Below are 57671 nucleotides of genomic sequence, written 5' to 3' on the forward strand. Positions count from 1 at the left end.
AAATTATACAATATAAATACCAGAAGTTAAGGGAGGATTTATCATGAAACACAACAGTATGTTAGCGATGATATTAGCCGGTGGTAGAGGCTCACGTCTTCACGAACTGACAAATAAAGTTGCAAAACCAGCCGTTTCTTATGGCGGCAAATATCGCATTATCGATTTCCCACTCAGTAACTGTGCAAACAGTGGAATTGATGTCGTTGGTGTACTTACACAGTATGAATCTATTCTTTTAAACAGTTATGTTGCTGCCGGAAGACGTTGGGGACTTGATGCCAAAGATAGCGGTGTATTTGTTCTGCCGCCTCGTGAGAAAGCGGATGTCAATCTGGATGTTTACCGTGGAACTGCAGATGCCATCTCTCAGAATATCGATTTCATCGACTCTTATTCTCCGGAATATATCCTTGTTCTATCCGGAGACCACATCTACAAGATGGACTACGATAAGATGCTGAAAGAGCACAAAGCACAGAATGCGGATGCAACAATCGCTGTAATCGAGGTTCCTATGAAAGAAGCCAGCCGTTTTGGAATCATGAATACCGATGAAGCGGGACAGATCGTAGAGTTCGAAGAGAAGCCTGAGCATCCAAAGAGCAACCTTGCCTCTATGGGGATCTACATATTCAACTGGAAGCTTCTGCGCAAGATGCTGGTTGCCGATATGAAGAATCCGGATTCTAACCACGACTTTGGAAAGGATATCATTCCTGCCCTTCTGAATGACGGAAGAAAATTATATGCATACAAATTCAAAGGATACTGGAAAGATGTAGGAACCATTGATTCTCTCTGGGAAGCTAATATGGATCTTCTCAACAAGAACAACGAGCTCGACCTGCATGATTCTTCCTGGAAGATCTACACCGAGGATGTAACCTGTCTTCCGCAGTATGTCGGACCAAATGCAAAGATTGACCGTGCATTCATTACACAGGGATGTGTTGTTGACGGAGAGGTAAAGAATTCCGTATTGTTCACCGGCGCAAAGGTCGGAAAAGACGCTAAGATCATCGACAGCGTCCTGATGCCGGGTGTTGTCGTAGAAGACGGTGCAATTGTAACCCGTGCTCTGGTTGCGGACAATGTAAAGATCGGGGCAGGTGCTGTAGTCGGAAGTGCAGACAGTGAACATATCGAACTGGTTTCCAAACGCGTAAAGGGGGTAGAATAATATGGCAAAAGCATTCGGAATTGTTAGTTTCGCCGGAAATCATGTGCAGGTGGAAGGAATGCAGGAATACCGTCCGGTAGGAGCCTTCTCCTTCCTGGGACGTTATCGTGTCATTGACTTCCCGATCTCTAATATGAGCAACAGTGGAATTGACCACATTCAGGTCTATATAAGAAGAAAACCGCAGTCTCTGACTGCTCATGTCGGCAGTGGACGCCACTATAACATTAACTCCAAGAGCGGAAGTATCCGGATTCTTTATTCTGATCTCGGAATGAACTTAAGTATCTATAATAACGATATCGCCGCTTATATCGAAAATATGGAATATATCGAGAAAGAGCGCAGTCCGTATGTAATCATTGCACCAAGCTATATGATCTACACCGCTGATTATAACAAGCTGCTTCAGGCTCATATCGATTCCGAAGCAGATATCACATTATTATACCATTCTGTTGATAATGCAAAAGAATCATTTATCAACTGCAATACTTTGAATCTGAATCGCCAGAAAGGTGTATTATCCATCGAATCCAATCATGGAAGTGCAAAAAACAAAAATATCTTCATGGATACATATGTTATGAAGAAGGAATTGTTTATCGACCTGATCTACAAAGCAAAAAAGACATCTTCTGCTTTCACTTTTGCAGATATCGTCAATGCATCATGTGAAGATCTGGATATCCGTGGCATCTCCCACAGAGGCTATTTTGCAGCGATTCCGGATTTCAAGAGCTACTATGATGCCAACCTTTCACTGATCGATTTCAAGGCAGCTCAGGCTTTATTCGATCCTGACTGGCCGATCTACACAAGAACCAACGACTCCTGCCCGACTCAGTATTTTGAGAGCGCAGATGTAAAAACTTCTGTCGTTTCCAACGGATGCCTTGTTGAAGGATCCATCGAGAATTCCGTAATTGGTCGTGGCTGTGTTATCAAAAAAGGTGCTGTGGTTAAAAACAGTGTAATATTACCTGGTGCTCTCATCGGTGAAGATGTGTACATTGAAAATCAGGTTATTGATAAAAATGCAAAGGTAACACATGCAAAAGAACTGATCTCTGATTCGGAGAAACCGGGTTATGTAAGAAGATACGATGTACTGTAAACCATTTTAATAATAACGGGCCGGTACAAAAGTGGCTCTAACCAGATGCCACTTTTGTACCGGCCCGTTTATCTAAAAAACCTTATATTCCTTCTCTTACAACCTCACATGCAATCGTTTTCCACGAAATATTACTCACATCTGCAGATTTCGTCTCTCCAGCTTCTATGCACTCTTCCAGTACATCTTTGAGTCTGCGTTCAAATGCCGGAAGTTCATCCAAAACTGGTTCATCTGTATTTTTCATCTCCGGAAGCTGTACATATCTGATATCCGCTCCAGGCACTGTATCTTCCATCCACTCCCGGATTCCCGGAATCTCTGTCATGACCACCCGGTCACCACAGGCCAGTGCTTCAATCACCGTCAGCGGAAGTCCTTCAAAAAACGAGGGCAGCACAAAGATATCACATGCATTATATACTTTTGCGAGCTCCGGCTGTGTCAGTTTACCAAGGAATTTTACCCTGCACACACAAAGCTTCGACAACTCTACGATCTCCTGATATTCTTTCTGGTTTCCGGCTCCCCCTGCAAGCAGAACTTCCAGTTCCTCTTCCCGGTACGGCAGTTGGCGCAGCGCTCTCATCAGACTCATGACGCCCTTCTTCTCTGCGATCTTACCGGCATATGCAATCCGGATTTTTCCATCCAGACTGCTCTTTTTGGGTCCGTCTGTCCGAAACACCTCACTATTATAACCTGTACCAACAACCTGAACCTTCGCAGAATCCAGCCCATAGATCTCAAGGATCTTCACCTTCTGTGCATGTTGAAGCGCATATACCCGGTCCAGTGCACAGATTTGTGTACGAATGTATTCTGTTTTCAGACTGTTTTTCTGCATCTGCCTGAGATCTGTATTGTGGCAGAATCCATAAACTCTCCGCCCTGGAAAATGCTCCCGGACAATCGCTGTCAGAAGATACAGATGGTGACACAGAATCACATCCGGATCCAACTCTTCCACCGCCTTTTTCAGCACTGTTACAAATGCATTTTTAAACTGCTCCGTCATTTCGGGGGTCAGATCGCAGTATCTGGTACTGACATATGGCATCTCATCCGACATTCCCACGATCGGATATGGCAGATCCTCCTGTTCAAAATAAACCGGATAGAATCCCACTCTATCCGGCAATTCGATTGCATCTTCTCTATTGATACCAGCAACAACTGCCTGTTCATGTCCTTCTTCATCCATCGCTTTTACAAGCTCTGTAAGATAGATTCCACTTCCTGTGCTGTTGGGTTTCTGCGCAGTAACACTTAATATCTTCATCTTCTCTACACTCTTTCGTATATCGTACATACATATTCAAGATCAAAATATGTCTGTTCATCACTGATCTTTGTCATCTTCCACTGTGGGTCTTCATCCAGATTCGGAAAATAGGTATCTGCATCATATGCATGATCAATCCTTGTCACATAAGCCCTGTGACAATATGGAAGGAGCTGCCTGTAGATACTCTCGCCTCCGATCACAAAGATATCCTCTGATTCATATTTTTTCAGCTCTTCCATCATCTCTTTTATCGTATGAACGGCAATGACTCCGTTCACGTGATATTCAGGATCAGAAGTCAGTACAATATTCACGCGGTTCTTCAGCGGCTGACCGCCCGGAAAGCTTTCCAGTGTCTTTCTACCCATTGCAACTACTTTTCCTGTGGTCTGTTCCCGGAAAAACTTCATATCCTGCGGAATACTAACCAGTAATTTATTCTCTTTTCCAATCGCCCAATTTCTGTCTACTGCAACAATCAGATTCATCTTTCTCTCCTCCTGTACTCTGCAAGATTTCTGCTAGATCGCAACCGGTATATCTTTGATCTGTTCATGCGTCACATAATTGATCAACTTCACATCATCTCTGGTAAAATCATAAAAATCCTTTACGTCCGGATTCAGCCAGAACTCAGGTGCCGGAAGTGGCTCTCTTCTGATCAGTTTCTCTATCAACGGGACATGTCGATCATAGATATGTGCATCTGCAATCACGTGAACGAGCTCTCCAACTTCCATATCACACACTTGTGCCAGCATGTGAAGAAGCACCGCATACTGGCATACATTCCAGTTATTTGCGGCAAGTACATCATTGGATCGCTGATTCAGGATTCCGTTCAATGTCAGTTTTTCATGACCCGTTTTTTTCGTAACATTGAATGTCATGCTGTATGCACACGGATACAGATTCATCTCATGCAGATCCTGATGCACATAGATATTCGTCATGATTCTTCGGCTGTAGGGATTATGTTTCAGATCATAGATAACCCTGTCCACCTGGTCAAACATTCCTTCTTTATATTGGTGCTTTACTCCCATCTGGTAACCATAGGCTTTTCCGATCGAACCATCCTCATCCGCCCAGCTGTCCCAGATATGGCTGTGCAGATCATGAATATTATTGGATTTCTGCTGCCAGATCCACAACAGTTCATCCGTACAGCTTTTGATCGCCGTTTTCCGGAGTGTGAGTACCGGAAACTCTTTTGACAGATCATAGCGATTAACCACTCCAAATTTTTTTATCGTATATGCCGCTGTCCCATCTTCCCAGACCGGACGCACCTTTTCTCCCTGTGTATCCGTTCCGTTATCAATAATATCTCTGCACATGTCAATAAAGACTCTGTCCGCATAACTCATACTTCGCATTCTCCTTTTTTTCTATGTGACTGTGAACTGAAGCTTTATGGATCACTAATATTATACAGGACTCTTTCCAGCATCTTTTCCAGAGCTTCTTTTTCCTTTTTGTTCATTCCCAGAGTCAGATTTTTATCTATCTTCTTTCTGTCGGCTTCCATGCGTCTCTGAATGTCATAAGCTTTCTCTGTCGGATAGATATTTTTGCATCTTTTATCCTTATTACTTGGAACTGCCAGAATGAATCCCTTTTCATCCAGTCTCTTCAAGATTCCTGTGACCGTCGGATTCTTCAGGCACAGTGCCTTTTCAATATCCTTCTGATTCACTTCTTCCTTGCTACTGTTGAAAAGATAATCAAGGACTGCACACTGGGAAGCTGTGATACCAAGCTTTCTCAGCCGGTTATTAAAATCTTTTTCATACACATTATTGATCTGCTTAAACATAAATCCCAGTGTCTGCCGTTCTTTCATATCTCTCCTTCTTTCCATTAATCAGCTTATTCTAACATATTCATCTATCCCGCGCAATCGCATTTTTTTCCAGCCGTTTCATCACACGCAGCTCACGGACTGCATATCCGATTGCCACTACAGCTGCTGCACCGTCTGCGATCGGGCCTGCATACATCACGCCATCAATTCCCATAAAAGCAGGGAAGATCAACACCAGTGGAAGCAGAAAGATCACCTGTCTCGTCAGAGATACAACAATTCCAAGTTTTGCCTTTCCGATCGAGGTGAAGAATCCGGAAGACATCGGCTGGATCCCATTCAGAAACGTCATAAACATAAAAATCCGAAAATATCTTGATGCAAACTGAAAATATTCCTTGCTTCCCGTTCCAAAAATTCCGACAATCTGCTCCGGGAAAAACTGAAATCCCAGAAAAAACACGACTCCAACCAGAAATGCATACTGAAATGCTGTCGTATATGTTTTTCTGACTCTGTGATACAGTCCTGCCCCATAGTTAAATCCCCAGATTGGCTGACATCCCTGCGAGATTCCGATTGCAATCGCCATAAAGACCATATTGACCTTTGATATCACTCCGACGCACGCCAGCGGAATGTCAGCTCCGTATGCGGAAGCAGCTCCATAATGACGAAGTGTGTTATTCATGGTAATCTGCACAACCGCCATCGCGATCTGGTTGATACAGGATGCCATTCCAAGGGACGCTATCATCTTAAATCTTTTCAATCTGGGCCTTAACATTTCCTTTTTCAGATCCATTTTTCTGAATCGCAGAAAATACACAATCACCATCACACCAGATATGATCTGGCCGATAACGGTTGCCCATGCCGCACCCTTAATGCCCCAGTGGAACACAAAGATAAACGTAGGATCCAGAATGGTATTGATCACAGCTCCGGTCAGCATACATACCATAGAATAGGTCGGACTTCTGTCCGCACGGATCATATGATTGCCGCCCGTTGTCAGAATCAGAAACGGAATACCCAATGCTGTAATTCTCGCATAATCCTGTGCATATGGCAGAACATTTTCAGTTACCCCAAATACATGTAAAAGCGGGTTTAAAAACAGCAGCACACACACTGCAATTATCATTCCACAGATTACCAGCAGCGATAATCCCGTTCCGATCACTCTGCAGGCATCTTCCCTTCTTCCTGCTCCCGACTCCAGATTAAAGTTGGAAGCACTTCCGATTCCCAGTAATAGTGCCGTTGCTGTACAGATGATCGAAATAGGGAACGCGATATTGGTCGCGGCATTGCCCAGCATTCCGACTCCCTGCCCGATAAAGATCTGATCTACGATATTATAAAGAGAACTGACCAGCATACTGATGATTGCAGGAATGGCAAACTTCGCAATCAGCCGGCCCTCTTCCTCCGTCGCAAGCGGATTCTGATTCTTCTCTGTATTCTCCATAATTCACACTCTCTTTACAGTTCATTAATACTCCCGTATCACGCTGCAGATATCCCGCACGGTATCGAGCTTTTTCAGATATTCCAGCGCGTCCTTCATATGATACTCCTTGACAGTATCTGTTACGATTGCAAGTTCGGCTGTATCTTCAGCAACTATTTTCTGGATTACCTTGGAAATGCTTACTTTATGCTCTCCAAATACACTTGCAATTGCTGCAAGTACTCCCGGCTTGTTTTCCACCTGCATACGAAGGAAGAATTTATTTTTCACTTCATCAATCGATTTGATCGGTGTATTACGATAGCAGGTGCAACTGATTCTTCCTGTACAGTGATACTGGATATCACGGATCACATCTATAACATCTCCCATCACTGCGCTTGCAGTCGGGAATTCTCCTGCGCCTCTTCCATAGAACATGACATCATCTACCGCATCTCCATGTACAAAAACTGCATTAAAAGAATCTCTTACTGATGCCAGCGGATGCTCCTGCGCAATCATCATCGGATATACCGCAACCTCGATTCCCCCTTCCGTATTATGTGCAGTTCCCAGAAGCTTGATCACACTTCCGAATTCTTTTGCATAAAAGATATCTCTTGCAGTGATCTTCGTAATTCCTTCTGTATACACATCCGAAAATGTCACTCTGGAATGAAATGCAATTGAAGCCATGATCGCTACCTTTCTTCCCGCATCAAACCCCTCGATGTCTGCTGTCGGATCTGCCTCGGCATATCCGAGCTCAGTGGCTTTTGCAAGTGCCTCTTCAAAATCCATGCCTTCTTCAAACATCTTTGTCAGAATGTAATTGGTCGTACCATTGACAATACCAATTACTTCATCTATCTCATTTGCTGCCAGACATTGCTTCAGAGGTCGAATAATCGGGATTCCACCTGCGACAGCCGCCTCAAACAAAAAGTCCACACCATGCTTTTCTGCCGCATCCAGCAGCTCTCTTCCGTATTCCGCCACCAGATCTTTATTGGCAGTAATCACATGTTTGCCTGCATTAAGAGCTTCCAGGATCCTTGTCCTTGCAGGCTCAATTCCGCCCATAACCTCTATGACGATCCGGATCTCCTCATCCTGTATGATATCATCCCAACAGTCCGTCAAAAGAGATGGATTCACTCCTTCTCTCTTTTTCTGCATGTTATGTACGAGTATCTTCTTAATCTCCAGCTTTGCACCAGTCTTTCGCTCCATCTCGTCTGCCTGGCGACAGGTCAGCTTATATACACCACTCCCAACAGTACCCAGTCCTAAAAGCGCCGCCTTTATTACCTTTTCATTTTTCATATCTGATTCACATCCTTTAATTACTATTTTGTCCATAAGAAGAAGTATAGCATATTCTGACTGTTCTTTTCAAATTATATTGTTAACTCGATAAATTGTTTCAGACAATCCCGGACACGCAAAAAAAGAAGCTCTTTAATTAAGAACTTCTTCCCGAGAGCGACAGACGGGACTCGAACCCGCGACCTCCACCTTGGCAAGGTGGCGTACTACCAACTGTACTACTATCGCATTTCTTATTCGTTTGTGTTCCTCAGAACAATAACTACTATACTACAAGACTCTTTCTTTGTCAACAGTTTTTTTAAAGTTTTTTTAATCTCGAGTCCGGACGGTTTTTACACCACCGGACCCGAATCTTGATACATATTTTCTTTATTCTTCCTCTGCCACAATCTCAAGCCCAAGTTCTTCCAACTGTTTTGGATCTACCTTTGTCGGCGCTTCTGTCATCAGATCAGATGCGTCCTTTACCTTCGGGAATGCAATGACATCACGGATACTGTCCTGTTTTGCCATCAGCATAACCAGACGATCCAGTCCATAAGCAAGTCCTGCATGAGGTGGAACTCCATACTTGAATGCTGTCAGAAGGAATCCAAACTGTTCCTGTGCCTGTTCCGGTGTAAAGCCAAGCACTTCAAACATTTTACTCTGAATCTCCGGATTAAAGATTCTCACACTTCCTCCGCCGATCTCATTTCCATTCAAAGTGATATCATAAGCTTTGGCGCGCACACGTCCCGGATCACTGTCAATATACTGGAGATCCTCTTCCATCGGCATGGTGAACGGATGATGCATGGCAGTGTATCTGTTCTGCTCCTCACTCCACTCAAGCAGCGGAAATTCTGTGATCCACAGGAATTTATACTCATTTTTATCCAGAAGCTCCATCTGACGCGCCAGCTCCAGACGCAGTGCCCCCAATACATCCCATACCACTTTATTCTTGTCGGCAGCGAACAGCAGAAGATCGCCGTTCGCTCCATCCATAGCCTGGATCAGCGCCGTCATCTCTTCTTCGCTCATGAATTTTGCAAAGGAAGATTTCACGGTGCCGTCTTCCTGAATGGCAATATATGCCAGTCCTTTTGCACCATAATCTTTTGCAAAGGACACCAGCTTATCGATCTTCTTACGCGGCATCGCTCCCTGTCCCTTTGCATTGATTCCACGAACCGTTCCTCCGTTTTCAATTGCACCTTTGAACACGGCAAATTCACAGTTTTTTACCACCTCTGTCACATTATGAAGTTCCATTCCAAAACGAATATCCGGCTTATCTGATCCATAACGATCCATGGCTTCCTGCCATGTCATTCTCTGGATCGGAAGAGTGATCTCGATTCCCAGCACTTCCCTGAACAGTTTTGCAAGCAGTCTTTCATTGACATCAATTACATCATCCACATCGACAAAAGAGAGCTCCATATCGATCTGTGTAAATTCCGGCTGACGGTCTGCTCGCAAGTCTTCATCACGGAAGCACTTTGCAATCTGGAAATACCGGTCATATCCGGAACACATTAATAACTGCTTAAACAACTGCGGAGACTGTGGCAATGCATAGAAATGCCCCTGATGCACACGGCTTGGCACCAGATAATCTCTTGCTCCTTCCGGTGTACTTCCGATAAGTACCGGTGTCTCAATCTCCAGAAATCCTTCTTCTGCCAGGAACTGACGAGTCAGTGTTGCCACCTGACTTCTCATCATCAGGTTTCTCTGAAGATCAGGTCTGCGAAGATCCAGATATCTGTATTTCAGACGAATTTCCTCTTTTGTCTTGGAATTTTCCTCAATCGGGAACGGCGGTGTCTCGGATTCTGATAATACTCTCAGCTCCTCCGGAATCACCTCAATCTCTCCGGTTGTCAGATTCTCATTCACAGCACCGGAACGTTTTTCTACGGTTCCCACAACTGCTACTACAAACTCCGCACGAAGCTTTGCAGCCTTTTCAATCAGTGCTGCCTCTGACTTTCCTTCCTCAAACACAACCTGAATGATTCCGGAACGGTCTCTGACATCCACAAATACCAGACCGCCTTTATTACGATTTTTCTGTACCCAGCCCATAATGGTGACTTTTTCACCCACATTTGCACTGGACAGTTCTCCACATCTGTGCGTTCTTTTTAATCCCTGCATTGACTCTGCCATGTCATTTATCTCCTCTTGTTTTCTCAGAATTAAAAAATTCTGATTGATTTATAATTCTGCCACTGAATCCGCATAACAATCTACGATCTCTTCATATCCGTCCGTCATCAGCTGTTCCTTCTGGAACTTTTTGTTCTTCTTCATATTCACAATGAGTACCTGTTTTCCTTCCTCACGGTCTGCTTTTGCCATGCCAAGTACCTTCAGCATGCCCTCTTTCGGCATCTTCTTTTCCAGAAGATATGCTTTTTTCATTTTCACACTTGGCACTTCATAACCATTTTCCAGAAGAAGCATTACAATTCTCTCAAATCCGATGGAGAATCCACAGGCAGGTGTATCCTGTCCGGTAAACTTGCCGATCATCTTGTCGTAACGACCACCTCCGGCAACAGATCCGCCAAAATCATCCATTGTCACTTCAAAGATCGTTCCGGTATAATAAGATTGACCTCTGACCAATGTCGGATCAAACTTGATTGTAAATTCACATTCTTTTGCTGCTTCCACACTGGAAATGATCATTTCCATTCCATCTGCAGTCTCATCACTCAGGAAATCTCCCAGCTTGTCTTTTAAATAGCGGATTCCGGATACATCCGGAGCCACTTCATCAAAGAGATTCAGATAGGTCTCTACATTCTCTTTTGCATATCCCATCTCTTCCAGCTCTGCGGCAACCCCTTCAGCTCCAATCTTATCCATCTTATCCAGGATAATGAACACCTCGTCATAATCTTCTGCTTTGAATCCGCTGTAGGCAGCCATCGCTTTCAGGATATTGCGGTCATTGATACATACTGTAAAATTCCTGAAATTCAGCTTGCCGAGCATTGCAGTCGTCGCCAGGATCAGTTCAATCTCTGCCAGATTGGACGGCTCACCGAGAATGTCGATATCACACTGCATGAACTGACGAAAGCGCCCTTTCTGCGGACGATCTGCCCGCCACACATTTCCAATCTGAAGGGCCTTAAATGGAGAAGGGAGTTCATTAGAGTGATTTGCATAATATCTCGCAAGCGGTACGGTCAGATCGTAACGAAGTCCTCCGTCCACCACATCATTTTCCTCTTTTGCTTCCTGTATCTTCAGCTTTTCTCCTCGTTTCAGGATCTTGAAGATCAGCTTTTCATTGTCGCCTCCCTGTTTGCTGCACAGATTCTCAATATGCTCTACACATGGGGTTTCCATGGATGAAAATCCATACGTTTTATAAGTATCCTTGATCAGCTGGATGACATAATCACGGATCTCCATTTCACGGGGAAGCATGTCTTTCATACCGGTAACCGGCTTTTTCTTTAATGCCATAACCATTCTCCTTTTCGTTCTATCATCTCATCGATACGGACAATATAAGCATCGATTGCTTTTACATTTTCCACCCGGATCAGACGTGTTGTCTTCTTTTTCTTACTGCCCGGCACCGGAACCGGATTCTTCAGAACCAGCTTGGTCGAAGCTCCCGCTCCCGCGGCAATAATGGATTGTTTTTCCTCCATAATTAGTATATTGTATATTCCCGCTTTGTCAACCTTTGCATAACCAACATTTTCGAAATTTCCGGCAATATTTTTCTGGCGATACAGATAATACGGGTATAATTCCATCTTTTTGGCGGCTTTCTGAGCCGCTTCGATCATACCGGACAGCGTTTCATTCATCTTTCCGGTGTCCCGATTCAGATCCTTCATCTCCATCTTTGCAGCCCGTTTGATCGCCAGTGAATGCACCGTCAGGCTGTCCGGAGAAAGCAAAGTGATCTGTTCCAGCGTATCTTCCATGTCCCGGATCTCTTCTCCCGGAAGTCCGGCGATAATATCCATATTAATGTTATCAAATCCCACTTCGCGTGCCAGTGCATAGGCCTCTTTGATCTGCTCTACCGTATGCCTTCTTCCAATCACATCCAGCGTTTTCTGCTGCATACTCTGAGGATTGATCGAAATCCTTGTGACCTGATGCCTTTTTATGACCTGCAGCTTCTCTTCCGTAATGCTGTCGGGGCGCCCGGCCTCGACCGTATACTCCAGAAGATATTCTCTTGAAAAATTCGTATCGATGCAGGAAAGGAGACGTTCCAGCTGTTCTGCGTCAAGCGTGGTAGGCGTTCCTCCCCCGATGTATATGGTATTGAGTTTTTTCTCTCTGGAGCGCTCTGCAATAAAACGAAGTTCTCTGCAGAGAGCCTCCAGATAATCCTCCACTCGATGCTTCCAAGCCTCCAGTGATCCGGAACTGAAGGAACAGTACGTACACACCGTCGGACAGAACGGAATTCCCACATACAGACTATACCCTTCTTCATAATCCAGGCGATCCAGGAGCTGTTTTTCCCGGTTTGCAATCTCCCATGCAAGATGAGCCTTGTCTTGTCGCACCCGGAATTCCTCTGTAAACCAGGGGATAAAATCTTCTTCTTTTCTGCCTGTTTCCAGCTCCTGCATCGCAATCTTGGTTGGTCTGACCCCGGTCAGGATTCCCCACGCAAGTTCCCGTCCCGTTTTTTCTTTCAGCAGATCATACAGCTGAATATCAATCTGGTATTTTTTTTCTCTTTCATCTGCCGTGGCACAGATCTGCTCTTCTTTGATCTGCAGTACCTCTTCTTCCTGCTCCTCTGGCAGCTTTACCGTTACATAATTAGAGGCTTTTTCCTCCGTCTGACAGGATATCTCCTCAGACGGATAAAAAGCCTTCATCATATGATACGTATTATAAGTATAAGCTTCACTTTTACATATAATCTGAATCATCTTTCTTCTCCATTCTGACAGTCAGGCAAACACTTCGTACTCCCTATACATAAGGATTATGGGTCTTTTCATAACCAATCGTGGTCTCTCCCATATGTCCCGGATACACATGTGTCTCTTCCGGCAGCACCAGAAGCTTATCACGCACAGAATGAATCAGATCAGAAGTACTGCTGTTCGGGAAGTCCGTACGTCCGACAGACATCTGAAACAGTGTATCTCCGCTGAAAAGTACATTTTCCTCTGCTATATAATAACAGCAGCCTCCTTTGGTGTGTCCCGGAGTATGAATCACCTGAAACCTGTAACCGGCAATCGAAAGCGTCTGCCCTCCTCTGATATACTGTGCCCTGGAAAATGTATATCCCGCTGTATAAGTAGCAGATTGATTCAATCCCGGATCGTTCATCGCATCCTCGTCATCCTCATGTACATAAACCGGAACCTTGAATTCATTTAAAAACTTATCGATCCCCATCATATGGTCAAAATGTCCATGTGTAAGAAGAATTGCCTCTATCTGATATCCCTCTTCCTTAATGTGATTCATCAGATATTTCGGACAATCCGCCGGATCAATAACAACAGTCTGTCTGGTTTCTTCATTGATCACCAGATAACAATTGGTACTGATTATTCCTGTAACAAATCTCTCAATCTTCATATCCGCTCTAACCTGTCGTCCTTTCTATTTCTATGATTCCTTCAATCTGCCGAAGCTTCTTGATCACTTTAGACAGTTCTTCTCTTCCGTGAACGATAAATCCGGTTTCTATCGTCGCTGTTCCCTGCTTACTGGTTCGAACATTCATGGATTTGACATCTACATCTTCTGCCGTAAAGATCTTTGAGATCTCCATCAGCATTCCCTGTCTGTCATAAGCATACATCTTAATCTCTGCCAGATACTGACCCACATTCTGATCTGCCACATCATTTTCCCACTCAATCTCAATCAGACGCGCCCGCTCTGCCTCAGTCAGATGGATCATATTCACACAGTCCGTACGATGAATGGAAAGACCTCTTCCTCTGGTCACAAATCCTACGATCTCGTCACCCGGGACCGGACTGCAGCACCTGGAGAAACGGACTGCCATATCATCGATTCCTTTTACGACAATTCCGCTCTTTGACTTGGCAATGTGTACCTTATTTCTGGCTGCCTCTGCGACTCTCTCCAGTACAACTTCATTCGTAAGCTCCTGCTTATGTTCCTTACTGTACTCCTCCATCAGGCGGTTCACTACCTGACCTTCCTTCAGACCGCCATGTCCGATGGCTGCCAGTACAGCATCCCAATCCTTGAATCCATATTTTCTCTGGACAACCTCCTGATACTTTGGATTCATAATATCACTCGGATTGATTGATTTTGCCTTACAGTAGGCAGCAATCATATCTTTTCCTTTTATGATATTATCTTCCTTAAATTCCTTTTTAAACCATTGATTGATTTTATTCTTTGCCTGTGTACTCTTTACAATATTCAGCCAGTCACGGCTTGGTCCCTTGGAATTCTGAGATGTCAGAATCTCGATTCTGTCTCCGTTCTGGATCTTATAATCAATATTTACCAGCTTTCCATTGACTCTGGCACCAACCATCTTATTACCGACCGCACTGTGAATCGCATATGCAAAATCAATCGGAGTAGATCCGTTCGGAAGATTTTTTACATCCCCCTGCGGAGTAAAACAGTATACATCTTCTGCAAACAGATCCAGGTCTCCTTTGATCAGATTCAGAAATTCCCGGTTATCTGACATATCTCTCTGCCATTCCAGAATCTGACGAAGCCAGCTTAACTTCTCTTCTTCCTGCGCTTCCACACTCTTCTTACCATCATTGGATTCTTTGTATTTCCAGTGTGCCGCAATACCATATTCCGCTGTCTTATGCATTTCTTCTGTACGGATCTGGATCTCAAACGGCTGTCCTACCGAACTCATCAGTGTTGTATGAAGGGACTGATACATATTCGGCTTCGGCATGGCAATATAATCCTTGAATCTTCCCGGAATCGGCGTATACATCTCGTGGATCACACCCAGAGCCGCATAGCAGTCTTTCACAGAATCCACGATGATCCGCACAGCAAACAGATCATAGATCTGATCCACCGTTTTGTCCTGATTGACCATCTTCTTATAGATACTGAAGAAATGTTTGACACGCCCATTCACTTCTGCTTTGATATTGGCATTTTTCATGTGTGTTGACACTTCTTCAACAATCTGCTGAACAAACTCTTCCCGTTCCGTTTTCCTTGCATTGATCTGACTGACCAGATCAAAAAACACTTCCGGCTGAGAATACTTCAGTGCAAGATCATCCAGCTCTGTCTTGATCTTGGATATACCGAGCCTCTGTGCGATCGGTGCATAGATATCCATCGTCTCTTTCGCCTTTTCCTTCTGCTTTGCAGGCGTCATGAACTGCAGCGTACGCATGTTATGCAGACGGTCTGCAAGCTTGATAATAATAACACGGATATCCTTTGCCATCGCAAGAAACATCTTTCTTAAGTTTTCTGCCTGTACATCTAATTTATCGGAAGAATATGACAATCTTCCCAGCTTGGTAACGCCGTCTACAAGCAGCGCCACCTCTTCTCCAAATTCCCTCTTTATCTCATCTTCAGTAACCTCTGTATCTTCCACAACGTCATGAAGCATGCCTGAAGCAATCGTCTCTTTGTCCATCTCAAGATCTGCCAGAATGATCGCAACCCAGAGCGGATGTACAATATACGGCTCTCCGGACTTTCTTCTCTGATCTCCGTGGGCCTTGGAAGCAAGTTCATACGCTTTCTCAATCATTGTAACATCGGTCGATGGATGATACTTACGGATACGGGCAATTAACATGTCATACAGACGATCTGGATTCTCATAATCATTCTTATCTTTTACTGCATGACCATCCACTACTTCAAGTCCCTTTGCATTGTCTTTCGTCAGAGCCTCCGGTGCAATACGGTCATCCAGCGATTCATAAGTCGTTACCTTTGACATATTAATGCCTCCTTCCCTTCTAAATTTTCTTTTCTTTTATTTCCCCGGATAGATGATCACAGAATCCACATCGTATCCCTGAAGTCTTTCTCTTCCCTTTAATCCTGCAAGTTCCATGAGGAAAACCGTTTTTACAACCTCTCCTCCCAGTCCTTCGATCAGCTTCACCATAGCCTCGTTGGTTCCGCCTGTAGCAATCAGGTCGTCAATGATAACAACCTTCTGTCCCGGCTTGATCGCGTCACGGTGCATCTCAATCTCCGCCGTACCATATTCCAGTTCATATCGAATTGAAACCGTTTCACACGGAAGTTTTCCTTTTTTTCTGATTGGTATAAATGGTTTGTGCAGATTATACGCGATCGGAACGCCAAAAATGAATCCTCTTGATTCCGGTCCGACGATCACATCAAAGTCAACATCCTTAAGTTTTTCCTGCATCAGATCGATGGCCAGTGCCAGTCCGTCTGCATCCTGCAGAACGCTGGTTACATCTCTGAATATAATTCCCGGTTCAGGAAAATCCGGAATACTTCTCACATATTCTTCTATCGGTTTCATGATAATCTCTCCATTCTATTAAAATACTTATTTAGTATAGCATTACTTCCTGTAATTTTCAAATTATTCTGCATAATTCTACACGTTTATCGATAATGTGTAATGACAATCTGCGGTGTGACTCTTCCGCGATATTCATTGATATCCGGGTAAAATGTTACTGATACAGACATTCCGCCATCTTTTCCATTTAAAAATGAATGTACAGCAGGCTTCCCATACTTCTGTTCCAGATATTCCAAAAACTCTTCCACACCACGAAACAAAAGTGCCTCCATTGTCGTATAGGTTGTATCTCTTACCTGCATCTTCAGAACGTTTTTGTTTCTGCCCAGAATCCGTCCGCTTAGAAGCTCTACATTTCTTGCCGCAAAAACCGGCTTTGTATTCCCTTTTCCAAACGGTTCCAGAAGCGACAGTTCCTGTACCAGAGATTCACTGACACAGGAAAAGGGAAGTTCCATATCGATCGTTACTTTTTCCATCAGATCTTCCGGTGTCATGACACAATTTTCATTCAACATAAGACGAAGCTTCTCTACATTATTTCTTTCCAGTGATATCCCGGCTGCCAGCTTATGTCCCCCGAATCTTAACAATAATTCTTTACATCTGCTCAGTTCCTCATACATATTGTATGCATCAATCGATCTGCCTGAACCTTTGACTGCACACTCCGAATCTGTAAGAACAAGTACCGGACGATAATAGGTTTCTCTGATTCTGCCGGCTACAATTCCCGCAAGGCTCTCATGACAATCCGGGAGATAGATGACCAGCACTCGATCCGCAAGCATCCCGGTTGCCTCCACCTGATGCTTTGCCTTTTCTACCGCCACATCCGTCAGATCTTTTCTGCTGTCATTCAGCGCTTTCAGATCTCCCGCAAGAATATCCGCTTCCTTTTTTCCCGCTGCACGCAGAAGCCTAAGTGTTCTCTTCGCCGTGTCCAGCCGCCCGCCGGCATTCATGCACGGTCCCAACACGAAACCGATATGATAGGCATTCAGTCGTTCTTTTTCCACACCAGTACATTCGATCAGCGCATTCAGCCCGTAGCTGTGTGTTCGCCGCAGCATCTGAAGACCTTCTTTTACAAAGATCCGGTTCTCATCCTCCAGATCCATCACATCTCCGACTGTAGCAATCGCCACATTCTCAATCAGGTAATCCAGATCACTGGCATCCGCCCCCATAGCCTCTGTCAATGCTTCCACTACTTTATAGGCAATAGCGGCGCCACACAGACCTTTGTATGGATACGCACATCCCGGCTGCTTTGGATCGATCACCGCGTCAGCCGGAGGAAGAAGATATACCTTTTGACCAGTTTCTTCCGCATACGGAACCTCATGATGATCTGTCACGATAATCGTCATACCGAGACGTTTTCCATATGCAATCTCTTCTGCTGCCGCAATTCCATTATCACAGGTAACCAGTGTATCAATTCCATCCCGATATGCCCGCTCAATCAGATCCACATTCAATCCATATCCATCTGTGATGCGGTCCGGAATATCGCTGTCTGCAACAGCACCTGCTTTTTCCAGTCCTTCCAGGAGAATATACGTTGCATTTACCCCATCGATATCATAATCGCCAATGATGCGGATCCGTTTTCCATCTGCTATTTTTTCCCTCAGAATATCAATCGCTTTGCCCATATCTTTCATCAGCATACCGTCGTACAGATCCACGATTGTACCGTTCAGATATCGTTCAATGGCTGCATCTCCAATGACATCTCTGTTACGGATCAGGCATGCGAGTCTTGGACTGATTCCATATTTTTTTCCGATTCTTTCAAAATCCGCACCTTTCCTCAGAAGTGTCCACCGTTCCATTTTCTTCTCTCCCTGTATCGAAAAAGCAGCCGTGCCTCATCAATAGTCACAGCCGCTTTCTTTCCTTTTCATTTTATTCCTACTTTTTATTATTGCCTTTTACAGCCGGCTTCTTACCGATCTTTACCTTCATTACATACCACAGTGCACCTGTAATACATACAGAAGAATATCCGCCGCATATGATACCTGCCATCAGCGGTGCTGCAAATTCACGAATAGAGCTTACTCCCATGATAAACAGTATCGCTACCATGACAAATGTTGTCAGTGAAGTATAGATACTTCTTGTAAGGGTCTGGGTAATACTCTTATTCACCACTTCTGCAAGATCTGTTGTCTTCGTCTGGTAATGAAGTTCCTCACGGATACGGTCAAAGATAACGATGGTTGCATTGATGGAGTAACCAACGATCGTCAGCATACATGCGATAAATGTATTACCAACTGAGATTCTCGTCACTGCATAGAATGCCAGTACCACCAATACATCATGAAGCAATGCTGTAACTGCACTCGTTGCAAAACGCACATCTTTGAAACGGAACCAGATATACAGAAGCATAAAAATCGTTGCTATGATCACTGCGACAACTGCATCCTGACGCATCTCATTACTGATCGTAGAACTGATATTCTCCGCTGTTATCGTAGATTCATCTACTCCAAAGTTTTCTGCCAGTGCCTGATTCAGTGCTTCACGCTGATCCAGTTCCAGTGTCACTGTTTTAATGATCACCTGGTTGGAACCAGCCACCTTCTGTGTCTGTACATTATGATCTCCTGTCACTTCTTCTACAACAGGAACGATCTCCTGATCGATCTCATCAATTGTGTAATCTTTATCAAATTCTACCGTCGTAGAGGTACCGCCCTTGAAGTCCAGACCATAAGCAAGTGCTCCGTTTCCTCTGGAGGAATTTACACCCATCACTGCAAATCCGATCAAAATGATCGCCAGTGATACTGCAAAGAACACATGTTTCTTCCCAAGGAAATTGACCGGTGTTCTTTCTTTTTTCGGACGATAGTACAGTTTCTCACTCTTTAAGCCGATTCCATAGAACGCAAATACGATCAGACGTGTAATCACCAGTGCAGTGAACATGGATACGATAATACCGATTGCCAGTGTCTGTGCAAAGCCCTTTACCGTACCTGAACCCTTGAACCAGAGTACCGCTGCCGCGATCAGGGTCGTAACATTACCGTCAACGATCGCAGACATTGCTTTCTGGAAGCCGGTCTTCAGAGAATTCTTGACGCTCTTTCCCTTCGTCATCTCTTCACGTACACGCGCAAAGATGATAACATTCGCATCAACCGCCATACCGATACTCAGGATGATACCTGCAATACCAGGAAGTGTCAGCGTGATATTAAATGCATTCAATATCAGTAACACAATCTCTGTATAAATAATCAGGGCAAGACTGGATGCCAGACCCGGGAGATAATATACCCAGATCATAAACAGGAATATGATGATCAGACCGATCACACCTGCTTTTAAGCTGGTACTGACTGCCTGTTCGCCTAGCTGCGCTCCGACTACATTGGAACGTAACTCTTCCAGTTCCAGTTTCAGACCACCAATACGGATCGTAGAAGCCAGAGCATCCGCCTCTTCATAAGTAAAATCTCCGGTAATATAAGCCTGTCCGCCGGTAATTGCCTGCTGTACGACCGGGCTGCTGATGACTTCGCCGTCATAGATAATGGAAATCTGATTTCCGACATTCGCTTCTGTCGCCTCTGCAAACTTTTCTGTTCCCTCTTCATTCAGATTCAGTTCTACAGAATATTCCTTATTTCCCATATCATCCTCACCGGATTTTGCTGACGCACTCTTTACATCAGAACCGGTAAGCACTGTCTCTCCGTCCTGTGTCTGGAATTCCAGAGATCCCGGTTTTCCAAGTTCATCTAGAATCGTATTTGCATCTGTTACACCCGGTATCTCAATATTGATACGGTCTTTTCCTTCCTGATATACGCTGGACTCATTGCTGTACTGTTCCACACGCTTCTGGAGTTTGTAGATCGTGTCACTCATCTCTTCTTCCGTCGGATTGTCATCCTTTACCTGGTAAGTGATACTGACACCACCTGCCAGATCCAGTCCCAGTTTGATATTTTTCATCGCACCGGTTCCTGTTTTACCGAATCCCACCAGAACTGTAAATCCCATGAGTGCAATCAGGATTCCAGTCAGAACAAGACTCAGTATACTTTTTCCTTTTTTCATCTTTTACTTCCTTTCTGCCTTTATGATTGGTATATTACTCTGCAAGCGCAGCTTTTATCATAATCGCACATTCCACACGCTTCCGCTGCATTTCACAGCCGATCTCATATGTATCGTGGATTGTTCCATGGAAATTATAGGAATTGGCCATGCATCCGCCGCTGCAGTAGAACTTGGCAAAACAGTTTCTGCAGTTTTCTTTGGAATATACATTGCAGCTTCTGAAATCGTCTGCAATCCCGGGTCTTACAATACCGTCATCTACATTTCCCATCAGGAAATCTTCCTGCCCGACAAACTGATGACACGGATACAGATCTCCCCACGGAGTCACTGCCAGATACTCTGTTCCGGAACCACACCCTGACAGTCTCTTGGCAACACAGGGCCCACCGTTTAAGTCTATCATAAAATGGAAGAAATTAAAACCTTTTCCTTCTTTTTCACGTTCAATCATGATCTTGGCAAGCTTGTCATACTCTTCCATGATCTGCGGAAGGTCTTCCCTGCGGATTGCGTACGGATCACTTTCGTCTCCGACCACCGGTTCGATGGACATCTGTTTGAACCCAAGATCTGCAAAATGCAGGATGTCATTGGAAAAGTCCAGATTATTTCTGGTAAATGTTCCGCGGATGTAATACTTCTCCTGATTGCGACTGTCCGCCAGTTTCTGGAACTTCGGTACAATCAGGTCATAGCTTCCTTTTCCATTTCGGAACGGACGCATCTGATCATTGATTTCTTTTCTTCCGTCGAGACTTAAAACTACATTATCCATCTCTTTATTGATAAATTCCTGAATCTCATCATTCAGCAATACGCCGTTCGTCGTAACCGTGAACCGGAAGTGCTTATCATGAATCTTCTCCTGCTCTCTTCCATATGCCACCAGGTCTTTTACCACCTGCCAGTTCATCAGAGGCTCTCCTCCAAAGAAATCCACTTCCAGATTATGCCGGTTACCGGAATTTTCAATCAGAAAGTCCAGCGCTTTCTTTCCGACCTCATAGCTCATCAGCGCACGTCTTCCATGGTACTCGCCTTCTTCCGCAAAGCAGTACTTACATGCAAGATTACAGTCATGGGCAATATGAAGACAGAGTGCTTTTACAACCGTTTTCCTCTGTTTCACAATATCAACCATACATTCATATGTATCTTTTACAAACAGCTGTCCGCCTTCTGTCAGCTCAATCACATCTGCCAGCGCATCCCGGATCTCATCCACTTCATAGGTCTGTCCCAGTTCTGCATTCAGCTTTTCAAGTACTTCCGGCTGCTTCAAAGATTCCGCCGTCGGTTCCTCCTCAGGCGTGTTTAACTTCTCTATCACGTCATAACATACATCATCTACTACATGGACAGATCCACTATAGACATCCATGATTATATTATATCCATTATTACGATACTGGTGTATCAAGGCTGTTGTTCTCCCTTCTATAAATCCATGGACAACAAGAAACAGCGACCCATAAGACCGCTGTCCCGAGTATTCCATATGGTTTTAAATTATTTGTTGTGTTCGCAAGTCTGGTTTCCTACTGTACAGGAAGTCTTACATGCTGACTGGCAGGATGTCTGACATTCGCCGCATCCGCTCTTTTTCAGATTACTGTTCATGGGTTTGTTCAATGATTTCACATGTTTCATGACCGTATCCCTCCTTACCTTTGCTTAACTTATGCTATTATAACATCTTGGTAATATTTTCGCAATCCTTTTATATTGCCTGTGAAAGATTTGTGTTTCGTAACTCCCTCCGTTTCAAGATATCATTCCTCCGATCATACCGCCTCCTGCACAGAGAATCAGAGTCGTCACTATGCCGGTTCCGCTTCCTTTCAGTGTGTGATATACTCCAAGCGTAATCAGAAGCAGAAGAGCAAAATAGCTGATTCCTATCCCCAGCCCCCAGAGGAATCTTCTGGTTCCGGCAAGCTTGCCGATCGCGATTCCTCCAATCAGCGTCGACACCACATAGATTGCAGTAACAGCCGCCTGAATGATTCCTTCATTTAATTCCAGTTTATACAAAGCCATTGCAAGCACGAGCAGCAGTATTCCTGTAATCACATAGGCAACCAGAAGCGACTTAAGCACCCACATCACTTTGGAATCTTTTTGCATTCTTCTATTCATCCCATCCCTCCTTGTCTATCACAGGTTATGATGAGAGAATTCAATTTATTCCTCTATTGTTCCATCTGCCTTCCCAGAAAAGCAGCGGCACAGGATGCCATCTTCTGTTCTGTTTCGGTCAGTTTCTTCTTCTCTTCTTTCGACAGAAGAATTACACCTCCAATCACATCTCCTTCGCAGATGATCGGACAGATCACTTCATATACATATGCTTCCCCTGACACATCTGTAAGCGGAACATATTTTTTCTCGCCGTATGTTGCCGCCATCGATTTTCGCTCCTCCAGAAGTTTCTCAAGCGCTCTGCTGATATACTGATCCTGCAGCTCTTTCCTGCCATTTCCGGAGGCTGCTATGATCTGATCCATATCACAGACACACACCAGACATCCAACCGTCTGAGACAGACTTTCTGCATATTGTCTGGCAAATGTAGACAATTCTCCAATCGGAGAATATTTTTTCAGGATGATCTCACCTTCCCGATCTGTAAAGATTTCCAGCGGATCCCCCTCCCGGATCCTTAATGTTCGCCTGATCTCCTTTGGGATGACCACCCGACCAAGATCATCGATTCTTCTCACGATGCCTGTAGCTTTCATAATAAAAATCCTCCATTTGCAGTACTTTTTTACTTTACTTTCCGTTTCTGGAAATAGTATCTGTAAATGGAGGTTTTTTATACCTGTTTCTTCCGGGTCAGAATACAATCTCACTCTTTCTCACCGAGTTACAGATACTTTCCCTTCCAAAACCGCTTTATAGTCTTCATAATTTCTGCGAAGCATTTCCGGAGGATTCAATCCATATGGACATCTGCTGGCACATGCTCCACAATTAATACAATTTTCAATTTTCTTCATATTCTCCTGCCATGCTTCTCCCAGAAAAGTCTGCAACGAAGATCTTCTAAGCAACAGTGACATTCTGGCACAGTTGTTAATCGGAATTCCCGCCGGGCATGGAAGACAATATCCACATCCTCTGCAAAAATCCCCGCTCAGTTCCCGGATATCCTTCTCTATCACGGCCTTCATTTCCTCATCCATTACCGGCGGATGATTCATATAGGAAATGAATTCCCGAAGTTCACTTTCCCTTTGGATTCCCCAAACCGGAACAACATGATCGTATTGTTCCTGAAAAGCATATGCTGACTTTGCATTATTGATCACACCTCCGGCAAGAGCTTTCATTGCAATAAATCCAATATCCGCTTTTTTGCAGGCTTCCACAATCTCCATATCTTTTTCCGACACAAGATAACAGAAAGGAAACTGAAGTACCTCATACAGCCCAGATGCAATCACTTCTTCAGCAACTGGTATTTTATGGCTGGATATTCCAATATGTTTGATCTTTCCCTGTGCTTTTGCTTCCAACGCCGCCTCATACAAGCCGGTTCCGTCTCCCGGCTTTGGACAAAACGGAGGATTATGGAACTGGTAAATATCAATGTAATCCGTCTGCAGCCTTTCCAGTGACGAATCCAGATCCTTCCAGAAATCCTCTGCATTCTTTGCAGGAGTTTTTGTCGCTATGTATACGTTGTTCCTTACTTTGGACAAAACTCTTCCCAACTTTACTTCGCTGTCCGAATAAGTTTTTCCGGTATCATAGAAATTAATTCCCGCATCATAGGCCATCCACAAAAGCTTTTCCGCAGCCTCATCACTGATTCTCTGAATCGGAAGTCCCCCAAACCCGGTTTTGTTCACAATAATTCCTGTTGATCCTAATCTTACTTTTCCCATCCTTTTTCCCCTTTTGTTTTTTTCATTATACAAAAAGAAGCCACTGAAGTCAAAGCATCCTTAATCTTCTATAATGTTTTTCTACACAACGATCCGTATGCTGATATAATTGTTACCATCCACTTTGTCTGTACATACGAAGATATCTCCTTTATACTTCTGAATCAACATTTTTGCATTGTATAATCCCAGCCCGTGTTTCCCCGCATCACTTTTCGTCGAATATCCTTTTTCAAAAAAGCGGTTGATCTCACCGACTTTTTCTTCATCGATCTGGTTCTTTATGGAAAATACCAGTCGGTCATGTTCGGAATCTATCTCCATCATGACCTGATTCTTTGCTTCTGTGCATGCCTCATAAGCATTATCTACCAGTGTTCCGACAATCTCGATCAAGTGATGCTCTGAGATACCGGAGATAATCTCCAGGCTCTTTACTTCCACCTCTGTTTTTACATAAAAAGGCGCCCGCACGATCTTACTGTATAGAAATCCGGCAAGCACTTTGTCACTGATCCGAAGGAGCGGAAGATATTGCCTGCTTTCATCATCTCTGACTACTTCCGTGATATATTCCGACTGTCTTGCTACCAATTCTTCATAGTTGTCCACCGTCAGATGCATATTCAATATGGCATTCATATGATTATCAAATTCATGCTGCTTGATACGGATCTCCTTAACCAGTTCTTCCAGTGGCTGGATATAGTGCTGATACAGCTTGAGCTCTGCCTCCTGTTTCAACATGAGCATATAAGTCTTTCGCCAGTCTGCAATCCCCCAGAGAACCACAACAACCATCAGCAGAAACATAAGGAAGATCCGATAATCAAATGTTCTGCTGATCAGAAAATCTACAACCAGATATACGGACACCAGAAGTGCCAGCACACAAAAGATTCGATATAAAAACTTTCTTACCCACTCAATCACTGACAAGCCTCCCGATCTCTGACTTATACGTCACACCTATCTCCACAACATCCTTACAGTCCTTCAACTTTATCACACGGTTCACCGTATCAAAGTACTCCACCTCTCTTCGGTTGACCACAAACATCCGATGACACTGGAGAAACATATCCTCTGGAATCTTCGAAAGAATCTGCTTCAGACTGATATACGGAATATCCCAGTTTCCGTTTTTCATATGGATCCGTATTCCCCTTGGGATTGCTTCTATATATCGGATATTATCACATTTCACCTGATAGTTGACTCCATCCTTCCTGACATGGATGACCGGAGGATCCTCCTGTTTTTCCTTATCCAGCACTTTACGAACCACTTCCTTCACCTGCTCCGGACAAAACGGCTTCATAATATACTGATAACAGTGCAGTTCACGGTAAGCCTGCATCTCCATAGCACCGATCGCAGTCACCATCACGATCGGAGTAAACGTATACCGAAACTGTTCCCGGACTTCTCTTGCGAAGAGAATCCCTCCGATATCCTCCCGGTCTGCCCCTCCAAGATTCACGTCCAGCAGGAACAGACCATATCGGATCTCTGACTTCAGAAGATGTTTTGCCTCCGCATAAGAGGAGGCAGTATGTACGCGTATCTCTTCCGAATAATCTGTTAACATCTTTTCCAGAGCCTCTCTGGAATTCTGATCGTCCTCCAGAAGTAACACATGTACCATCAGACCTCCCCCTCTCTGATTCTGGAATTCTGAATACGATTCTGTCCAATAATCCAATGATCATTCTCTATTCAGCGATGATTTCTTTTGCACTCTTTGCCAGGCCTGCCAGACTCTGAATCTCTGATGGAATAATGATCTTGGTCGCCTGTCCGTCAGCCGCCTTTTCAAATGCTTCCAGACTCTTCATTGTAAGAACTGCCTCATCTGCACCGGCCTCTTTCAGGAACCGGATACCATCTGCATTGGCCTTTTGCACTTTCAGGATTGCCTCTGCCTCACCTTCTGCTTCACGGATCATAGCTTCCTTTTTCGCCTCTGCGCGGAGAATCGCTGCCTGTTTTTCTGCTTCTGCATCCAGAATCGCCGATTCCTTTTGTCCTTCTGCAACCAGAATTGTAGATTTTTTCTCACCTTCCGCACGCAGGATTGCTTCTCTTCGTTCACGTTCCGCCTTCATCTGTTTCTCCATTGCATCCTGGATCGCTGACGGAGGAATGATATTCTTGAGCTCTACTCGATTGACCTTGATTCCCCATGGATCCGTCGCCTCATCCAATGAAGCACGCATCTTGGTATTGATCGTCTCCCTGGAGGTCAATGTCTGATCCAGCTCCAGATCACCGATGATATTACGAAGAGTTGTTGCCGTCAGGTTTTCAATCGCCATGATTGGATTCGCAACCCCGTAACAGAACATCTTCGGATCTGTGATCTGATAGAATACAACCGTGTCTATCCGCATGGTTACGTTATCTTTTGTAATTACCGGCTGCGGTGCAAAGTCTACTACCTGCTCTTTTAAGTCCACTTTTCTCGCCACTCTGTCAATGATCGGCACCTTAAAATGAAGTCCTGTATTCCAGGTTGCCTGATATGCACCCAGACGTTCCACAACCATCGCTCTTGCCTGCGGTACGATCTTGATACATGAAATCAATAACAACATAATAATAATTACAAGAATGATCAATACTACTAATCCAACACTCAACATAAGCTACTCCTCCTCATACTTTTTTACAATTAATTTGACTCCTGAAATGTTTACTACTTTTGCCAGTGTCTCCGGCTCCAGAATCTCATCGTCATCCTCTGCTCTCACCGTCCACTCCTGACCATTTACCACCGCCATTCCTGTCTGATGAAGATTATCCACCTTCTCCGCAATACGGATCGTCTTACCTATGATTCCCTCATAATTCGTCTTTTCCCGCTGTGAATTAATGAACTTCACTGCAAACGGCCTTGTAAACCACAAAAGCACGAATGTCACAACAAAGAACGCGACGATCTGCCATATGAGGGGCACATTCAGCACACTCAGAAGAAGTGCGATCAGGGCACCTCCTGCTGCCCAGATACTGGTCAGCCCCACCGTAATGATCTCAACAAGCAGGAGCAGGATCAGAAGAACCAGCCAGATAACCGTCATATAAGCATCCTGTATCATTGCCATAAGCTCTTCACTTCCTTTCTTGATTGTCCTCATCTTAACAAAGTTTCCTTTTTTCGACAATACATTTTGAGTGAATGAAGCGATTTCATGTTTGAATGTCAGATCGATTGGGACTGGATATTTGATGCATATTTTTGTATAATAGCATCAGACAATGATAGGAGGAATGAATCATGAGTAAAATTGAAGAAGTTCGTGCCGACATGGTCAAAGCCATGAAAGCCGGCGACAAAGAAACCAAAGAAACATTATCCATGCTGCTTGCAGCCCTTAAGAATAAAGCCATTGATAAACGCTCTGACTTAACGCCCGAGGAAGAAACACAGGTAATCCTAAAGGAAATCAAGCAGACAAAAGAGACACTGGATATGACTCCTGCAGACCGCACCGAGATCATTGAAGAATGCAGCAAACGTCTGGCTGTTTTAGAGCAATATGCTCCGAAGATGATGGACGAGGCCGAGATCAAAGAAGTGGTTGCTTCTGTTCTTGCTGAGATGGGACTGGACGCGCCAACCGCAAAAGACAAAGGAAAGATTATGAAAAACCTGATGCCGAAAGTAAAGGGAAAAGCCGACGGCAAGCTGGTCAATGATATTGTATCCACATTTATGAAATAATATCCCAGACCTTGAAATCTTAACACGGAGAAAAATATATATTTCGTTTCGTGTTAAATTTTCAAGGTCTTTTTCATTCTCGCAACAGTCTTCTTCATACACCACATACTCATCTGTATTGTTATCCTCATTGAGCACCTTTTGCTGTAAAAAAAGGAAAAACGGCCACCAATCCCATGTTTACTGGTCTTATGACCGTTTATCACTTTTTATTGCAATCTATGATTTTAATAGAGTAACTCCTGCTTTGCTTTCAGCACATAGATCCGTGATTCAAAATCGGTACACGGAACCAACTCCCCAGTAATCTCCCCTGAAGTCGCATCTGAAGTGATCAGCCCAAGATTCATCAGTTCGTCGCCATAATGTTCTGTATGACTGAACTCATTTTCATATACCACATCCGTACGCAGTCCCTGAAGCTTCACTCTTCTGTAAGGCATATTCACCCCGTTTAATACACGGTACCAGCCAACCAGTGCCGTGTTCCGATCTTCACTGACCACCATCCATACTGTTTCATTGCTTTCAAATGGACTTACCAGCCGGTAAAATGTTCCACATATTGAAAATCACTGATTCTGCTTCCGTTCTCCTGAAGGATCTCTACCGCAGGATGCCGATAATCCGTCGTTCCGTATACCGGATATTCCTGTCGGATATGCTCCAGCGAGAAGGTACGGTCACCCTCAAAGACATAAGAAGTCATTGGTCTTGGAGCTTTTTCAACCAGATAAGAAAAATCACTCTTATCATGAATCCGTTTTCCAAAATACAGTTGTCCCAGATGCCCGTTTTCCAACACGCACATCACATAACTGATCTGCTCATTGTACAGGTGAAATGTCTTAGTTTCCTCATGAAAAATAATAGCTGCCATTGTCTTCCTCCCTCTACTCATATGCAATTTCTGAAAATCAGCCTGCTATGATAAAAAGAACCCGGGGTACTCACATAAGCTCCTCGGGTTCCGTTTTGTCATCATATCATAACGCTTCTTAATCTTCCGTTGTAGTCTCTGACTCTTCCTGCCTGAATGTAACGCTCAGTTTCTGGAAATCTACCTTTTTCCATACGTTTTTGTTTACTTTGATCTCTTCTTTTTCTTTCAGTTCTGTGCAGGTATCATTAAACAGTTCGGTCTGTCTTTCGCTGATGATGGACTCCTTCTTCTGATCCGTTGCGTCTCTGTCCAGAAGAGAAGTAAGCTTTACTACATAACACGCACTGTCTGTCTCAATGATATCAGAGACATCACCTTCCGCCATCTGATCAGCCGCTTCGATCACTTCTGTTGCAGGACTGGTAGATTCGGAATCAAATGTCGCTGTCTGTGCTTCATATCCCTGGTCTGTAACATAAGTATCAAAATCTTCCGCTGTCTTAGCACCCTCGGCAAATGCTTCAGCCTGTTCTTTCACAGAAGCTTTTTCATCATCAGACAGCTCTGTCTGTCCGTCCTCTGCCAGATAAGAAAATTCTACGTATTCCATGCTCTTCTGTGCAGCTTCCTCATCGCTCACCTCTGTGTCCACCTCTGCCTGAATCGCATTACGCATCTTATTCTCGATCGTCATCAACGTCATGACTCTCTCTACCGTTTCCTTCGAGCCTGACACCTTCTCCTTATCTGCATCTTCATTGGCCTCATCAAATGTCTTTGCTGCATTTTCTATCGCCGTTTTTTCCTCGTCAGAAAGTGTCACATCATACGCATCCATATTCTTTTCCAGGACGATCATCGTCTCCAGTTCTTCCAGAACGGATTCTTTGATGGACTCTTCGTAGGTCTTTCCGTCTTCCACCTCTGTCGTCCACATATCATCTCCGCCCATATAAGCTGCGTAATAAGTCTCATACATCGCCTGTGTATATCTTGCATAGAAGTTTGCAACTCCTGCAGTGATCTTCTGATCTCCGACAGTTGCCACCACATCATCTTCCTTTAAAGATCCACATCCGGTCAGGGATGTCACTGCCAGCATTCCCGTCAATGCAAGCGTCAATACTTTCTTTTTCATGCCTCTGCATACCCTCCTTAGTATCGTTAACCATTATATTATAGCCTTTTTTTAAGGTTCAATCAATCCTTTAATTCCATTTAACACTTTTTTCACGATTTCCAGGACGTCTGTGTTCTTCTCCTTTTTGCTGCGTCTCTTTTTCTCATATACAAAGCAAGGACTTCCCGTCTCAGCTTTAAAACAGAGTTCTCCTTTGAAATCGCTGATCAGACGCGGGATACGTTCCGGATGAACTTTTGCCTTTTCATACATAGTAAATGTATACGTATCTCCTTTTTGTTCCACAGCCGTTACATAAACACTGTGTGCCTGTGCCTTTAAAGCCGCAACTGCAAGAAGAGTCTCCACTTTCCTCGGGATATCTCCGAAACGATCAATCAGCTCTTCTGTCATGTCTTCCATCTCCTCCTGATTCTCAATCGCTGCAATTCTCTTGTAGATATCCAGCTTCTGATACTCATTTGGTATATAGGAATCGGGAATATATGCATCCACATTCAGATCCATTGTCGTATGATACGTTTCCTCTTCTTCCGTCTCCCCCTTCAGATGCTTGACTGCTTCATTGAGCATCTTACAGTAGAGATCATATCCGACTGCTTCCATATGACCGTGCTGTTCAGCTCCCAGAAGGTTTCCCGCACCCCGGATCTCAAGATCCCGCATGGCAATCTTGAACCCGGAACCAAGATCCGTAAATTCCCGGATGGCAGCCAGACGCTTCTCCGCCACCTCTTTCAGAAGCTTGTCTCTGCGGTACAGCAAGAATGCATATGCCATGCGATTGGATCTGCCTACTCTTCCCCTGAGCTGATAAAGCTGGGATAACCCCAGGCGGTCCGCATCATGAATGATCATGGTGTTAACATTGGAGATATCAAGACCGGTCTCGATAATCGTCGTCGATACCAGTACATCAATCTCCCCGTTAATAAAGTCATACATGATCCTCTCCAGTTCATGCTCCCGCATCTGTCCATGTGCATATTCTACCATCACATCCGGCACCAGCTTCTGCACATGTGCAGTTACTTCTGCAATATCTTCCACACGATTATAAACGTAATATACCTGTCCCTGCCTTGCACATTCGCGCTCAATGGCTTCCCGGACCATCTCATCATTATATTCCATGACATACGTCTGAATCGGCATTCGATCATTCGGAGCTTCCTCCAGAACACTCATATCCCGGATACCAATCAGGCTCATATGCAGCGTTCTCGGAATCGGCGTTGCGGTCAGCGTCAGTACATCCACATTTTCCTTCAGTTTTTTGATCTTCTCTTTGTGCTGAACACCAAACCGCTGCTCTTCATCAATGATCAGAAGTCCCAGATCTTTGAACTTCAGATCGTCACTCAATACACGATGAGTACCGATCACAATATCAACCAGTCCGCGCTTTGTATCCTCAATCGTTTTTTTCTGCTGGGCCGCTGTCCGGAATCTGCACATCAGATCCACCCGAACCGGAAAATCCTTCATTCGCTGTAAAAATGTATTGTAATGCTGCTGTGCCAGAATCGTTGTCGGGACCAGATAAACCACCTGTTTGTTTTCCTGCACTGCTTTAAATGCGGCACGAATCGCAACCTCTGTCTTACCAAATCCTACATCCCCGCAGATCAGACGATCCATGATCTTTCGGCTCTGCATATCCCGCTTCACAGCATCGATTGCCAGCATCTGGTCTTCCGTCTCATCAAACGGAAACATCTCTTCAAACTCTTTCTGCCAGACAGTATCTTCCCCATATACATACCCCTGCTTCTCCTGCCTTGCCGCATACAGCTGAACCAGATCCTTCGCAATCTCCCGGACAGCTCCCCGGACTCTTGTCTTGGTTTTTGTCCATTCCTGTGTCCCAAGCCTGTTCAGCTTCGGCTTCTTTGCATCTGCACTCGCATACTTCTGGATCATATCAAGCTGGGTTGCGGGAATATACAGATTCCCCCCCTGTGCATAAGAGATCTTCATGTAGTCCTTTGCGATCTTGTCAACTACGATTTTTTCAATTCCCTGATAGACTCCGATTCCATGACTCTCATGAACCACATAATCTCCCGGCTTCAGTTCCGAAAAGCTCTGGATTTTTCTTCCTTCATAGACCTTTCGCTTTTTCTTCTTCCTGCTCTTTCCGAAGATATCCGTCTCTGAAATCACAGTAAACTTGATCATCGGGTATTCATAGCCTTCTGCAATATATCCATATGCCGTCATGATCTCTCCCGGCTGCACCTCGCGATCCATATCATCACTGTAATAGCTGCTTAAGTTATAATCTCTCAAATCCTCTGCCAGACGTCTGGCTCTTGTCCTGGATCCGGACAGCAGAATGACCCGGTACCCGTTTCTCTTCAGCCGCTTAAGATCCTGTGTCAGCATCTCAAAACTGTTGTTATAGGGATTCACATTTTTAGACTGAATATGAATGGTATTCCGTACTTCCAGCCCTTTACAACGCATGTCCAGAGAAAAAAAGCCCACACTGCTGTAAACATTCATCTTCTTCAGGATCTCCTCCGTCAGATAAAGTCTGGCTTCCGCATTCGTCATCTCATATCCGTTTTCAATCCTTTTTTTCTGTGCCTCCATGAACTCTTCTTCCACGCCCTGACCTTTTTCAATCAGGCGCACCGGCTCATCCAGAAAGAGAAGCGTCTGCTCCTTTGGAAAATAATCCAGAAAGGACACCCCTCTTTCTTCCTCCTTCGGGAATTCGACAGCCGGACAGATGGCAATCTCCGAAAGGTTCTCGATTGATCTCTGCGTTTCTACATCAAATGTCCGGATAGAATCCACCTCATCTCCCCACAGTTCAATCCTTACAGGCTGTTCCTCCGTAAGGGGATACACATCCAGAATTCCTCCCCGGACAGCAAACTGACCCGGACCTTCAATCTGGACTTCTCTGTCGTATCCGATTCCTGTAAGCCTCTCTGCCATCTTATCAAGGCTGATCGTGCTGTCTCCCTGAATCCGTATGATACGATTTTCAATCACTTCTTTTGGAAGAAGCGAATCCATAAACGCATCAAAACTGGTGACTACGGTCATCTCTTCCCCGGTCGTAACTGCCTGTATGACTTCCATTCTTTTTCTCACCAGTTCTTTGCTTCGAATATCCGCCTGATAAAATAACAGATCCTTTGCCGGATACAAATACGTGTTCGGATCCAGAAAACGGTATTCTTCATACACCTGCCGGGCCTTTGATTCACTGGAACAGGCGATGACTTTATATTTACAGCCATCGCTCAGCGCATACATCATATGAGATTTCTGGGAATTCACGCATCCGCAGACACGCAGCATTCCCGATACTTCTGTTTTATTTTTGCAGAGTTCTTCAAACTCCGCCAAATCACTCAATGGCCTGATCAGAGCTTGCATAATTATGCCTCCTTAGGCTTTACTTTCCTGTTATATTGATTCATGGCAGCCTCGGTCTCTCCACTCAGAAGCATGGACACCGCGTCCGCTGCTTTCTGGTATCCTTTCTCCATCTGCTCTTTTTCTTCTTTTGAAAAATGTCCGAGCACATAATCTGCAAGATCATATTTTCCTGGTTTTTCTCCAACACCGACCTTGATTCTCAAAAATACATCCGTTCCCAGTTCCGAAAGAATACTCTTGATTCCATTATGTCCCCCCGCACTGCCTTTTTTCCGAATGCGAATCTGTCCTACGCCCAGACTGACATCATCGTAAATAACGATCAGTTCACTTTCTTCATCCACTTTGTAATAATCCACCAGTGACCTGATACTCTCTCCACTCAGATTCATATAGGTCTGCGGCTTGACAAGAATCACCTTATAACCTTCGATCATACCTTTTCCGATCAACGCACGGCTTTTCCTGGTATCCACAGATATATTATATCGTTCAGCCAGTGTATCTATGACATCAAATCCCACATTGTGTCTCGTTCCCTCGTATTGTAACGTTGGATTCCCAAGTCCTGCAATAATAAACATATCTCTCACTCTCCGTTTCTTTCCTTTACCATTCTACAAGAAGCATGCCGATTTGTCACGCAAAATAATCCGGCGGCATTTCCTTCCGGAGTTTTCCTTTCCGGCATGCATAATCTGCACTTTATTTTCATACATTATATAGAACAAAACTATCTTGGAAAGTACAGGAGGTCTCTGCTATGAGTTCCAGAACAAAAATCGTCGTGCTGCATATGAAAGAAATCATCTACACAATAGTCTTTGTAATTCTTGCAATTCTATTGATCCTGCTTTTGATATTTATGTTTTCGCCCGGCAAAAAATCAGCCGCCGATACAGATGTCAGATACACACCAGGCGTCTACACTTCCACGCTTACCTTGAACAACACAGCTCTTGAAGTAGAAGTTACTGTAGACGAATCTCACATCAATTCCATTCGGTTCGCCAATCTGGATGATACCATTACAACTATGTATCCGCTGATACAGCCGACAATTGAAGATCTTGCCGAACAGATCTATCAGACACAGTCTCTGGAAAATATCCAATATGACGAAGAGACTCCCTATACCTCCCAGATCATTATAAATGCCATACAGGAAGCATTGAAAAAAGCCGAAACTACCAGGTAGTTACGGCTTTTCTTCTGTTTTGTTTCACTATCCTTCCACAATCAGATATCTTCCGTCAGGAAGCGCAAACACTTCTGCAGCCTCTTCCATCTCTTCAGCAGACATTCCTTCCACATCCATTCCCTCTTCTTCCAGGAATTCTCTGACTTCACTGATACTGTCAACAACAACAGCCATACAGTCCTCCAGAAATGCTTCCGCCTCTTCCAACGTCCCTGCTACAGGTTCATCAAAAAGCTGTCCCTGATTTTTAAGAAACGTTTTCAGACATTCCTCATCATACTCATACATGATTCTCTCGCCTCCCTTTCGATAGATTTTAAACAAACTGCAGCAATTCTTCCGGACGTCCGATCATCTCCTGCGCCCCTGCAGCTTCTAACGTTTCCCGATCACGAAATCCCCACAATACCCCGATCGTCTTTACCCTGGCATTACGCCCTGTCTTAATATCTACCTCGGAATCTCCTACATACAGGCACTCTTCCTTTGTAACATGCATCTGATCCAGCAGACAGTATATCCCATCCGGCTCCGGCTTTCTGGCAATGCCTTCTTTTTGCCCCTGTGCATAATCAAAAGTATCCTCTCCGAATATTTCCCGAACTACTTTTACGGTCTGCCGATCCGGCTTATTCGATAATACCGCCAGTTTCACACCTCTCTCCTTCAGTGCAGCCAACATCTGACAGACGCCTTCATAAGGTGTTACATGATATGTACAATTTGCATCAAATATGCGTCCATATATCTCCATACCTTCATCCAGACGCAGCCCCTGCGGATCTCCTGACACACGAAGCGCCTGGTTGATCAGGTATCTGGCTCCGTTTCCCACAAAGCTTCTGCACTGCTCCCGGGTGATCTCCGTAAGTCCCATCTCACGAAGCGTTGCATTCACAGAATAATGCATAGAATCCAATGTATCAGTTAATGTTCCATCGAGATCAAATATACAAGCTTTCATAACACACAATCCTCCTGCACATATCATAGTATGCAGCAGATAAAATTGCAAGTATAAATACATCTGTTTTAAAACGCATTTTCCTGTAATAAAAGAATTCCGAAGTCATGCCCCGATAAAACATTTTTCTGCACAACCCCGGAATCCGGATATGAACCACTGCTATGATACCAGATACTGACGCATCGTTTTTAATGCATTTTTTTCAAGCCGGCTTACCTGCGCCTGCGATATATGAATCTCATCGGCCACTTCCATCTGTGTCTTCCCTTCAAAAAAACGAAGTGTGATGATATACTTTTCTCTCTCTCCAAGATGATCCATCGCTGCCTGAAGCGACAGATCTTCCACCCATTTTTCCTCCTTATTCTTATTATCACTCAACTGATCCATCACATAGAGTGCATCACCGCCATCATTATATACCGGCTCCTGAAGGCTCATCGGTACCTGTATGGCATCCAGGGCAAATACAATATCTTCCTTTGAGATTCCAATCTCTTCTGCAATCTCCTGAACAGTAGGTTCCCGCAGGTTCCTGCGAATATAATTCTCCTTTGCATAGATTGCTTTATACGCAGTATCTCTTAAAGATCTGCTGACGCGAATCGAATTATTATCCCTCATGTATCTGCGGATCTCACCGATAATCATGGGTACCGCATACGTAGAAAATTTTACGTCCAGCTCCGTGTTAAAATTATTAATTGCCTTGATCAGACCGATACATCCGATCTGGAACAGATCATCCGGGTTCTCATTATTGCCGCCAAACCTTTTGATCACGCTCAGTACCAATCTGAGATTTCCCTTGATATACTCTTCCTTGGCTTTCTGATCCCCTTTCTTTATACGCGCAAACAAAGCTTCCTTCTCCTCTTCTTTCAGGATTGGAAGCTTTGCCGTATTTACACCACATATTTCAACTTTTCCCTGTGCCATAATTCAAACCCTCCTGCTAGATGAATAATAAATCTAGTAAAATGATTCTCCATATGGCTTTTTGTTATTCTGTCAGACAGGAAAATTTTAAAAGTTTTACTCCTTGACAAATTCTGTCACCTTTAACTGCGATCCCATTTATCCGCCAGATTCTGGATCTGAGTCTCAAATTTTGCCATATCCTTATTGGAAAGGCCTTCGTTTTTATAGACTACATCCAGCAGACGTTTTGCTGCCGCAACCAGACGGTTAAATGCACTCGCAGCTCTCGCTCTTGAAGGTTTCTCCGCCGCCTTTTTCGGAACCCTGATTCCCTCACTTATGACCTCATTTGTCACAAGATCAATACATCCTCCGGAATATGGAGCAAACGTCCTGCATCCATACTTTTCATGCACAAGTCCTGAGAAATGATCTGTAACCGTGTCTTCTCCATGTACAACAATGACTCTCTGCGGTACCGTCTCGAATCCTCCGAGCCAGTTCAGAAGTCCATTCATATCCGCATGACCACTGATGCCCTTTAATACTTCAATATGCGCATTTACCGTAATATTCTCTCCAAAGAGTTTGACACTTTCCGCACCTTCGATGAGTTTTCGTCCAAGCGTTCCCACCGCCTGATACCCCACGAAGCAGACCGTACATTCTTTTCTCCACAGATTATGCTTCAGATGATGGCGGATACGTCCCGCCTCACACATTCCCGATGCAGACAAGATCACCTTCGGTTTCTCATTGAAATTGATCATCTTGGATTCTTCACTGGTAATCGTTGTCTTAAGTCCCTGGAACAAAAGCGGATTGATTCCCTGCTCCACCAGTGCCATAGCCTCTTCATCAAAGCAGGATTTTACGTTTTTATTAAATACATTCGTAGCTTCAATCGCAAGTGGACTGTCTACATATACTTCGAATCCCGGATACTCCGGAATCAGATTTTTCTCTTTGATCTCCCGGATAAAATACAGGATTTCCTGTGTACGTCCTACTGCAAAGGAAGGGATCACAACATTACCTCCTCTGGCGAATGTTTCCCGCAAAATTCTCGTAAATTCTCCTACATAATCCGGTATGTCTTCCCCATGCGTCCGGTCTCCGTATGTAGACTCAATCACCACATAATCCGCTTCTTTTACCGGCTGCGGATCCCGTATGATCGGTTGATTCGTATTACCGACATCTCCGGAAAAAACAATCTTTCTGGTTACATTCTCTTCCGTTACCCATACTTCAATACTGGACGATCCCAGAAGATGACCCATATCATTGAAACGAACTTCTATTCCTTCTGTAAGAACAATCTTCTGGTTGTAATCGATCGGAGCAAGCAGTCTGATTGCTGCATCCGCATCTGCAACCGTGTAGAGAGGCTCATATTCCGGTTCCCCGCTTCTTTTTGCCTTCCGGTTCCGCCACTCCGCTTCAAATTCCTGAATATGGGCACTGTCTCGCAACATGATATTGCAGAGATCGGACGTAGCAAACGTCGTTACAATCTCCCCTTTAAATCCCTGTTTGCACAACAGAGGAATATTACCGGAATGATCAATATGGGCATGAGTAAGAAGAATATAATCAATCTCACCTGCCTTCACCGGCAACTCCTGATTCTCATACAGATCTGGTCCCTGCTCCATTCCACAATCAATCAGAATATTCCTGCCGCAGGCTTCCAGCAGATGACAGCTTCCCGTCACCTCATGGGCCGCTCCAAAAAAGCCAAGTCTCATATACCCAACCCCTTTTTCTTTTATTGTAACACCTTTTCATGGGACTGGCTATGAATATTTTACCATCTCTCTTCTTAATCTCTGCATGATCTTTTTTTCCAGTCTGGATATGTATGACTGCGAGATTCCAAGCATATCCGCCACTTCTTTCTGTGTTTTTTCTTCCCCGTCCTGCGTACCAAGACCAAATCTCATCTGAATGATCGTCCGTTCTCTTCCGGAAAGATGATTGACTGCTTTTAACAGAACCCTTCTTTCTGCCTCATGCTCGAGGTCACGGTAGATTGTATCTTCATCCGTTCCCAGGATATCCGACAGAAGCAGTTCATTCCCATCCCAGTCGACATTCAGCGGTTCATCAATCGACACTTCCATCTTTGTTTTATTATTCCTTCTAAGATACATCAGAATCTCATTTTCAATACATCTGGAGGCATATGTTGCAAGCTTGATATTCTTCTCCGGATTAAACGTATTAATTGCTTTTATTAATCCAATCGTGCCTATAGAAATCAGATCCTCCACGCCAACACTGGTATTATCAAACTTTTTCGCAATATATACCACAAGCCGCAGATTATGTTCTATCAGAAGCTTTCTTGCTCCATCACTCTCTCCGGTTCCAAGACTTTGAATTGCTTCTGCCTCCTCCTCTGCATCCAGAGGAGCCGGAAGTATATCCGACCCTCCGATATAATGCACATCTTTTCTGTCTGAGAATAACAGGGTCCGAATATCCGGAATCATTTTCAGTTTAAATTGATGTGGTACTGCTACCTTTATTACCATAATTTACTCCTCCTATCAAAACATCAGGATTCAGAATCATCTGAAACTCTTCTCCCGTCAGGCCATTTTCGCACACAGCCGTCATCGGCCCGAAGACTTCTTTCTTTTCTCCCGTACATATGACTGTCATCTTATCCAGGATAACCGTCGGCATAACTCCCTGTGTTTTCCCGATTGAATGGTACGGAATGTAGCGTAGCGTTTCCGGCACCAGATTGCCTAATAATCTCCCTGCCGTCTTTTTGTCCAATATACTGACCGCTTTTCCGGTCACCGGATCCGTCAGACTGTTTCCCGTATCGATCAGTGCTTCCACTGCACAGCTTTTCCCTCCATAATACAGAATTACTTTACATCTGTTGTTTGTTCTCTGCCCCAGTCTGAGAATCAGCTCCCAGATTCCCGATGCCGTGTAATATCCTGCAACCGCCAGTAAAAAGAACAGGCTGCCGGTACGGACATATTGCTGAAAAAACTGCAAGATCCCGCCAGTAAGAAATCCACTTATGTAAAGTATGATCCACCCCTTAAACAGTTTTCTTCCCCACGGAATTCCAAGTCCCGTTTTTATCATTGCAATACTTACCGGTCCATGAAAAAGCACCAGCTTTACAAATGGCTCCTGAATCGGAAGCACAATCACAAAGCAAGTGAGTGCAGCTCCTGTCAATGCGCCTGCATAGACACGTATATATGCAGCATTACACCACAATATATTTCTGGTGATCATTAACAGAATCGCATCCATTGTGAAATTCACCGCAAAAAACACATCTATATACAATTCATAGTACACATCAGGCCTTCTTTCTCTCTGAGTACACGAAATCGATTTGGTTCTCAAGCAAGATTAATTATACGAGAAGGAGAAAAAAGATTTTGTCAGACGGTGGACGTCAATTTGATTTTCGTTCGACAGTTCTCGGGAAACACAAGATATAGATGAAAAAGAAATGATTTTATGAACTAAACACGAAAAGAGATACAAGACTTTGTATGAAAAAAAGGTCAAAAAGAAAGAATATTATGGAAAACGAAAGAAATATATGGGGAATCATGTCAAAATCACGCTGATGATAAAGATATGTGATAAAAACCCGGCACACACATCGTGTACCGGGATTCATAACAAAATAGATATAAGATATTATTTCTTGAAGAAATCCGGAATCTTAATAGACTGTTCTTTTACTTTGCTGGTTGGTGTTCTTGGAGTCTCCAGTGTTGGAGTTGTCCCACCTACCGGTCTTCTCACTGTCGGACCATTTGAGTTATCCTTTGCAGCTGTTCCAAAATCCATTCTTGGAGCGGTCTGTGGCTGTGCCTGATGTACCGGTCTTTCATAGCTCTGTGCATGTGCGCTTGTTGTATGCGTTGCTGCATGTGGCATTGCTGATGATCTTGCCGGATTTTCCAGTCTTGATTTCAGCTTTGATGCACTGCCGCCAACATTATGAAGTCCTGTTGCGATAACAGTAATCGTTGCCTCATCAGCTCTGGAATCATCATACATTGCGCCGAAGATAATATTTGCATCTTCTCCTGCAAGTTCCTGTACATACTCTGCTGCATCAGAAGCATCCATCAGTGTAATATCACCGGATACATTAATAATTACATGAGACGCACCTGCAATCGTAGTTTCCAAAAGCGGGCTGGCAACCGCCTGCTTAACAGCCTCCAGTGCCTTATCATCGCCGCGGCCCTGTCCAATACCGATATGCGCAATTCCTTTATCTGTCATAACAGTCTGTACATCAGCAAAGTCAAGGTTGATCAGTGAAGGTACATTAATCAGGTCTGTAATACCCTGAATACCCTGCTGTAATACTTCATCTGCTTTCTTCAGTGCTTCCGGCATTGTTGTACGCCTGTCCACAACCTCAAGCAATTTATCATTCGGAATAACAATCAGTGTATCAACACTCTCTTTTAATTTTTCAATTCCTGCGAGAGCATTATTCATACGTGTTTTAGATTCGAAACGGAAAGGCTTTGTAACAACACCAACCGTCAGTGCTCCCTGTTCCTTCGCAATACGTGCTACTACAGGAGTTGCTCCTGTACCTGTTCCACCGCCCATACCGCAGGTAACAAATACCATATCCGCACCCTTAAGAGCTGCTGATACCTCTTCTGCACTTTCTTCTGCTGCCTTTTCTCCAATCTCTGGTCTTGCTCCGGCACCCAATCCTTTTGTAATCTTATCACCGATCTGCATAAGAGTCGGTGCTTTACACAATTGAAGTGCCTGCTTATCTGTATTAATTGCAATAAATTCAACACCGGCAATCTGTTCGTCGATCATGCGGTTTACAGCATTATTACCGCCTCCGCCAACTCCAACAACAATAATCTTTGCCGCTGCTTCTGACTCGTTTGTTTTAATTTCTAGCAAGGGTTTCTCCTCCTTTGTTATCCTTATTATATATTATACATCCCATAGATAAAGCAAATGAGATGAACTCAGTTTGCTATATATAGTATATAATAAAGACTTTTGTATAAAATATCAATAGAATTTCTCCATTTTTCTTATTTTTCTTCTGAAATATCATCCTGACTTTCTTCCACGTCAAATGTAATCGTTGATCCATTCTCCGAATAGTCTTCCAGATGCAGTGTTCCCTCTCTGTCTCCCAGCTTTTCGAGGATCGGTTTGATCTGAGCGACCTGCTCAGATGACACGGAATTTCCGAGGCTGACCCGCACTTTCCCGATTTCAAGAAAGATCTGATTCCCCTCACAGACAATCTGTACCTGGCCCAGTTCATATTTTTTTATTTCTTTTGACGTCTGCAGAATTTCTTCAAAAATACCAGAATCTTCACACTCAAGTGTCTGGTAAAGCTTCACATTTTTCATCTTGAGTCCGGTAATAGACGGAAGACCTTCTGTCAGACTGTCCGACTCATCTACTACCAGACCCGTCTTATCAAAATAGAAATACCGGTCTCCGTCCTTTACATACCCCACGATTGGTTTTTCCTCCACCTTAATCTGAAGCGTCCACGGATTCTTCATACTTACTTTCATACTTTCCAGACAGGGAAGCTTTTCCCCATAGCCAAGCGCATACTTCGCAGTCACATAGATCGTATTAAATGATCCCTTATCCTTTTTGATCACGTCCGCAATTTCCTGATCCGTACAGTATTCATTTCCGCTGACCTTGATTCCCTGAAGATAAAAAAGAACCAGGATCCCGACCGTGAGTATGGCAACTGCAAGGATTATCACGACCAAAGCATATAAACGATGTGTTTTTTTCTTCATTGTATCTACTCCCTTTTCTCTATTTTACCAAAGATGACACACTCAGGACAAGCCCCATTTCTATCAGAAGAAAAACCGCTGACGTTCCTCCATAGCTGATAAAGGGAAGTGTAATTCCGGTATTGGGAATGGTATTCGTTACGACTGCAATATTCAGGATCACCTGTATCATCATGTGTCCCATCGCTCCAGCCGCAAGCAGTGCTCCAAACAGATCCACCGCATGCGTTGCAATGACAAAAAATCTCCAGATCAGGATCAGGAAGAGGAGCAAAATCACACAGGCACCTACATATCCCAACTCTTCACAAATGATTGAAAATATCATATCATTCTGTGCTTCCGGAACAAATCCAAGCTTCTGAATGCTCTTTCCAAGTCCCTTTCCGAATAAACCACCGGATCCTATCGCATATAGTCCCTGCAGTGTCTGATATCCTTTTTCATATTTTTCCGGATTCCGCCATACAGCAAGCCGTTCCAGCCGATAGCTCTCCATTGCTAAAAATATAGCCATGAATCCTGCACCAAACGCTGCCATCACCAGAAACTGTCCATATCTGGGACTGGCAGCAAAGATCAGTATTACCGCAATTCCCAGAATTATGATTGCCGTACTCAAATTACTTGCTCCTACCAGAGCAGCAATCGGAAGGATCATCACAATAATCTTGAGCATAACCCTCATCTTCCCGATCTGTTCTACATTTTTCGTTATTACATGAGCAAGGAACAGAATCACAGCCACTTTTGCAAATTCCGAAGGCTGAAAAGAAAACGGGCCCAAAGACAGCCATCTTTTGGACCCATTATACTCATCTCCAATAAACAACACTGCCACCGACAGCAGTATCGCAGTAAAATATCCCAGGACAGCCACATGTTTCCAGATGTGATAATCCATCCCGGCAACCACAAGCATACCCGCAATTCCCAAAAATGTCGCAAACATCTGCTTTTTCAGATAATAGAAGGAGTCCTGAAACTTCACTTCTCCGTTGTACGCACTTGTACTATACAGAATGACGAGACCTGTGATTATGATCATAAACAATACAGCCAGAAGCGTATAATCATACCTTTTCTTTCTCGATTGTGCCAATCTGTGCCACTCCTTATAAGGAATTTACAATCTCTTTAAATCTCTTTCCACGTACTTCATAGTTTGGAAACATTCCCCAACTTGCACAGGCAGGAGAAAGCAGAACAGCTTCACCGGGTTCTGCCAGCTTTGCTGCCGTAAGCACTGCTTCTTCAAAAGTATCTGCAAAAATATAATCCTGAAATCCACATTTTTCTGCGTCTGCAGCTATCTTTTCTCTGGTCGCACCCAAAAGAATCAATTTTCTTACTTTTCCATCAAAACTGTTGATCCATTCCGTGTATTCAGATCCTTTATCATATCCGCCGCCAATCAGTATCGTTGACCGATTCATCGCCTGGATTCCCTTGATTGCAGCATCCGGATTGGTTCCTTTGGAATCATTATAATATACAACACCTTTTTTCTCTGTAACATACTCTATCCGGTGTTCTACTCCTTTGAATTCCCTGACACTTCTGCTGATCACATCCATCGGTACTCCGTATACTGCAGCCATGGCAGCTGCAGCCATTACATTTTCATGATTATGCGTCCCGAGTATCTGCAGTTCATCCACATGACAGATTTTTGCTTCTGTTCCTTCATAATGATATACGATATTGCCGTCTTCGAGATAAATTCCCTCTTCTAGTTTACGCTGACTGCTGAAATATAGAACCTTTGCTTTCACATTCTTTCCAAACTCTCTCGTCAGTTCATCCTCATAATTCAGGATACAGTAATCTTCCTCTGTCTGATTTTCAGCAATCTTCTTCTTCGCATTCACATATGCTTCCATCGTATGATGACGATTCAGATGATCTGGTGTAAAATTCAGAATTGCGCTTACTCTTGGTCTGAAATCTACGATACTCTCCAGCTGAAAACTGCTCATCTCAGCCACAGTGATCGTCTCCTCTGTCATCTCAGCCACAACTGTTGTATATGGTGTTCCGATGTTGCCGACCACAAAGACATTATCCTGATAATTTTTCATGATTTCTCCAAGAAGAGAAGTTGTTGTTGTCTTTCCGTTGGTCCCGGTAATTGCAAGGACATCACCTTTTCCAAACTGATAAGCAAGTTCCACTTCGCCAATCACCTGTACCCCACGTCTTCTCATCTCGTCAATCACCGGAAGATCAGTCGGAACCCCCGGACTTAAGATGGTAATATCAAGAACGTCCAGAAGTGCTTCCGGAAAAGCACCAATAACAATCTGCGCCTTGCTGTCTTTCCCAATCTGTTCACGAATCTTATCTTCTGTCAGCTTTTCGTTTCCATCATAAAGCACAACATCTGCTCCATGCTGCTCCAGGATCTTTCCAGCTCCGATTCCGCTGATTCCAAGACCAAATACAAGTACTTTCTTCTCTGTTACTTCCATAATCTCCTCCTACATAGCCATCAATGCGATCAGGCACAGAATGGCCGTAATAATCGAAAACACCGCCACAACTCTTGTTTCAGACCAGCCACATAACTCAAAGTGATGATGGATCGGCGCCATCTTAAAGAAACGTTTGCCGCCTGTCTTTTTAAAATATGTGACCTGTATCATGACAGATAACACTTCCACCAGATAAATAAGTCCTACGATTACAATAAAGATCGGCATCTGCAGCATATATGCCGCTGATGCGACAAATCCTCCCAGTGCCAGAGATCCAGTATCTCCCATAAATACGCTGGCCGGATACACATTAAACAGCAAAAATCCAAGAAGTGCTCCGACAACAGCACATGTAATCGGGGTGATTCCGCTGTTCGTTCCGATTGCAACTACAGTAAAGAATGTTGCCACCAACACCGTAACACTGGATGCAAGACCATCCAGTCCATCCGTAAAATTCACACCATTTACTGTTCCGATCACTACAATGAACATCAATGGAATTGCAAGCCATCCGATATCAAGATATTTCCCTCCCGTAAATGGAATCAGCATTGCAAGGGAAACGGTTGAATAGCGCACCATATAAAATGCAAATATCGCTGTAACTACGATCTGAAGTGCCATCTTCTGCTTTGGATACAATCCGTCTGAGCGTTTCATCACGACTTTCAGATAATCATCCAGAAATCCGATCAACCCAAATCCCAGTGTCATAAAAAGAATCGGAATGATCTGGGGATAATTTCTTATATAAATCACAGATGTGATCACTACTGCAAGAAGAATGATCACTCCACCCATTGTTGGGGTTCCTGCTTTTTTCAAATGAGACTGTACTCCCTCAACTCTCTCCGTCTGTCCCATCTTAAGTTTTCTGAGTACCGGAATGATCAACGGCCCCATTGCCGCACTCAGTACAAATGCGATCAGTACCGGAATAAATATTGTGTAATCCATAACCCACCTCTTCGCTTCTTTTGTTAATCAGTTATTTCCTAACTTTACCTAGTATACTGCATTTCTTATTCTTTTTCAATGCCAAGATACGGTAATATGTTTTCAAAAATATTACCGATCACAGGCGCCGCGATCGTTCCTCCATAATATACTCCCTGCGGATTATAGATCACACACATGCCCAGAATCTGAGGATCGTCTGCCGGAGCAAAGCCAATAAAAGACGAAATATACTTGTTTGCACTTCTCGGAAGTGTCTGTGATGTAGCCGTCTTACCTCCGATCCGATACCCTTCCACATACGCATTCTTTCCTGACCCTTCCGCAACAACACTTTCCAGCAGCATTCTCATGGTTGCAGATGTTTCTTCCGACACTATGTTATTGTTTTCTTCATATTCAAATTTCTTTATTTCCTCTCCATCTTTTTTTAATACCCGAACTCCCAAATGAGGTGTCACACGCCGTCCTCCATTGATCAGAGAACTTACCGTTGTTGCCAGCTGAATCGGCGTAATCTGAAAAGACTGCCCAAAACTCATGGTAGCAAGCTCCACAAGTCCGATATTCTCTTTTTGGTGCATAATGGTTCCGGCTTCGCCCGGAAGATCAACTCCTGTCAGACTCATCAGTCCAAACTGCTGAAAATATTTATAGAAATCATCTGCACCGAGTCTGAGTCCGACATCTATAAACACCGGATTACAGGAATTCTGTATCCCCTGAATGAATGTCTCCGTGCCGTGCCCTCCAACCTTGTGACATCGAATCTTGCGATCTTCCACCACCCGGTATCCCGGGCAGGAAAATGTATCGTCCAGCTTTACAGCACCTTCTTCCAGCCCGGCAGATGCAGTAATGATCTTAAATGTAGATCCCGGCTCGTAAGTATCATTAATACATCCATTTCTCCACATCTGATTCAGCGCTTCCTGTTTTTCTTCTTCAGACATATTCTGTTCATCCTGTGTACTCAACTCAAACGGTGTATTCAGATTAAACTCAGGAACATTCACCATCGCAAGAATCTCCCCATTCTGCGGATTCATCAGTATGATAGCCACTTTATCTGCCTGCTTTTCTTCCATTACTTTTTCTGCCATCTGCTGAGCATACATCTGTATATTTGCATCCATACTGATCTGCAGCGTATTTCCTGCCACTGGTTCTACTCTGTCTTCTGCCACTCCTTCGAGTTCCACTCCTCTGGCGTCAGTTGTCGTAAGGATCGTTCCATTAATCCCCTTCAGATACTCCTCATACTTTACCTCCAGCCCGATAATTCCCTGATTATCACCACCCGTGAAGCCTAAAACTCTGGATGCCAGTTCATCATACGGATAATATCTCTTAAAGTCTTCATCCACCTTGACTCCGTCCAGTTCCATATTACGGATTGCATCTCCTGTTTCCTTATCTACATTTGTTTTGATCCTCTCCATCGAGGATACTTTTTCCACACGTTTGCGGACCGTTTCTTCATCCATATCCAGTGCAGAAGCCAGCTTTTTGATTACATTCTCCGGGTCTTTCACCTGACTGTGAATCACAGAGATTGTACAGACGGTGCGATTGGTCGCAAGTATCTTTCCGTTGCAATCAATGATCTCTCCTCTGGCGGCCTTAATCTCCCGTTCCCTTTCATGAAGCGCTTCTGCTTTTTTCTGATAATAATCCGCTTTGCAGATCATAAGATAAGCCAGCCTTCCCATGAGCCCAAGAATAAGGAACATCGCTGCGGCAAATACAACCAGAATTTTCTTCTTATTATATGTTTTGTTTTTCACAAACAAAAACCTCACAAAAGCTGTTTTTATAACTTATTACTGCTTTTGCAAGGTTATTCTGATTAATATTGACTTATTCCTGCACCTGATCAGTATCATCCGTTGTCATTTTTTCAATCCCAAGATACGGGAATATCTCTGACATGATACCGGATGCCATTTCTGTCGCATAGGAACTGGATGCCTGCTCTGCAACATTCGGTTCATCGATTACAACATATACAACCACCTGTGGATTTTCCTGCGGAGCATATCCGATAAAGGATACCAGATACTTTCCATTTCCTCGCGGAAGTTTTTCTGCCGTACCTGTTTTTCCTCCGATGTCATATCCTTCCACTCCCGCAGAAGCCCCTGTACCTTCCTCTACAACTCCAAGCATATAATCTTTGATAATCTCACTGGTTTCTTCCGAAATTGTTTTCTTTAATAAGACAGGATCTTTATTCTCTGTTACATTTCCATTTTCATCCTGTATCTGTTTGACCACATGCGGTTTATAATAATTTCCTCCATTAATCAAGGAACAGAATGATGCCGCAAGCTGTGTCATTGTCACATTAAAATTCTGTCCGAACGCATTCGTCGCAAGACTGGCCGCATCCATGTTTTCCGGTGTATACAAAAGACCTTCTGTACTTCCTTCTCCAGGAAGATCAATTCCCGTATACTCTCCAAATCCAAACAGTTTCTGATAACGGCAAAATTCTTCTGCCCCGAGGCTGGCTCCGATCTGCATCAATGCTACGTTACATGAATTTTCCAGAGACTGTTTCAACGTCTCCGGCCCATGCCCTGAGCGGTTGCTGCAATGAATGTCATGGTCCCCAACATGCATAACACCACCGCACACATAATTTTCATTCCCGGTAAGAACTCCGGTCTCCAGACCTGCCGCAATTGTAAAAGGCTTAAACGTTGATCCCGGTTCGTAGGTATTGCTGACACAGAAGTTGTTCCACAGTTCATTCAGTGCATTTACTTTTTCTTCGTCTGTCATCTGCTCCAGCTCTTCTTCCAAATAGTAAGCCGACAGATCTCTTGGGTTGTTCAGATCATAATTCGGATATGATGCTTCCGCCAGTATCTCTCCATTTTGAGGATTCATAACAATTACTGCCGTATTTTTACTTCCCTCACCTTTTGAGGCCTCATTCTTATGTGCCTCATTAAATGCCAGAATATATTTTTCAACAATGCTCTGCACCTGAAGATCAATCGTTGACACAACAGTGCTTCCGTTATCCGGTTCTTTCACTGTACGCTCAAATGTAGAACTTTCATCCAGATAACCGTATTCTCTTCCATCTGTTCCATTCAGAATGGAATTATAAGAAGCCTCTATTCCGTTGCTTCCTACATTTCCATCTACCGTAAATCCTATTACATCACTTGCAAGCGTGTTATACGGATATTTTCTCACATAATCTTCTTCCAGCCAGATTCCTTTTACGTCTGGATAATTCTTGTCATCCGCCTCTATCTTTTCAAACTTCTGTGCGGTATCATAATCAACTCCCTTTTTCAGAACACTGTATCTGCTTGATGGCTTATCCTCCATCAGCTTACGGACATCTTCTTCAGCGATTTCAAAGCAATCCGTCAGTACCTGAATCGTTGGTTCGATATAATCCTCATCGCTCAGCATCACTTTTACATCCAGGACAACGTTGTAGACTCTTTCGCTGGTTGCAATCTTAGTCCCGTTGCGATCAACAATATCTCCTCGTTTATACGGAATGATCCGATTATTATACTGTTGTTGATCCAATACTACTTTCGTATATTTTTCTCCACTCGATGCGTTGATATATGTAATTCTTCCCACCAGAAAAACAAAAGCCAGTACTATTCCCATAAAGAGCAATACCAGCTTTTTCTGCATGAATTTTGATATCTTTTTCTTAAACGGATTCTTTTTTTGTCTTGCCATAATTTCTCCTACTTTTTATTCTTGTCTGACTGAGCAAGCACACCGTCTTCCGGAATATCCTCATACTGTTTTACATAATCAGTCGCAGGATCTTCATATTCTATAATCTGCTCAGGAGAAGCATATACCATACCAAGTTCTCCCTCTGCTTTTTCTCTTACCTCTTCCAGATTCACCGAATCCATTACCGCATTGTACCTGGTCGTATTCTCTTCCTTCAGATTGGCCAGTTCTTCCTGCATTGCCGTAATACGCTTCGACCGGCTGGTGATGCTGGACTGAAGCTTTACATAATGTACACATACGATCAGCGCGAGCACAGCTGCAACTGCAAGAAACACTACATATGTGCGATTCATGATAAGAGCCTGTTTTCGATTTCTGCGTACCTGACTGCTTACTTGCTTCTTAGGTCTTGCGGGTGACTCATGACGACGCGGTGCATGCTCCGGCTGTGTTGCAACATTTCCATACTGATATGCCTGTCTTCCTGTATAAGTTTCAGCACTTCTGCTTCTATACTGCTGTCTGCTGCGTGAATAATTCTGTCCTGCTGCCATATGCGCCACCCCTTTCTATCATTTTTCAACCCATTCTAACAGCGCTCAAATATACGTAATTTGGCACTTTTTGAACGACTATTATTTTCCATTTCTTCTGCTCCTGGCAGAATAGGCTTTCTGGTAACAATACTCCCCTTGGACACTTTCCCACATACACATACGGGAAAGTCCGGCGGACAGATACATGGATTCTCATTTTTCTTAAATGCACTCTTTACGATTCTGTCCTCCAGCGAATGGAATGTGATAATACACAACCTTCCACCCGGATTCAATATGTCTATCATATCATCCAATGAATCCCTCAGAACATCCAACTCCCTGTTCAATTCAATACGGATAGCCTGGAATGTCCGTTTTGCCGGATGCCCAGACTTTTTCTGATACTTCATTGGTATTGAGGCCCTGATAATCTCTGTCAGCTGGCCTGTAGTCTCGATTGGTCTCTTACCGCGTTCCGTCACAATATGCTTTGCAATATTTTTTGCAAATTTGTCCTCGCCATAGTCTCTGATTACGCGGTAGAGATCCATCTCTGAGTAGTCATTGACGATGTCCCTGGCTGTCATTTTCTGACGTGTATCCATCCGCATATCCAGAGGTGCATCTTCGCGATAGGAAAATCCACGTTCTGCCGTATCTAACTGATAAGATGATACGCCCAGATCAAGGATGATTCCGTCGACCCTGTCAATTCCTAATTCCCGGAGCCTTGACTTCATATCACAATAGTTGCTCCTGACTATTGTAACCTTCTCCCCGAAGTCTTTTAAGCGGTCGCCTGCCGCCTCGATTGCGGCTGCGTCCTGGTCTATTCCTACAATACTCCCCTTGTCACTGAGGCGCCTGCACACTTCATAAGCATGTCCGCCTCCACCAAGCGTGCCATCTACATAGATGCCATCCGGCCTGATGTTTAATCCATCAATTGTTTCATTCAGTAATACTGACTTGTGTTCGAATCCCATATCTTCTCCCTCTAGATACTGAATCCACTCGCTTCCATATCAGATGCAATATCTTCTATGTTAAGTTCCACTTCAGCATTCTTCTCTTCCCATCTTGCCTTGTCCCAGATCTCGGCACGCTTCCCCATACCGATAAATACGACTTCTTTGTCCAGATGTGCAAATTCCCTTAAAACAGAAGGAATCAATGTTCTCCCTTGCTTATCAAGGTCACCGTCTGTAGCACTTCCCTGGAAAAAGTATGCAAGAGCACGGGCTTTTTTATCCGTGGTGGTTGGTAAGGCGTTCAGTTTTGCTTCGAAGGTGTTCCACTCGTTTTCCGGATATACATAAAGGCAATTCTCCATTCCTTTTGTTATGACGAAATTCTCCCCTAGATCGTCACGGAACTTTGCAGGAATGATAAGTCTTCCCTTTGCGTCAATATTATGACTGTACTCTCCTTTCAACATTGAACTCACCCTCTTTCAGCGGTCTTCCACTTTCTTGCCACTTTGCTCCACTTCTCACCACTTTCTACCACTTGAAACCATTGTAAACTACTTTTTTATCGTTTTCAAGCCCTTTTTATAAAAATTGGCACAAAAAAAGAACCTTGCATTGCAAGATTCTTTTTCATTCTTATTATACTTTTCTTTTATTCTCCATCTGCCAATTCAAGTTCAGAAAGACTCTGACTCAATTCATCAAGTGCGGAATAATCAATTGCCACTTCTTCTTTCGGCTTCTTTGCCTGATATGACGAAAATGCGGAATATCCGAATCCTCCCACCAGCGCAACAGCAACCAAGGCGATCACACAACGACTTACCAGCTTCTGAATTCTGGCTTTTTTCATAATTTGCTTACGATTTGCTTTTTCTTTCTTATATCTGTCAACTTTTTCCTGACTCATAATATCCGGCTCCTTCTGTTCAATAACTAAAAGTTATTTTATCACAACTGCAGAAATTATACAACCACAATTATGCCTCCATCTGCCGCATACATACTGCTGATCCCGGCTGTGTCAAGGATGACCACATCCTTGAACACTGCTTTTGAAGCCAGCATCTCTTTGACTGCTTCTGCCCTCTCTCTGCAGTTACAGTGCGCTATCGCAAGAATCTTCTTCTCAGACTCTTTCAGATCGCTTACGATTTCATCCACCATTTTCACCAGTGCTTTTTTTATGCCACGCGCCTGAGAAAGCTGACGGATAGTTCCTTCCGGTGTTGCTCCCATGACCGGTTTGATATTCAATGCTGTTGCAACAACTGCTTTCAGCCCCTTTAATCTGCCGTTTTTCTTAAGAATATCCAGTGTCTCCAGTACAAAATATGTATTCTGGGAAGCAATATATGCTTCTACCGTATCAATCACTTCCTGGAAACTCATTCCGGCATCTTCACATTCTGCGATCTTCATGGCAATCAGCGTTTCCCCCACAGATGCCGATCTGGAATTAAATATATAGATATCTTTTTCTCCGTATTCTTCATGATACAGATTCTTTCCCAGCACAGCACTATTATAAGAACCGCTCAGCTCTGCTGACAATGTCACCGCATATACATGCTCTGCATCACAATGATAGCCTTCCATATATCTCTCAGGTGACGGACAGGAAGACTTCGGACATTCCTCACATTCCGTAACTCTTCTCAAAAAGTCAGCCTGGTCAAATGTTTCATCATCTATAATATGGTGTCCGCCAACTTCAATTGACAGGGACGCCGTTTCAAAACATCTAGACGACTTCATCCCGTCTGTCAGTTCTCCACAACTGTCTACGATAATCTTATACTTCATGTTCTTCCTCCCGATACATATTATCAACAATTTTATTTGTTGTTTTTAGTATCTATTTTATCTGGTTTTTAAAACTATATCCATATTACCATATTTATCTGGAAAAAGAAAGACTTGTATAAAATTCTCATTCAGCAATTTTTATTTTTCTGGATACCCCCAGTGCAATTCCCATTTCTGCCATCAAAAACAGTACCGATGTACCTCCGTAACTGATAAACGGAAGCGTAATTCCTGTTGTCGGGATCAGATTAATTACAACCATCACATTCAGAATCACCTGCAGTGCAATATGTCCGAATATACCTGACACAACCAGTGATCCGTACAGATCCGGTGCATTCTGAGCTATGAATAACAGCCTGTACAACAACATGCCAAAAAGTACCAGCACAATGATTGCACCAAACACGCCCAGTTCCTCACATATAATAGAAAGAATCATATCATTCTGCACTTCCGGGATAATCATCTTCTGCGCACTGTTACCAAGCCCTTTTCCCAAAAATCCTCCGGAACCGATCGCATACAGTGCCTGCATGATCTGATACCCTCCATCAGATGCATATTTTTCCGGATCCAGCCACACAAGGATTCTTCGAAGGCGGAAATTACCACTGGTTTCCATCGCCATTCCCAGGAGTCTTGCCCCCACAATTGCGGCTGTCACCCCGGTCACAGCCAGTATCACAAGCAGTTTGGTCTTCGGATGAACAACGAATATCATGATACAGGTTATTCCCATTACAATAATTGCAGTACTAAGATTATCTGTCAGGAACAGAACGCAGGCAGCGGAAAATCCTCCCCACATCACCACTCTTGCCATTCCCTGCAAAGTTGTTATTTCCTTTCCCATTGTACAGATCAGTATCGGAATAAACAGAATCACCGCAATCTTTGCAATCTCGGAAGGTTGAAGCTGTTGGTCAAACGGAAGCCTGATCCATCTCTTTGCTCCATTTACCTCTTTTCCCAGAGGTGTCTTTACGAGCAGCATCAGGAAAATTGATATATAATAGATTCCTTTTGCCCATTTTATGTAATAATGATAATCTATTTTTGCAACAATAAACATGCCTGCAAATCCGGCAACACAGAAGACAATCTGCCTTTTAAAATAGTGCATACTGTCTCCATAGTTGACCATTGCACTGTAAGCACTGGTGCTGTACAGCATAACCAGCCCGAAGCACACAAGACAGATCAGCACAGCAAGAAGACTGTAATCAAAAAAACGTATCTTTCCTGTTCCCGAACGTTTTACATTTGTTTTTTCATTGTTATTTGTTCTCTGGTTTTTCGCCATATTAATTACACTCCCATCTAATTCGTATCTATTATACTCATATATCTCCGCAAAAACAACCATCTCATTCACAACTTATGTGAATTTCCATACTATAATATTGCAAAGAATATTGAAAGGAGACGCAAAAATGCCTGCATATTGTTATTCCACACCCGACTATACGCATCGCGGCAGCGGTCATTCAAGATCCTCCATGCCGCCGCGTTCTTCTGCTCCCGCCACTCCCTGCTGTAAAGAACAGACTGCTTCCGATACGCTGAAATCTCTTCCGCTTGCTATGGCATACATTCCCTGGCAGCAATGGCGTTCATTATATGAGGCAGAAAAAGGATTCTTCCTTGGAACTATATTCGCAGAACTGAATATGCCATTTAAAGGGAAAGGGGGATGCTGTCGATGAACGAAAAAAAGCCCTGCCGCAAAGAACTGCTGGACTGGATCAATATTGTAAGCTTTGCTGTTGACGATACAAAACTGTTTCTTGATACCCACCCCTGTGATCAGGATGCCCTGGAATACTTTCATGAATTCAAATGCCAGCGTATTCAGGCGCTAAATGAATATGCAAAATACTATGGTCCACTTACACTGGATACTGCCGACAGCCAGACAGAACGCTGGAACTGGATCAATGAGCCATGGCCATGGCAGGAAGGAGGATGCTAATCAATGTGGAATTATGAAAAACGTCTGCAATATCCAGTAAAAATTACACAGACCAATCCCCGGATTGCTCAGGTCATTATTACGCAATTTGGAGGTCCGGATGGTGAACTCGCCGCTTCCATGAGATATCTGGCACAGAGATATACCATGCCTTATCGGGAGGTTACCGGGGTACTCACGGATATCGGAACAGAAGAACTCGCCCACATGGAGATCATCTGTGCCATCGTCCATCAGCTGACCAGAAATCTGTCCCCGGAGGAGATTGAAAAATCTGGTTTTGACAAATATTATGTCGATCATACTCTGGCACTCTGGCCTCAATCTGCCGGCGGCACTCCATGGACCGCTACTTACTTTCAATCCAAAGGAGATCCCATTACCGATCTCCATGAAGATATGGCAGCCGAACAAAAAGCCCGGACTACTTATGACAACATCCTTCGTCTGGTAAAAGATCCTGAGATCTGCGACCCCATCCGTTTTCTTCGTCAACGGGAAATCGTTCACTACCAGCGTTTCGGTGAAAGCCTGAGAATTGTCCAGGATCATCTTGACAGCAAGAACTTCTACGCAATCAATCCGGAATTCGACCCAAACTGTAAGTAAAAAAAACAGTCGATTCATAACAAAAACTCGTTATGAATCGACTGTCAATGTTTTATCTCAACAACATGAATGCGATCAGAGCAGCTACCACAACAATTGCAATTGCAAGAATAATGATCGGTGCTTTTGACATTCCCGGCTCGTCATCATCATCATAATCATCATCGATGTCATCATAAAGATCGTCCTCATACTCTTCTTTACGTTTCGGCTTCGGCACCGGTTTTGCCTTTTTCTTCTTTCTGTCATCTTCTACAGAAAGGAGCTCGTCATACGCATCGCGCATTTCTTTCTCACGCTTTTCCCGTACTTTCTTTGGCGGTATGTTAGAATATTTCTTTTCTTCTTCTTCAGTGCTCTCTGTCTTCTTCTGAGCCTTCTGAGGCATTTTAAATTTCTTTTTACAGTTATAGCATAACAGATAATTCGGATCTTTCTTTCCCGGCCGTAATTCCTGACCACATATTGGACATTTCATCAGAACCTGTCCCTCCTCACAATGTAATAATTTCGCTGACTATGCTGTATCCAGCATCCACATACATTGTAATTATACTACAACCAGATACAAATATCAAAAAAACTTTACATATTTTGAAAAAATTTTACCTCTGTTGTTCTCCCAGTGTCACTTCAACATCCTTCTTATCATACTCGCCATTTTTTCCCGGTATCTGTATCGTCAGAGTAACCTTTTCTCCTATTCTGTAGTACTGAAGCTGTTCCTGCAAAGCCTCCATACTGTCAACTGTTGTTCCATTAATGGCAGTGATGACAGACCCTTTTGTCAAACCGGCTTTTTCTGCACCTGTTCCTGAAAGCACTTCTGATATATATACACCCGTCGGCATATTATACATCTGAGCACTGTCATCTGTAACATCGACTCCCTTAATTCCGATATATCCTCTTTCTTCTTCTGCTACTTTCGTCTTTGTTTCCTGATTCATCAGATTTGTGATGATATCACTCGCATCAGAAATCGGGATTGCATATCCGATACCTTCTACCTGTTCCTGTGCTATTTTCGCAGAGTTGATACCGATCACTTCTCCGTTTGCATTCAACAGAGCACCGCCACTGTTTCCAGGATTGATCGCTGCATCAGTCTGAATAAGCTCACCGTCATAGCTTTCAATGGAACGATTCGTTGCAGAGATAATTCCGGTTGTCACAGACTGCCCATATCCCAGTGCATTTCCGATTGCGATTGCGGGTTCTCCTACCTGAAGTTCTGTAGAATCTCCCAAAGTTGCCACCGCAATTTTATCCATGGTAGAATCCTTGACGTTCTTCAGAGGAACTGCTACAACTGCCAGATCCTTATCCGGATTGGTTCCTTTGATATTCGCTTCTACACTTTCTTCATCTATAAAAGATACTGTAAGTGTATCACTACCCTCTACTACATGGTTGTTGGTCACAATCAGCAATTCGTCATCATTCTGTCCAATGATAATACCGGAGCCGGCACTCTCACTTTGCTGTTCCTGAATCCCGCCAAAGAAACTCTGCACCTGCTGAACACTCATACTGGTAATCGATACAACTGACGGCATTGTATTGCTCACAATTTGTGCAATGTCCGTCGTTACAGTCGTACCGGAAGAAGTCGTCAGCTTTGTGCTGTTCGCAGTTGTGGTTGTCTTTGCCTCTTTGTCACTTGCACCGGAAGTTGTCTCTTTTCCAGTAATCTTATCTGCAATGATATTGCTTGTCTGAAATGCTGCACTGGCAACCAGCCCAAAGATCAGTCCAAGACATGCAGCCTGTACCCATCTCGGTACTTTTCTTTTCTTTTTCTCTTCCGTTGGTTCTTCATAATTCATATTCTGACCTGAAGATTCCTGATCTGATGTATAGTAACTATATT

Annotated in this window: 55 protein-coding genes, 1 tRNA gene and 1 pseudogene (1 of these 57 running past the window's edge); 7 read left to right on the plus strand and 50 right to left on the minus strand. The window is 43.8% G+C overall.

All coding sequences use genetic code 11. The features are described 5' to 3' along the window. Nucleotides 1-43 precede the first annotated feature (43 nt). Both JQM82_RS00915 and glgD read left to right on the plus strand, forming a co-directional pair. Nucleotides 44-1183 (plus strand): glucose-1-phosphate adenylyltransferase, encoded by a 1140-nt coding sequence (locus JQM82_RS00915; RefSeq protein WP_235247983.1) that lies wholly within the window; start codon nucleotides 44-46, stop codon nucleotides 1181-1183. Between the two features lies 1 nt (nucleotide 1184). Then, nucleotides 1185-2300 carry a glucose-1-phosphate adenylyltransferase subunit GlgD gene (gene glgD / locus JQM82_RS00920; RefSeq protein ID WP_235247985.1) on the plus strand — a complete coding sequence of 372 codons (1116 nt, stop codon included), beginning with the start codon at nucleotides 1185-1187 and terminating at the stop codon, nucleotides 2298-2300. 82 nt (nucleotides 2301-2382) lie between these two features. Here the strand turns inward: glgD and JQM82_RS00925 are convergent, their stop codons facing one another. From JQM82_RS00925 to JQM82_RS01040, 24 genes are all read right to left on the minus strand, one after another. After that, nucleotides 2383-3582 carry a glycosyltransferase family 4 protein gene (locus JQM82_RS00925; protein WP_235247987.1) on the minus strand — a complete coding sequence of 400 codons (1200 nt, stop codon included), beginning with the start codon at nucleotides 3580-3582 and terminating at the stop codon, nucleotides 2383-2385. Between the two features lie 5 nt (nucleotides 3583-3587). Further along, on the minus strand, nucleotides 3588-4076 hold the full coding sequence (locus tag JQM82_RS00930; RefSeq protein WP_235247989.1) for a dihydrofolate reductase: 489 nt from the start codon (nucleotides 4074-4076) through the stop codon (nucleotides 3588-3590). Nucleotides 4077-4109: 33 nt separating this feature from the next. Continuing rightward, the gene (gene thyA / locus JQM82_RS00935) at nucleotides 4110-4958 is read right to left on the minus strand and encodes a thymidylate synthase (protein ID WP_235247990.1); all 849 of its coding nucleotides are present in this window, start codon (nucleotides 4956-4958) and stop codon (nucleotides 4110-4112) included. 44 nt (nucleotides 4959-5002) lie between these two features. Then, on the minus strand, nucleotides 5003-5434 hold the full coding sequence (locus tag JQM82_RS00940; RefSeq protein ID WP_235247991.1) for a MarR family winged helix-turn-helix transcriptional regulator: 432 nt from the start codon (nucleotides 5432-5434) through the stop codon (nucleotides 5003-5005). A 40-nt stretch (nucleotides 5435-5474) separates the two neighbouring features. After that, nucleotides 5475-6869, minus strand: a complete 1395-nt coding sequence (locus JQM82_RS00945; RefSeq protein WP_235247992.1) for an MATE family efflux transporter — start codon at nucleotides 6867-6869, stop codon at nucleotides 5475-5477. Between the two features lie 24 nt (nucleotides 6870-6893). Then, a complete protein-coding gene (locus tag JQM82_RS00950; protein WP_235247993.1) occupies nucleotides 6894-8180 on the minus strand; it encodes a homoserine dehydrogenase in 1287 nt (428 codons plus the stop codon). A gap of 158 nt (nucleotides 8181-8338) precedes the next feature. Beyond that, nucleotides 8339-8411: transfer RNA gene (locus JQM82_RS00955), tRNA-Gly, on the minus strand. Between the two features lie 144 nt (nucleotides 8412-8555). Further along, nucleotides 8556-10346, minus strand: coding sequence for an aspartate--tRNA ligase (aspS, locus tag JQM82_RS00960; RefSeq protein WP_235247994.1), 1791 nt, complete (start codon nucleotides 10344-10346; stop codon nucleotides 8556-8558). 48 nt (nucleotides 10347-10394) lie between these two features. Beyond that, complete coding sequence (gene hisS / locus JQM82_RS00965; protein WP_235247995.1) at nucleotides 10395-11666, minus strand: histidine--tRNA ligase; 1272 nt, start codon at nucleotides 11664-11666, stop codon at nucleotides 10395-10397. Continuing rightward, on the minus strand, nucleotides 11651-13105 hold the full coding sequence (gene hemZ / locus JQM82_RS00970) for a coproporphyrinogen dehydrogenase HemZ (protein ID WP_235247997.1): 1455 nt from the start codon (nucleotides 13103-13105) through the stop codon (nucleotides 11651-11653). Before hemZ ends, hisS begins: the two co-directional genes overlap by 16 nt. A gap of 43 nt (nucleotides 13106-13148) precedes the next feature. Then, nucleotides 13149-13769, minus strand: coding sequence for an MBL fold metallo-hydrolase (locus JQM82_RS00975; RefSeq protein WP_235247999.1), 621 nt, complete (start codon nucleotides 13767-13769; stop codon nucleotides 13149-13151). A 7-nt stretch (nucleotides 13770-13776) separates the two neighbouring features. Then, nucleotides 13777-16122, minus strand: a complete 2346-nt coding sequence (locus tag JQM82_RS00980; protein ID WP_235248000.1) for a RelA/SpoT family protein — start codon at nucleotides 16120-16122, stop codon at nucleotides 13777-13779. A 36-nt stretch (nucleotides 16123-16158) separates the two neighbouring features. Then, nucleotides 16159-16683: an adenine phosphoribosyltransferase gene (locus JQM82_RS00985; RefSeq protein ID WP_235248002.1), complete on the minus strand. Its 525-nt coding sequence runs from the start codon at nucleotides 16681-16683 to the stop codon at nucleotides 16159-16161. A gap of 86 nt (nucleotides 16684-16769) precedes the next feature. Further along, a complete protein-coding gene (recJ, locus tag JQM82_RS00990; RefSeq protein WP_235248004.1) occupies nucleotides 16770-18530 on the minus strand; it encodes a single-stranded-DNA-specific exonuclease RecJ in 1761 nt (586 codons plus the stop codon). A 79-nt stretch (nucleotides 18531-18609) separates the two neighbouring features. Beyond that, nucleotides 18610-20778, minus strand: a complete 2169-nt coding sequence (secD, locus tag JQM82_RS00995) for a protein translocase subunit SecD (protein ID WP_235248005.1) — start codon at nucleotides 20776-20778, stop codon at nucleotides 18610-18612. Nucleotides 20779-20812: 34 nt separating this feature from the next. Then, nucleotides 20813-22204: a thioether cross-link-forming SCIFF peptide maturase gene (scfB, locus tag JQM82_RS01000; RefSeq protein ID WP_235248006.1), complete on the minus strand. Its 1392-nt coding sequence runs from the start codon at nucleotides 22202-22204 to the stop codon at nucleotides 20813-20815. Between the two features lie 89 nt (nucleotides 22205-22293). Further along, nucleotides 22294-22434: a six-cysteine ranthipeptide SCIFF gene (gene scfA, locus JQM82_RS01005; RefSeq protein ID WP_235248007.1), complete on the minus strand. Its 141-nt coding sequence runs from the start codon at nucleotides 22432-22434 to the stop codon at nucleotides 22294-22296. A gap of 114 nt (nucleotides 22435-22548) precedes the next feature. Beyond that, entirely contained in the window at nucleotides 22549-22923 is a 375-nt protein-coding gene (locus JQM82_RS01010; RefSeq protein WP_235248008.1) for a TIGR04086 family membrane protein, read from the minus strand. A 53-nt stretch (nucleotides 22924-22976) separates the two neighbouring features. Further along, a complete protein-coding gene (gene spoVT, locus JQM82_RS01015) occupies nucleotides 22977-23525 on the minus strand; it encodes a stage V sporulation protein T (protein WP_235248009.1) in 549 nt (182 codons plus the stop codon). A gap of 120 nt (nucleotides 23526-23645) precedes the next feature. Further along, nucleotides 23646-24677 (minus strand): aldo/keto reductase, encoded by a 1032-nt coding sequence (locus tag JQM82_RS01020; protein ID WP_235248011.1) that lies wholly within the window; start codon nucleotides 24675-24677, stop codon nucleotides 23646-23648. Between the two features lie 81 nt (nucleotides 24678-24758). Next, nucleotides 24759-25610, minus strand: coding sequence for a sensor histidine kinase (locus JQM82_RS01025; RefSeq protein WP_235248014.1), 852 nt, complete (start codon nucleotides 25608-25610; stop codon nucleotides 24759-24761). Further along, complete coding sequence (locus tag JQM82_RS01030) at nucleotides 25603-26325, minus strand: LytR/AlgR family response regulator transcription factor (RefSeq protein ID WP_235248016.1); 723 nt, start codon at nucleotides 26323-26325, stop codon at nucleotides 25603-25605. The genes JQM82_RS01025 and JQM82_RS01030 overlap by 8 nt, the downstream gene beginning before the upstream one ends. A 67-nt stretch (nucleotides 26326-26392) precedes the next feature. Further along, entirely contained in the window at nucleotides 26393-27322 is a 930-nt protein-coding gene (locus JQM82_RS01035) for an SPFH domain-containing protein (protein WP_235248018.1), read from the minus strand. A gap of 3 nt (nucleotides 27323-27325) precedes the next feature. Further along, on the minus strand, nucleotides 27326-27760 hold the full coding sequence (locus JQM82_RS01040; protein WP_420370596.1) for an NfeD family protein: 435 nt from the start codon (nucleotides 27758-27760) through the stop codon (nucleotides 27326-27328). A gap of 197 nt (nucleotides 27761-27957) precedes the next feature. Here JQM82_RS01040 and JQM82_RS01045 point away from each other — a divergent pair, with 197 nt between their 5' ends. Next, nucleotides 27958-28404, plus strand: coding sequence for a GatB/YqeY domain-containing protein (locus tag JQM82_RS01045; RefSeq protein ID WP_235248020.1), 447 nt, complete (start codon nucleotides 27958-27960; stop codon nucleotides 28402-28404). A 227-nt stretch (nucleotides 28405-28631) separates the two neighbouring features. Here JQM82_RS01045 and JQM82_RS01050 read toward each other — a convergent pair whose 3' ends face one another. From JQM82_RS01050 to pth, 5 genes and pseudogenes are all read right to left on the minus strand, one after another. Continuing rightward, on the minus strand, nucleotides 28632-28913 hold the full coding sequence (locus tag JQM82_RS01050; protein ID WP_235248022.1) for a GH36 C-terminal domain-containing protein: 282 nt from the start codon (nucleotides 28911-28913) through the stop codon (nucleotides 28632-28634). A 53-nt stretch (nucleotides 28914-28966) separates the two neighbouring features. Next, nucleotides 28967-29284 (minus strand): annotated as a pseudogene (locus JQM82_RS01055) (glycoside hydrolase family 36 N-terminal domain-containing protein); the annotation flags it as partial. Between the two features lie 118 nt (nucleotides 29285-29402). Next, complete coding sequence (locus JQM82_RS01060) at nucleotides 29403-30425, minus strand: peptidyl-prolyl cis-trans isomerase (protein WP_235248024.1); 1023 nt, start codon at nucleotides 30423-30425, stop codon at nucleotides 29403-29405. 51 nt (nucleotides 30426-30476) lie between these two features. Beyond that, complete coding sequence (gene mfd / locus JQM82_RS01065) at nucleotides 30477-33824, minus strand: transcription-repair coupling factor (RefSeq protein ID WP_235248025.1); 3348 nt, start codon at nucleotides 33822-33824, stop codon at nucleotides 30477-30479. A 2-nt stretch (nucleotides 33825-33826) separates the two neighbouring features. After that, nucleotides 33827-34411: an aminoacyl-tRNA hydrolase gene (pth, locus tag JQM82_RS01070; RefSeq protein ID WP_235248026.1), complete on the minus strand. Its 585-nt coding sequence runs from the start codon at nucleotides 34409-34411 to the stop codon at nucleotides 33827-33829. 179 nt (nucleotides 34412-34590) lie between these two features. On the opposite strand from pth, the gene JQM82_RS01075 reads away from it, so the two are divergent. Beyond that, a complete protein-coding gene (locus JQM82_RS01075; protein ID WP_235248027.1) occupies nucleotides 34591-35025 on the plus strand; it encodes a hypothetical protein in 435 nt (144 codons plus the stop codon). A gap of 27 nt (nucleotides 35026-35052) precedes the next feature. Here JQM82_RS01075 and JQM82_RS01080 read toward each other — a convergent pair whose 3' ends face one another. From JQM82_RS01080 to JQM82_RS01170, 19 genes are all read right to left on the minus strand, one after another. After that, nucleotides 35053-35316 (minus strand): glyoxalase, encoded by a 264-nt coding sequence (locus tag JQM82_RS01080; protein ID WP_235248028.1) that lies wholly within the window; start codon nucleotides 35314-35316, stop codon nucleotides 35053-35055. 28 nt (nucleotides 35317-35344) lie between these two features. Further along, on the minus strand, nucleotides 35345-35992 hold the full coding sequence (locus JQM82_RS01085) for an HAD family hydrolase (protein ID WP_235248029.1): 648 nt from the start codon (nucleotides 35990-35992) through the stop codon (nucleotides 35345-35347). 162 nt (nucleotides 35993-36154) lie between these two features. Continuing rightward, the gene (gene sigG, locus JQM82_RS01090; protein ID WP_235248031.1) at nucleotides 36155-36934 is read right to left on the minus strand and encodes an RNA polymerase sporulation sigma factor SigG; all 780 of its coding nucleotides are present in this window, start codon (nucleotides 36932-36934) and stop codon (nucleotides 36155-36157) included. Between the two features lie 122 nt (nucleotides 36935-37056). Next, nucleotides 37057-38667 carry an MBL fold metallo-hydrolase RNA specificity domain-containing protein gene (locus JQM82_RS01095; RefSeq protein WP_235248033.1) on the minus strand — a complete coding sequence of 537 codons (1611 nt, stop codon included), beginning with the start codon at nucleotides 38665-38667 and terminating at the stop codon, nucleotides 37057-37059. Nucleotides 38668-38715: 48 nt separating this feature from the next. After that, on the minus strand, nucleotides 38716-39456 hold the full coding sequence (sigE, locus tag JQM82_RS01100; RefSeq protein WP_235248035.1) for an RNA polymerase sporulation sigma factor SigE: 741 nt from the start codon (nucleotides 39454-39456) through the stop codon (nucleotides 38716-38718). Next, nucleotides 39422-40252: a sigma-E processing peptidase SpoIIGA gene (locus JQM82_RS01105; RefSeq protein ID WP_235248037.1), complete on the minus strand. Its 831-nt coding sequence runs from the start codon at nucleotides 40250-40252 to the stop codon at nucleotides 39422-39424. Before JQM82_RS01105 ends, sigE begins: the two co-directional genes overlap by 35 nt. 351 nt (nucleotides 40253-40603) lie before the next feature. Next, nucleotides 40604-41854, minus strand: a complete 1251-nt coding sequence (ftsZ, locus tag JQM82_RS01110) for a cell division protein FtsZ (RefSeq protein ID WP_235248038.1) — start codon at nucleotides 41852-41854, stop codon at nucleotides 40604-40606. A 137-nt stretch (nucleotides 41855-41991) separates the two neighbouring features. Then, nucleotides 41992-42732, minus strand: a complete 741-nt coding sequence (locus JQM82_RS01115) for a cell division protein FtsQ/DivIB (RefSeq protein ID WP_235248040.1) — start codon at nucleotides 42730-42732, stop codon at nucleotides 41992-41994. A 19-nt stretch (nucleotides 42733-42751) separates the two neighbouring features. Then, entirely contained in the window at nucleotides 42752-43780 is a 1029-nt protein-coding gene (locus JQM82_RS01120) for an FtsW/RodA/SpoVE family cell cycle protein (RefSeq protein WP_235248064.1), read from the minus strand. A 67-nt stretch (nucleotides 43781-43847) separates the two neighbouring features. Further along, nucleotides 43848-45203, minus strand: a complete 1356-nt coding sequence (gene murD / locus JQM82_RS01125; protein ID WP_235248042.1) for a UDP-N-acetylmuramoyl-L-alanine--D-glutamate ligase — start codon at nucleotides 45201-45203, stop codon at nucleotides 43848-43850. A gap of 9 nt (nucleotides 45204-45212) precedes the next feature. Beyond that, the gene (gene mraY, locus JQM82_RS01130; RefSeq protein WP_235248044.1) at nucleotides 45213-46169 is read right to left on the minus strand and encodes a phospho-N-acetylmuramoyl-pentapeptide-transferase; all 957 of its coding nucleotides are present in this window, start codon (nucleotides 46167-46169) and stop codon (nucleotides 45213-45215) included. 65 nt (nucleotides 46170-46234) lie between these two features. Continuing rightward, nucleotides 46235-47956: a peptidoglycan D,D-transpeptidase FtsI family protein gene (locus JQM82_RS01135; RefSeq protein WP_235248045.1), complete on the minus strand. Its 1722-nt coding sequence runs from the start codon at nucleotides 47954-47956 to the stop codon at nucleotides 46235-46237. 73 nt (nucleotides 47957-48029) lie between these two features. Beyond that, nucleotides 48030-49889 carry a peptidoglycan D,D-transpeptidase FtsI family protein gene (locus JQM82_RS01140; RefSeq protein WP_235248046.1) on the minus strand — a complete coding sequence of 620 codons (1860 nt, stop codon included), beginning with the start codon at nucleotides 49887-49889 and terminating at the stop codon, nucleotides 48030-48032. 8 nt (nucleotides 49890-49897) lie between these two features. Beyond that, nucleotides 49898-50449 (minus strand): hypothetical protein, encoded by a 552-nt coding sequence (locus tag JQM82_RS01145; protein WP_235248047.1) that lies wholly within the window; start codon nucleotides 50447-50449, stop codon nucleotides 49898-49900. Between the two features lie 35 nt (nucleotides 50450-50484). Next, the gene (gene rsmH / locus JQM82_RS01150) at nucleotides 50485-51420 is read right to left on the minus strand and encodes a 16S rRNA (cytosine(1402)-N(4))-methyltransferase RsmH (RefSeq protein WP_235248048.1); all 936 of its coding nucleotides are present in this window, start codon (nucleotides 51418-51420) and stop codon (nucleotides 50485-50487) included. Between the two features lie 11 nt (nucleotides 51421-51431). Then, a complete protein-coding gene (gene mraZ / locus JQM82_RS01155) occupies nucleotides 51432-51872 on the minus strand; it encodes a division/cell wall cluster transcriptional repressor MraZ (RefSeq protein ID WP_235248049.1) in 441 nt (146 codons plus the stop codon). A 185-nt stretch (nucleotides 51873-52057) separates the two neighbouring features. Next, the gene (locus JQM82_RS01160) at nucleotides 52058-52315 is read right to left on the minus strand and encodes a hypothetical protein (protein ID WP_235248050.1); all 258 of its coding nucleotides are present in this window, start codon (nucleotides 52313-52315) and stop codon (nucleotides 52058-52060) included. A 56-nt stretch (nucleotides 52316-52371) separates the two neighbouring features. Then, a complete protein-coding gene (locus tag JQM82_RS01165) occupies nucleotides 52372-53211 on the minus strand; it encodes a DegV family protein (protein ID WP_235248051.1) in 840 nt (279 codons plus the stop codon). A gap of 127 nt (nucleotides 53212-53338) precedes the next feature. Continuing rightward, a complete protein-coding gene (locus JQM82_RS01170) occupies nucleotides 53339-54520 on the minus strand; it encodes an FtsW/RodA/SpoVE family cell cycle protein (protein ID WP_235248052.1) in 1182 nt (393 codons plus the stop codon). 130 nt (nucleotides 54521-54650) lie between these two features. Between JQM82_RS01170 and JQM82_RS01175 the strand changes: the two genes are divergently transcribed. From JQM82_RS01175 to JQM82_RS01185, 3 genes are read left to right on the plus strand one after another with little or no spacing between them, the layout of a single operon-like run. Further along, on the plus strand, nucleotides 54651-54923 hold the full coding sequence (locus tag JQM82_RS01175; protein WP_235248053.1) for a spore coat associated protein CotJA: 273 nt from the start codon (nucleotides 54651-54653) through the stop codon (nucleotides 54921-54923). Then, the gene (locus JQM82_RS01180) at nucleotides 54920-55189 is read left to right on the plus strand and encodes a spore coat protein CotJB (protein WP_235248054.1); all 270 of its coding nucleotides are present in this window, start codon (nucleotides 54920-54922) and stop codon (nucleotides 55187-55189) included. Before JQM82_RS01175 ends, JQM82_RS01180 begins: the two co-directional genes overlap by 4 nt. 3 nt (nucleotides 55190-55192) lie before the next feature. Next, on the plus strand, nucleotides 55193-55798 hold the full coding sequence (locus JQM82_RS01185; protein ID WP_235248055.1) for a manganese catalase family protein: 606 nt from the start codon (nucleotides 55193-55195) through the stop codon (nucleotides 55796-55798). A 52-nt stretch (nucleotides 55799-55850) separates the two neighbouring features. Here JQM82_RS01185 and JQM82_RS01190 read toward each other — a convergent pair whose 3' ends face one another. Continuing rightward, nucleotides 55851-56276, minus strand: coding sequence for a hypothetical protein (locus JQM82_RS01190; protein ID WP_235248057.1), 426 nt, complete (start codon nucleotides 56274-56276; stop codon nucleotides 55851-55853). A 127-nt stretch (nucleotides 56277-56403) separates the two neighbouring features. Next, on the minus strand, nucleotides 56404-57671 hold the 3' portion of the coding sequence (locus tag JQM82_RS01195; protein WP_235248059.1) for a S1C family serine protease. It continues 10 nt past the right edge of the window; the window shows 1268 of its 1278 coding nt (coding positions 11-1278); the start codon falls outside the window, past its right edge — the gene reads right to left on this strand; it ends in the stop codon at nucleotides 56404-56406.

Source organism: Faecalicatena contorta, assembly GCF_021531995.1.
Lineage (GTDB): Bacteria > Bacillota > Clostridia > Lachnospirales > Lachnospiraceae > Dorea_A > Dorea_A contorta_A.

Coding starts and splice junctions, on each gene's coding strand:
- JQM82_RS00915 (WP_235247983.1), top strand. CDS start 44: ATGAAACACAACAGTATGTTAGCGATGATATTAGCCGGTGGTAGAGGC.
- glgD (WP_235247985.1), top strand. CDS start 1,185: ATGGCAAAAGCATTCGGAATTGTTAGTTTCGCCGGAAATCATGTGCAG.
- JQM82_RS00925 (WP_235247987.1), bottom strand. CDS start 3,582: ATGAAGATATTAAGTGTTACTGCGCAGAAACCCAACAGCACAGGAAGT.
- JQM82_RS00930 (WP_235247989.1), bottom strand. CDS start 4,076: ATGAATCTGATTGTTGCAGTAGACAGAAATTGGGCGATTGGAAAAGAG.
- thyA (WP_235247990.1), bottom strand. CDS start 4,958: ATGAGTTATGCGGACAGAGTCTTTATTGACATGTGCAGAGATATTATT.
- JQM82_RS00940 (WP_235247991.1), bottom strand. CDS start 5,434: ATGAAAGAACGGCAGACACTGGGATTTATGTTTAAGCAGATCAATAAT.
- JQM82_RS00945 (WP_235247992.1), bottom strand. CDS start 6,869: ATGGAGAATACAGAGAAGAATCAGAATCCGCTTGCGACGGAGGAAGAG.
- JQM82_RS00950 (WP_235247993.1), bottom strand. CDS start 8,180: ATGAAAAATGAAAAGGTAATAAAGGCGGCGCTTTTAGGACTGGGTACT.
- aspS (WP_235247994.1), bottom strand. CDS start 10,346: ATGGCAGAGTCAATGCAGGGATTAAAAAGAACGCACAGATGTGGAGAA.
- hisS (WP_235247995.1), bottom strand. CDS start 11,666: ATGGTTATGGCATTAAAGAAAAAGCCGGTTACCGGTATGAAAGACATG.
- hemZ (WP_235247997.1), bottom strand. CDS start 13,105: ATGATTCAGATTATATGTAAAAGTGAAGCTTATACTTATAATACGTAT.
- JQM82_RS00975 (WP_235247999.1), bottom strand. CDS start 13,769: ATGAAGATTGAGAGATTTGTTACAGGAATAATCAGTACCAATTGTTAT.
- JQM82_RS00980 (WP_235248000.1), bottom strand. CDS start 16,122: ATGTCAAAGGTAACGACTTATGAATCGCTGGATGACCGTATTGCACCG.
- JQM82_RS00985 (WP_235248002.1), bottom strand. CDS start 16,683: ATGAAACCGATAGAAGAATATGTGAGAAGTATTCCGGATTTTCCTGAA.
- recJ (WP_235248004.1), bottom strand. CDS start 18,530: ATGGAACGGTGGACACTTCTGAGGAAAGGTGCGGATTTTGAAAGAATC.
- secD (WP_235248005.1), bottom strand. CDS start 20,778: ATGAAAAAAGGAAAAAGTATACTGAGTCTTGTTCTGACTGGAATCCTG.
- scfA (WP_235248007.1), bottom strand. CDS start 22,434: ATGAAACATGTGAAATCATTGAACAAACCCATGAACAGTAATCTGAAA.
- JQM82_RS01010 (WP_235248008.1), bottom strand. CDS start 22,923: ATGAATAGAAGAATGCAAAAAGATTCCAAAGTGATGTGGGTGCTTAAG.
- spoVT (WP_235248009.1), bottom strand. CDS start 23,525: ATGAAAGCTACAGGCATCGTGAGAAGAATCGATGATCTTGGTCGGGTG.
- JQM82_RS01020 (WP_235248011.1), bottom strand. CDS start 24,677: ATGGGAAAAGTAAGATTAGGATCAACAGGAATTATTGTGAACAAAACC.
- JQM82_RS01030 (WP_235248016.1), bottom strand. CDS start 26,325: ATGGTACATGTGTTACTTCTGGAGGACGATCAGAATTCCAGAGAGGCT.
- JQM82_RS01035 (WP_235248018.1), bottom strand. CDS start 27,322: ATGTTGAGTGTTGGATTAGTAGTATTGATCATTCTTGTAATTATTATT.
- JQM82_RS01040 (WP_420370596.1), bottom strand. CDS start 27,760: ATGACGGTTATCTGGCTGGTTCTTCTGATCCTGCTCCTGCTTGTTGAG.
- JQM82_RS01045 (WP_235248020.1), top strand. CDS start 27,958: ATGAGTAAAATTGAAGAAGTTCGTGCCGACATGGTCAAAGCCATGAAA.
- JQM82_RS01050 (WP_235248022.1), bottom strand. CDS start 28,913: ATGGTGGTCAGTGAAGATCGGAACACGGCACTGGTTGGCTGGTACCGT.
- JQM82_RS01060 (WP_235248024.1), bottom strand. CDS start 30,425: ATGAAAAAGAAAGTATTGACGCTTGCATTGACGGGAATGCTGGCAGTG.
- mfd (WP_235248025.1), bottom strand. CDS start 33,824: ATGCAAGCTCTGATCAGGCCATTGAGTGATTTGGCGGAGTTTGAAGAA.
- pth (WP_235248026.1), bottom strand. CDS start 34,411: ATGTTTATTATTGCAGGACTTGGGAATCCAACGTTACAATACGAGGGA.
- JQM82_RS01075 (WP_235248027.1), top strand. CDS start 34,591: ATGAGTTCCAGAACAAAAATCGTCGTGCTGCATATGAAAGAAATCATC.
- JQM82_RS01080 (WP_235248028.1), bottom strand. CDS start 35,316: ATGTATGAGTATGATGAGGAATGTCTGAAAACGTTTCTTAAAAATCAG.
- JQM82_RS01085 (WP_235248029.1), bottom strand. CDS start 35,992: ATGAAAGCTTGTATATTTGATCTCGATGGAACATTAACTGATACATTG.
- sigG (WP_235248031.1), bottom strand. CDS start 36,934: ATGGCACAGGGAAAAGTTGAAATATGTGGTGTAAATACGGCAAAGCTT.
- JQM82_RS01095 (WP_235248033.1), bottom strand. CDS start 38,667: ATGAGACTTGGCTTTTTTGGAGCGGCCCATGAGGTGACGGGAAGCTGT.
- sigE (WP_235248035.1), bottom strand. CDS start 39,456: ATGGTAATAAAGGTAGCAGTACCACATCAATTTAAACTGAAAATGATT.
- JQM82_RS01115 (WP_235248040.1), bottom strand. CDS start 42,732: ATGAAGAAAAAAACACATCGTTTATATGCTTTGGTCGTGATAATCCTT.
- JQM82_RS01120 (WP_235248064.1), bottom strand. CDS start 43,780: ATGATCATAATCACAGGTCTCGTCATTCTGTATAGTACAAGTGCGTAC.
- murD (WP_235248042.1), bottom strand. CDS start 45,203: ATGGAAGTAACAGAGAAGAAAGTACTTGTATTTGGTCTTGGAATCAGC.
- mraY (WP_235248044.1), bottom strand. CDS start 46,169: ATGGATTACACAATATTTATTCCGGTACTGATCGCATTTGTACTGAGT.
- JQM82_RS01140 (WP_235248046.1), bottom strand. CDS start 49,889: ATGGCAAGACAAAAAAAGAATCCGTTTAAGAAAAAGATATCAAAATTC.
- JQM82_RS01145 (WP_235248047.1), bottom strand. CDS start 50,449: ATGGCAGCAGGACAGAATTATTCACGCAGCAGACAGCAGTATAGAAGC.
- rsmH (WP_235248048.1), bottom strand. CDS start 51,420: ATGGGATTCGAACACAAGTCAGTATTACTGAATGAAACAATTGATGGA.
- mraZ (WP_235248049.1), bottom strand. CDS start 51,872: ATGTTGAAAGGAGAGTACAGTCATAATATTGACGCAAAGGGAAGACTT.
- JQM82_RS01160 (WP_235248050.1), bottom strand. CDS start 52,315: ATGAGTCAGGAAAAAGTTGACAGATATAAGAAAGAAAAAGCAAATCGT.
- JQM82_RS01165 (WP_235248051.1), bottom strand. CDS start 53,211: ATGAAGTATAAGATTATCGTAGACAGTTGTGGAGAACTGACAGACGGG.
- JQM82_RS01170 (WP_235248052.1), bottom strand. CDS start 54,520: ATGGCGAAAAACCAGAGAACAAATAACAATGAAAAAACAAATGTAAAA.
- JQM82_RS01175 (WP_235248053.1), top strand. CDS start 54,651: ATGCCTGCATATTGTTATTCCACACCCGACTATACGCATCGCGGCAGC.
- JQM82_RS01180 (WP_235248054.1), top strand. CDS start 54,920: ATGAACGAAAAAAAGCCCTGCCGCAAAGAACTGCTGGACTGGATCAAT.
- JQM82_RS01185 (WP_235248055.1), top strand. CDS start 55,193: ATGTGGAATTATGAAAAACGTCTGCAATATCCAGTAAAAATTACACAG.
- JQM82_RS01190 (WP_235248057.1), bottom strand. CDS start 56,276: ATGAAATGTCCAATATGTGGTCAGGAATTACGGCCGGGAAAGAAAGAT.